Origin of the sequence: Leclercia sp. G3L (assembly GCF_021117075.1) — a bacterium.
Lineage (GTDB): Bacteria > Pseudomonadota > Gammaproteobacteria > Enterobacterales > Enterobacteriaceae > Enterobacter > Enterobacter adecarboxylatus_C.
On sequence record NZ_CP088265.1, the window covers coordinates 4,125,871 to 4,183,256 of the forward strand.

The 57,386-nt window shown below is 56.7% G+C and carries 57 protein-coding genes (2 of these 57 only partly in view); 16 read left to right on the forward strand and 41 right to left on the reverse strand.

Annotation, left to right across the window (positions count from 1 at the left end; all coding sequences use genetic code 11):
* Positions 1–1,184, reverse strand: the 5' portion of a protein-coding gene (gene lolC / locus LRS40_RS21340) for a lipoprotein-releasing ABC transporter permease subunit LolC (RefSeq protein WP_142489101.1). It extends 16 nt beyond the left edge of the window; 1,184 of the gene's 1,200 nt are visible here — the first part of the coding sequence; it begins with the start codon at positions 1,182–1,184; the stop codon falls past the left edge of the window.
* 271 nt (positions 1,185–1,455) lie between these two features.
* Here lolC and LRS40_RS21345 point away from each other — a divergent pair, with 271 nt between their 5' ends.
* From LRS40_RS21345 to LRS40_RS21355, 3 genes are all read left to right on the forward strand, one after another.
* Entirely contained in the window at positions 1,456–2,529 is a 1,074-nt protein-coding gene (locus LRS40_RS21345; RefSeq protein WP_231312612.1) for an acyltransferase family protein, read from the forward strand.
* Between the two features lie 119 nt (positions 2,530–2,648).
* The gene (gene mfd, locus LRS40_RS21350) at positions 2,649–6,095 is read left to right on the forward strand and encodes a transcription-repair coupling factor (protein WP_231312613.1); all 3,447 of its coding nucleotides are present in this window, start codon (positions 2,649–2,651) and stop codon (positions 6,093–6,095) included.
* A 152-nt stretch (positions 6,096–6,247) separates the two neighbouring features.
* Positions 6,248–7,201 carry a L,D-transpeptidase family protein gene (locus tag LRS40_RS21355; protein WP_231312614.1) on the forward strand — a complete coding sequence of 318 codons (954 nt, stop codon included), beginning with the start codon at positions 6,248–6,250 and terminating at the stop codon, positions 7,199–7,201.
* A gap of 77 nt (positions 7,202–7,278) precedes the next feature.
* Here LRS40_RS21355 and bhsA read toward each other — a convergent pair whose 3' ends face one another.
* Entirely contained in the window at positions 7,279–7,536 is a 258-nt protein-coding gene (gene bhsA, locus LRS40_RS21360) for a multiple stress resistance protein BhsA (RefSeq protein ID WP_142489097.1), read from the reverse strand.
* A 240-nt stretch (positions 7,537–7,776) separates the two neighbouring features.
* On the opposite strand from bhsA, the gene LRS40_RS21365 reads away from it, so the two are divergent.
* The gene (locus LRS40_RS21365; protein ID WP_231312615.1) at positions 7,777–8,412 is read left to right on the forward strand and encodes a TetR/AcrR family transcriptional regulator; all 636 of its coding nucleotides are present in this window, start codon (positions 7,777–7,779) and stop codon (positions 8,410–8,412) included.
* A 481-nt stretch (positions 8,413–8,893) separates the two neighbouring features.
* Here LRS40_RS21365 and LRS40_RS21370 read toward each other — a convergent pair whose 3' ends face one another.
* From LRS40_RS21370 to hinT, 8 genes are all read right to left on the reverse strand, one after another.
* Positions 8,894–9,433: a glycine zipper 2TM domain-containing protein gene (locus tag LRS40_RS21370; RefSeq protein ID WP_142489094.1), complete on the reverse strand. Its 540-nt coding sequence runs from the start codon at positions 9,431–9,433 to the stop codon at positions 8,894–8,896.
* Positions 9,434–9,630: 197 nt separating this feature from the next.
* A complete protein-coding gene (locus tag LRS40_RS21375) occupies positions 9,631–10,935 on the reverse strand; it encodes an NAD(P)/FAD-dependent oxidoreductase (RefSeq protein ID WP_231312616.1) in 1,305 nt (434 codons plus the stop codon).
* Positions 10,936–11,168: 233 nt separating this feature from the next.
* Positions 11,169–11,711: an alpha/beta hydrolase YcfP gene (gene ycfP, locus LRS40_RS21380; RefSeq protein ID WP_103179108.1), complete on the reverse strand. Its 543-nt coding sequence runs from the start codon at positions 11,709–11,711 to the stop codon at positions 11,169–11,171.
* A 34-nt stretch (positions 11,712–11,745) separates the two neighbouring features.
* Complete coding sequence (nagZ, locus tag LRS40_RS21385; RefSeq protein WP_231312617.1) at positions 11,746–12,771, reverse strand: beta-N-acetylhexosaminidase; 1,026 nt, start codon at positions 12,769–12,771, stop codon at positions 11,746–11,748.
* Positions 12,772–12,782: 11 nt separating this feature from the next.
* Complete coding sequence (gene thiK / locus LRS40_RS21390; protein ID WP_231313928.1) at positions 12,783–13,607, reverse strand: thiamine kinase; 825 nt, start codon at positions 13,605–13,607, stop codon at positions 12,783–12,785.
* Entirely contained in the window at positions 13,588–14,238 is a 651-nt protein-coding gene (lpoB, locus tag LRS40_RS21395) for a penicillin-binding protein activator LpoB (protein WP_156263468.1), read from the reverse strand. The genes thiK and lpoB overlap by 20 nt, the downstream gene beginning before the upstream one ends.
* A gap of 10 nt (positions 14,239–14,248) precedes the next feature.
* Positions 14,249–14,623 carry a YcfL family protein gene (locus LRS40_RS21400; RefSeq protein WP_142489090.1) on the reverse strand — a complete coding sequence of 125 codons (375 nt, stop codon included), beginning with the start codon at positions 14,621–14,623 and terminating at the stop codon, positions 14,249–14,251.
* A gap of 1 nt (position 14,624) precedes the next feature.
* On the reverse strand, positions 14,625–14,984 hold the full coding sequence (gene hinT / locus LRS40_RS21405) for a purine nucleoside phosphoramidase (protein WP_231312618.1): 360 nt from the start codon (positions 14,982–14,984) through the stop codon (positions 14,625–14,627).
* A gap of 354 nt (positions 14,985–15,338) precedes the next feature.
* Here hinT and fhuE point away from each other — a divergent pair, with 354 nt between their 5' ends.
* Complete coding sequence (fhuE, locus tag LRS40_RS21410) at positions 15,339–17,525, forward strand: ferric-rhodotorulic acid/ferric-coprogen receptor FhuE (protein ID WP_231312619.1); 2,187 nt, start codon at positions 15,339–15,341, stop codon at positions 17,523–17,525.
* A 185-nt stretch (positions 17,526–17,710) separates the two neighbouring features.
* Here the strand turns inward: fhuE and ptsG are convergent, their stop codons facing one another.
* The 14 genes from ptsG to yceD all read right to left on the reverse strand — a co-directional run bounded on the left by ptsG (position 17,711) and on the right by yceD (position 30,057).
* Positions 17,711–19,144 carry a PTS glucose transporter subunit IIBC gene (gene ptsG / locus LRS40_RS21415; RefSeq protein WP_142489087.1) on the reverse strand — a complete coding sequence of 478 codons (1,434 nt, stop codon included), beginning with the start codon at positions 19,142–19,144 and terminating at the stop codon, positions 17,711–17,713.
* Between the two features lie 297 nt (positions 19,145–19,441).
* Positions 19,442–20,236, reverse strand: coding sequence for a metal-dependent hydrolase (locus LRS40_RS21420; RefSeq protein WP_231312620.1), 795 nt, complete (start codon positions 20,234–20,236; stop codon positions 19,442–19,444).
* 10 nt (positions 20,237–20,246) lie between these two features.
* On the reverse strand, positions 20,247–21,251 hold the full coding sequence (gene holB / locus LRS40_RS21425; RefSeq protein WP_231312621.1) for a DNA polymerase III subunit delta': 1,005 nt from the start codon (positions 21,249–21,251) through the stop codon (positions 20,247–20,249).
* Complete coding sequence (gene tmk, locus LRS40_RS21430; RefSeq protein WP_142489084.1) at positions 21,248–21,889, reverse strand: dTMP kinase; 642 nt, start codon at positions 21,887–21,889, stop codon at positions 21,248–21,250. The genes holB and tmk overlap by 4 nt, the downstream gene beginning before the upstream one ends.
* Positions 21,879–22,901: a cell division protein YceG gene (yceG, locus tag LRS40_RS21435; RefSeq protein ID WP_231312622.1), complete on the reverse strand. Its 1,023-nt coding sequence runs from the start codon at positions 22,899–22,901 to the stop codon at positions 21,879–21,881. The genes tmk and yceG overlap by 11 nt, the downstream gene beginning before the upstream one ends.
* A gap of 2 nt (positions 22,902–22,903) precedes the next feature.
* Entirely contained in the window at positions 22,904–23,713 is an 810-nt protein-coding gene (gene pabC / locus LRS40_RS21440) for an aminodeoxychorismate lyase (RefSeq protein ID WP_231312623.1), read from the reverse strand.
* A gap of 141 nt (positions 23,714–23,854) precedes the next feature.
* Positions 23,855–25,096, reverse strand: a complete 1,242-nt coding sequence (gene fabF, locus LRS40_RS21445) for a beta-ketoacyl-ACP synthase II (RefSeq protein ID WP_142489081.1) — start codon at positions 25,094–25,096, stop codon at positions 23,855–23,857.
* A 91-nt stretch (positions 25,097–25,187) separates the two neighbouring features.
* Positions 25,188–25,424, reverse strand: coding sequence for an acyl carrier protein (gene acpP / locus LRS40_RS21450; protein WP_003857954.1), 237 nt, complete (start codon positions 25,422–25,424; stop codon positions 25,188–25,190).
* Between the two features lie 154 nt (positions 25,425–25,578).
* Positions 25,579–26,313: a 3-oxoacyl-ACP reductase FabG gene (gene fabG / locus LRS40_RS21455; protein WP_032617552.1), complete on the reverse strand. Its 735-nt coding sequence runs from the start codon at positions 26,311–26,313 to the stop codon at positions 25,579–25,581.
* A 13-nt stretch (positions 26,314–26,326) separates the two neighbouring features.
* Positions 26,327–27,256, reverse strand: coding sequence for an ACP S-malonyltransferase (gene fabD / locus LRS40_RS21460; RefSeq protein ID WP_231312624.1), 930 nt, complete (start codon positions 27,254–27,256; stop codon positions 26,327–26,329).
* A 15-nt stretch (positions 27,257–27,271) separates the two neighbouring features.
* The gene (locus tag LRS40_RS21465; RefSeq protein ID WP_142489079.1) at positions 27,272–28,225 is read right to left on the reverse strand and encodes a beta-ketoacyl-ACP synthase III; all 954 of its coding nucleotides are present in this window, start codon (positions 28,223–28,225) and stop codon (positions 27,272–27,274) included.
* Positions 28,226–28,231: 6 nt separating this feature from the next.
* Positions 28,232–29,266 (reverse strand): phosphate acyltransferase PlsX, encoded by a 1,035-nt coding sequence (gene plsX / locus LRS40_RS21470; RefSeq protein WP_221888527.1) that lies wholly within the window; start codon positions 29,264–29,266, stop codon positions 28,232–28,234.
* Between the two features lie 79 nt (positions 29,267–29,345).
* Entirely contained in the window at positions 29,346–29,519 is a 174-nt protein-coding gene (rpmF, locus tag LRS40_RS21475; protein ID WP_003857964.1) for a 50S ribosomal protein L32, read from the reverse strand.
* A 16-nt stretch (positions 29,520–29,535) separates the two neighbouring features.
* The gene (gene yceD, locus LRS40_RS21480) at positions 29,536–30,057 is read right to left on the reverse strand and encodes a 23S rRNA accumulation protein YceD (protein ID WP_142489077.1); all 522 of its coding nucleotides are present in this window, start codon (positions 30,055–30,057) and stop codon (positions 29,536–29,538) included.
* A gap of 141 nt (positions 30,058–30,198) precedes the next feature.
* Between yceD and LRS40_RS21485 the strand changes: the two genes are divergently transcribed.
* Complete coding sequence (locus LRS40_RS21485) at positions 30,199–30,783, forward strand: nucleoside triphosphate pyrophosphatase (RefSeq protein ID WP_142489076.1); 585 nt, start codon at positions 30,199–30,201, stop codon at positions 30,781–30,783.
* A 74-nt stretch (positions 30,784–30,857) separates the two neighbouring features.
* On the opposite strand, the gene rluC is transcribed toward LRS40_RS21485, so the two are convergent.
* A complete protein-coding gene (gene rluC, locus LRS40_RS21490) occupies positions 30,858–31,805 on the reverse strand; it encodes a 23S rRNA pseudouridine(955/2504/2580) synthase RluC (protein ID WP_142489075.1) in 948 nt (315 codons plus the stop codon).
* Between the two features lie 571 nt (positions 31,806–32,376).
* Here rluC and rne point away from each other — a divergent pair.
* On the forward strand, positions 32,377–35,574 hold the full coding sequence (rne, locus tag LRS40_RS21495; protein ID WP_231312625.1) for a ribonuclease E: 3,198 nt from the start codon (positions 32,377–32,379) through the stop codon (positions 35,572–35,574).
* A gap of 40 nt (positions 35,575–35,614) precedes the next feature.
* On the opposite strand, the gene LRS40_RS21500 is transcribed toward rne, so the two are convergent.
* Entirely contained in the window at positions 35,615–36,553 is a 939-nt protein-coding gene (locus LRS40_RS21500) for a LysR family transcriptional regulator (protein ID WP_231312626.1), read from the reverse strand.
* Positions 36,554–36,662: 109 nt separating this feature from the next.
* On the opposite strand from LRS40_RS21500, the gene LRS40_RS21505 reads away from it, so the two are divergent.
* On the forward strand, positions 36,663–37,877 hold the full coding sequence (locus LRS40_RS21505) for an MFS transporter (RefSeq protein WP_231312627.1): 1,215 nt from the start codon (positions 36,663–36,665) through the stop codon (positions 37,875–37,877).
* A gap of 80 nt (positions 37,878–37,957) precedes the next feature.
* Here the strand turns inward: LRS40_RS21505 and flgL are convergent, their stop codons facing one another.
* The 11 genes from flgL to flgB form a co-directional block, all read right to left on the reverse strand.
* Entirely contained in the window at positions 37,958–38,911 is a 954-nt protein-coding gene (flgL, locus tag LRS40_RS21510) for a flagellar hook-associated protein FlgL (RefSeq protein ID WP_231312628.1), read from the reverse strand.
* A gap of 14 nt (positions 38,912–38,925) precedes the next feature.
* Positions 38,926–40,572: a flagellar hook-associated protein FlgK gene (flgK, locus tag LRS40_RS21515; RefSeq protein ID WP_231312629.1), complete on the reverse strand. Its 1,647-nt coding sequence runs from the start codon at positions 40,570–40,572 to the stop codon at positions 38,926–38,928.
* Between the two features lie 76 nt (positions 40,573–40,648).
* The gene (gene flgJ / locus LRS40_RS21520) at positions 40,649–41,602 is read right to left on the reverse strand and encodes a flagellar assembly peptidoglycan hydrolase FlgJ (protein ID WP_142489069.1); all 954 of its coding nucleotides are present in this window, start codon (positions 41,600–41,602) and stop codon (positions 40,649–40,651) included.
* A complete protein-coding gene (locus tag LRS40_RS21525) occupies positions 41,602–42,699 on the reverse strand; it encodes a flagellar basal body P-ring protein FlgI (protein ID WP_156263457.1) in 1,098 nt (365 codons plus the stop codon). Before LRS40_RS21525 ends, flgJ begins: the two co-directional genes overlap by 1 nt.
* Positions 42,700–42,711: 12 nt before the next feature.
* Complete coding sequence (flgH, locus tag LRS40_RS21530) at positions 42,712–43,410, reverse strand: flagellar basal body L-ring protein FlgH (RefSeq protein ID WP_106992723.1); 699 nt, start codon at positions 43,408–43,410, stop codon at positions 42,712–42,714.
* A 57-nt stretch (positions 43,411–43,467) separates the two neighbouring features.
* Positions 43,468–44,250, reverse strand: coding sequence for a flagellar basal-body rod protein FlgG (gene flgG / locus LRS40_RS21535; protein ID WP_231312630.1), 783 nt, complete (start codon positions 44,248–44,250; stop codon positions 43,468–43,470).
* 11 nt (positions 44,251–44,261) lie between these two features.
* A complete protein-coding gene (locus tag LRS40_RS21540) occupies positions 44,262–45,017 on the reverse strand; it encodes a flagellar basal body rod protein FlgF (RefSeq protein ID WP_142489067.1) in 756 nt (251 codons plus the stop codon).
* 20 nt (positions 45,018–45,037) lie between these two features.
* Entirely contained in the window at positions 45,038–46,318 is a 1,281-nt protein-coding gene (flgE, locus tag LRS40_RS21545) for a flagellar hook protein FlgE (protein ID WP_156263455.1), read from the reverse strand.
* Positions 46,319–46,339: 21 nt separating this feature from the next.
* Positions 46,340–47,044 carry a flagellar hook assembly protein FlgD gene (flgD, locus tag LRS40_RS21550; protein ID WP_142489065.1) on the reverse strand — a complete coding sequence of 235 codons (705 nt, stop codon included), beginning with the start codon at positions 47,042–47,044 and terminating at the stop codon, positions 46,340–46,342.
* Positions 47,045–47,055: 11 nt separating this feature from the next.
* Positions 47,056–47,460, reverse strand: a complete 405-nt coding sequence (gene flgC, locus LRS40_RS21555; protein ID WP_142489064.1) for a flagellar basal body rod protein FlgC — start codon at positions 47,458–47,460, stop codon at positions 47,056–47,058.
* 2 nt (positions 47,461–47,462) lie between these two features.
* On the reverse strand, positions 47,463–47,879 hold the full coding sequence (gene flgB / locus LRS40_RS21560) for a flagellar basal body rod protein FlgB (protein WP_142489063.1): 417 nt from the start codon (positions 47,877–47,879) through the stop codon (positions 47,463–47,465).
* Positions 47,880–48,040: 161 nt separating this feature from the next.
* On the opposite strand from flgB, the gene flgA reads away from it, so the two are divergent.
* The 3 genes from flgA to flgN all read left to right on the forward strand — a co-directional run bounded on the left by flgA (position 48,041) and on the right by flgN (position 49,508).
* Complete coding sequence (flgA, locus tag LRS40_RS21565; RefSeq protein WP_231312631.1) at positions 48,041–48,697, forward strand: flagellar basal body P-ring formation chaperone FlgA; 657 nt, start codon at positions 48,041–48,043, stop codon at positions 48,695–48,697.
* 93 nt (positions 48,698–48,790) lie between these two features.
* Entirely contained in the window at positions 48,791–49,078 is a 288-nt protein-coding gene (flgM, locus tag LRS40_RS21570) for a flagellar biosynthesis anti-sigma factor FlgM (RefSeq protein WP_231312632.1), read from the forward strand.
* A 7-nt stretch (positions 49,079–49,085) separates the two neighbouring features.
* A complete protein-coding gene (gene flgN, locus LRS40_RS21575; RefSeq protein ID WP_142489060.1) occupies positions 49,086–49,508 on the forward strand; it encodes a flagella biosynthesis chaperone FlgN in 423 nt (140 codons plus the stop codon).
* Between the two features lie 57 nt (positions 49,509–49,565).
* On the opposite strand, the gene murJ is transcribed toward flgN, so the two are convergent.
* The 4 genes from murJ to rimJ form a co-directional block, all read right to left on the reverse strand.
* Positions 49,566–51,101 (reverse strand): murein biosynthesis integral membrane protein MurJ, encoded by a 1,536-nt coding sequence (gene murJ, locus LRS40_RS21580; protein WP_142489059.1) that lies wholly within the window; start codon positions 51,099–51,101, stop codon positions 49,566–49,568.
* Between the two features lie 152 nt (positions 51,102–51,253).
* Positions 51,254–52,177, reverse strand: a complete 924-nt coding sequence (locus tag LRS40_RS21585; RefSeq protein ID WP_231312633.1) for a Gfo/Idh/MocA family protein — start codon at positions 52,175–52,177, stop codon at positions 51,254–51,256.
* Positions 52,178–52,179: 2 nt separating this feature from the next.
* Positions 52,180–52,830: a YceH family protein gene (locus LRS40_RS21590; protein WP_231312634.1), complete on the reverse strand. Its 651-nt coding sequence runs from the start codon at positions 52,828–52,830 to the stop codon at positions 52,180–52,182.
* A 9-nt stretch (positions 52,831–52,839) separates the two neighbouring features.
* Positions 52,840–53,424, reverse strand: a complete 585-nt coding sequence (gene rimJ / locus LRS40_RS21595) for a ribosomal protein S5-alanine N-acetyltransferase (protein ID WP_142489056.1) — start codon at positions 53,422–53,424, stop codon at positions 52,840–52,842.
* Between the two features lie 234 nt (positions 53,425–53,658).
* Between rimJ and mdtH the strand changes: the two genes are divergently transcribed.
* The 5 genes from mdtH to bssS all read left to right on the forward strand — a co-directional run.
* A complete protein-coding gene (gene mdtH / locus LRS40_RS21600) occupies positions 53,659–54,867 on the forward strand; it encodes a multidrug efflux MFS transporter MdtH (RefSeq protein WP_231312635.1) in 1,209 nt (402 codons plus the stop codon).
* Between the two features lie 105 nt (positions 54,868–54,972).
* Positions 54,973–55,533 carry a lipoprotein gene (locus LRS40_RS21605; RefSeq protein WP_156263448.1) on the forward strand — a complete coding sequence of 187 codons (561 nt, stop codon included), beginning with the start codon at positions 54,973–54,975 and terminating at the stop codon, positions 55,531–55,533.
* A gap of 111 nt (positions 55,534–55,644) precedes the next feature.
* Positions 55,645–56,691 carry a dihydroorotase gene (gene pyrC, locus LRS40_RS21610; protein WP_231312636.1) on the forward strand — a complete coding sequence of 349 codons (1,047 nt, stop codon included), beginning with the start codon at positions 55,645–55,647 and terminating at the stop codon, positions 56,689–56,691.
* A gap of 74 nt (positions 56,692–56,765) precedes the next feature.
* The gene (gene dinI, locus LRS40_RS21615) at positions 56,766–57,011 is read left to right on the forward strand and encodes a DNA damage-inducible protein I (protein ID WP_156263446.1); all 246 of its coding nucleotides are present in this window, start codon (positions 56,766–56,768) and stop codon (positions 57,009–57,011) included.
* 269 nt (positions 57,012–57,280) lie between these two features.
* Positions 57,281–57,386 carry the beginning of a biofilm formation regulator BssS gene (gene bssS / locus LRS40_RS21620; RefSeq protein ID WP_142489051.1) on the forward strand. It continues 149 nt past the right edge of the window, so 106 of the gene's 255 nt are visible here — the first part of the coding sequence; its start codon is at positions 57,281–57,283; its stop codon lies beyond the right edge, outside the window.

A 57,386-nucleotide genomic window follows, 5' to 3' on the forward strand; every position in this document is an offset into this window, starting at 1 on the left:
GCCTCAGCGGGTTGGGTGGCGGCAGCGCGCCATGAAGGATAAAGCGTGGAGAGTAAGGCAATAACCATCGCCACCAGGGCGATGCCCACAACCTGCAGCGGCTCAATGGCGACCGGCAGTGCCGCGCCGTCGAGCAGCGCGCCGATGATCGGCATCAGATTGTTGAGCTGACTGGCGAGCAGGGTGCCGAGTACCGCGCCAAGCAGCGCGCCGACAATCCCGGCGCTGGCGCCCTGGACCATAAATACCGCCATGATCTGCCGCGGCGTGAGGCCCTGGGTTTGCAGGATGGCCACTTCGCCCTGCTTCTCCATCACCATCAGGCCAAGCGAAGTAATAATGTTAAACGCGGCGACCGCCACAATCAGGCTCAGCAGCAGGCCCATCATGTTTTTTTCCATGCGCACGGCCTGGAACAGCTCGCCCTTACGTTCGCGCCAGTCCTGCCATTTGGTACCGTCCGGCAGGGTTTGCTGGCTCAGGACATCCACCTTCAGCGGTTCGTTGAGCCACAGACGCCAGCCGGTGATATTCCCGAGCGGGTAGCGCATCAGGCGCGACGCGTCCTGGATGTTGACCAGCATCTGGTAGCCGTCCACTTCGCTGTTGGCAGCGAAGGTGCCGATGACATTAAACAGGCGCTGGCTTGGCAGACGCCCCATCGGGGTGAACTGGCTGGCGGAAGGGACCATCACCCGCAGCCGATCGCCGCGGTTAACGCCGAGCTGACCGGCAAGCTGTTCGCCAAGGATCACGTTGTACTGGCCGGGAGCCAGATCGCTCTGTTTGACGTTGACCAGCCAGGGCGTGAGGGGATCTTTTTGCGCCGGGTCGATACCGAGCATCACCCCCACCGCCACGCTGCGCGCGCTCTGCAGCACCACGTCACCGGAGGTGATCGGCGCCACGCGGCTTACGCCCTGCAGCTTAACGGCGCTTTCTGGCAACTGCTGCGGGTTCACCGACCCGCTGCTGGATGAGAGGATAGCCTGCGGCATCAGCCCCAGAATGTTATTTTGCAGCTCGCGCTCAAAGCCGTTCATGACGGAGAGAACCGTCACCAGCGCCATCACGCCAAGCGTAATGCCAATGGTTGAAAGCCAGGAGACAAAGCGACCGAAACGGTCCGCGGCGCGCCCACGCATGTAACGTAAGCCTATGAAAAGTGCGACAGGTTGGTACATGAAATCCGTCTGTTTGCTGGTAGCAGACCCACGAGTATATAAGCGAATCCGCTAAGGGTAAATGACTGATACCCGAAGCTTTGATAATCAATTATCCGAAAAATCAGGTTAAATCAATGCGGTAACCGCTGCCCGGCCCTCCCCTTCATTCCCATACCCTTTGCAGTTTTTCCGAAAATCGTCCGCTTACAGACTCTTACCCGTTACATCCCATCAGCCGCTCAACACACTTATCCCTTTCGATGACGATAAGAACAGGACCCGGTAAGCGATGAAACAAAAAGCACTATGGATTAACCAGATAAAGGGGCTGTGCATTTGCCTGGTGGTGATTTACCACTCGGTGATCACCTTTTATCCCCACCTCGAGGCGCTGCACGCCCCGCTTTCGGTGCTGCTCGCCAAATGCTGGGTGACGTTCAATCTTTATCTCGCCCCCTTCCGCATGCCGGTGTTCTTCTTTATCTCGGGGTATCTGGTCCGGCGCTATATTGACGAGGTTGAGTGGAAAACCTGCCTCGACAAACGGCTCTGGAGCATTATCTGGGTCCTGGCGCTGTGGGGTGTGTTGCAGTGGCAGGCTTTGCCCCATCTCAACGCGTGGCTGGCGCCGGAGCGGGATCTTAATACCGCGTCGAACGCCGCCTATGCCGACTCGCTGAGCGGCTTTATCACCGGGATGCTCACCGCCAGCACCAGCCTGTGGTACCTCTACGCCCTGGTAGTCTATTTCACCCTCTGCAAGCTGCTGAGCCGCTGGAAGCTGCCGCTTATCGGGCTGCTGGCGCTGGCCAGCATCGCGATCAACTTCCTGCCGCTGCCGTGGTGGGGGATGAACAGCGTGGTGCGCAATATGATTTATTACAGCCTCGGCGCCTGGTATGGCGTGCAGCTGATGGCGTGGATGCAGGCCCGGGTGTGGCGGCGTGATGCGCTGGCGGTGGCGGCGTTCGGCGTGGTCTCCGTCGTGCTGTGGTTCGTCGGCGTTCCCCTGCCGCTGTCGCTGCTGTCGATCCTGCTGATCATGGCCCTTTTCTACCGCCTTGAGCAGCGGTTTGCCGTCGGGCCTGACAACCTGCTGAACGTGGTGGGCTCGAACACCATTGCCATCTATACCACTCACCGCATCCTGATCGAAGGGGTCAGCCTGGTAATGATCCACCAGCTGAACAGCGGGGCATGGCCGGTATGGGCGGAGCTGACGCTGGTGCTGTTCTATCCCTTTGCCAGCCTGCTGGTCTGCACCCTCGTGGGGCTGGGGGCGCGTAAACTCTCCAGTGCGCTGACCGGGGATTTCTTCTTTACCCCGCCTGCCCGCCTGACGCCGGTTCAGGCCACGCGCTAGCGCCCCTGCGGGGGCCTCTTCACGCTGTGTGCGGTTACGATTTGCTAATGTAAAACGATCAAGGATAATAAAGACATTGTGTATCAGTGATATGCCCAATAAGAGATCCTGACAAAGCCATGCCTGAACAATATCGTTTTTCCCTGCCCGGCAAAGCGGGCGACCAACGCCAGTTGGGTGAACTGACCGGGGCAGCCTGCGCCACGCTGGTTGCAGAAATTGCAGAGCGCCATCAGGGGCCGGTGGTGCTGGTCGCGCCGGACATGCAAAACGCCCTGCGCCTGCATGATGAGATCCGCCAGTTTACCGATCAGCTGGTCACCAGTCTCGCCGACTGGGAGACCCTGCCCTACGACAGCTTCTCCCCGCACCAGGAGATTATCTCCTCGCGCCTCTCCACGCTCTATCAGCTGCCCACCATGCAGCGCGGTGTGCTGATTGTGCCGGTCAATACCCTGATGCAGCGCGTCTGTCCGCACAGCTATCTGCACGGGCATGCGCTGGTGATGAAAAAGAGTCAGCGTCTGTCGCGGGATGCCCTGCGCGTCCAGCTCGACAGCGCCGGCTATCGCCATGTGGATCAGGTGATGGAGCACGGGGAGTATGCCACCCGCGGCGCCCTGCTCGATCTCTTCCCGATGGGCAGCGCGCTGCCCTACCGTCTGGATTTCTTCGATGACGAAATCGACAGCCTGCGCCTGTTTGACGCCGACACCCAGCGCACGCTGGAGGAAGTGGAGGCCATCAACCTGCTGCCGGCCCACGAGTTTCCGACTGACAAAACCGCTATCGAGCTGTTCCGCAGCCAGTGGCGCGATAAGTTTGAGGTCAAGCGCGACGCCGAGCATATCTATCAGCAGGTGAGCAAAGGCACCCTGCCGACGGGGATCGAGTACTGGCAGCCGCTGTTCTTCAGCGAGCCGCTCCCCGCCCTGTTCAGCTACTTCCCGGCTAATACCCTGGTGCTGAATACCGGCGATCTGGAGGCCAGCGCCCACCGTTTTGAGAGCGAAACCCGCGCCCGGTTTGAGAACCGCGGGGTGGATCCGATGCGCCCCCTGCTGGAGCCTGAGCTGCTGTGGCTGCGCACCGACGAGCTGTTCAGCGAGCTGAAACGCTGGCCGCGCATGCAGCTCAAAACCGAAAACCTGCCGGATAAAGCCGCTAATATCAATCTGGCGTATCAGCCGCTGCCGGACCTCGCGGTGCAGGCGCAGAATAAATCCCCGCTGGACAACCTGCGTAAATTCCTCGAAGCCTTTACCGGCCCGGTGATCTTCTCCGTCGAAAGCGAAGGCCGTCGCGAAGCGCTGGGCGAGCTGCTCAGCCGCATCAAAGTGGCACCGAAGCGCATCCTGCGTCTGGACGAGGCCAGCGGCACCGGTCGCTATCTGATGATTGGCGCCGCCGAGCACGGCTTTATTGATACGCTTAATAACCTGGCGCTGATCTGCGAAAGCGACCTGCTGGGCGAGCGCGTGGCGCGCCGCCGCCAGGACAGCCGCCGCACCATCAACCCGGATACGCTGATCCGTAACCTGGCGGAGCTGCACCCCGGCCAGCCGATTGTCCATCTCGAGCATGGCGTGGGACGTTATGCGGGAATGACCACCCTGGAAGCCGGGGGCATTAAGGGCGAATACCTGATGCTGATGTACGCCAACGACGCCAAACTCTATGTGCCGGTGTCGTCCCTGCATCTGATCAGCCGCTATGCGGGCGGCGCGGAAGAGAATGCGCCTCTGCATAAACTTGGCGGTGACGCCTGGTCGCGGGCGCGGCAGAAAGCGGCGGAAAAAGTACGCGACGTGGCGGCAGAGCTGCTGGATATTTACGCCCAGCGCGCGGCCAAGTCCGGCTACGCCTTTAAACACGATAAAGAGCAGTACCAGCTGTTCTGCGACAGCTTCCCGTTTGAAACTACGCCGGACCAGGCCCAGGCGATCAATGCCGTGCTCAGCGACATGTGCCAGCCGCTGGCGATGGACCGGCTGGTGTGCGGCGACGTGGGCTTCGGGAAAACCGAAGTGGCGATGCGCGCCACCTTCCTCGCGGTTGAGAACAACAAGCAGGTGGCCGTGCTGGTGCCGACCACCCTGCTGGCGCAGCAGCACTACGATAACTTCCGCGACCGCTTTGCCAACTGGCCGGTGCGCATTGAGATGATGTCGCGTTTCCGCAGCGCCAAAGAGCAGGCTCAGATCCTGGAGCAGGCCAGCGAGGGCAAAATCGATATTCTCATCGGCACCCATAAGCTGCTGCAGAGCGACGTGAAGTGGAAAGATCTGGGGCTGTTAATTGTCGATGAAGAGCACCGCTTTGGCGTGCGCCACAAAGAGCGGATCAAAGCGATGCGTGCCGATGTCGATATCCTGACCCTCACCGCCACGCCGATCCCGCGCACCCTGAACATGGCAATGAGCGGCATGCGCGATCTGTCGATTATCGCCACCCCGCCGGCCCGTCGCCTGGCGGTGAAAACCTTTGTCCGTGAATACGATAACCTGGTGGTGCGCGAGGCGATCCTGCGTGAAGTCCTGCGCGGTGGCCAGGTCTATTATCTCTACAACGATGTGGACAATATTCAGAAAGCGGCCGACCGGCTGGCAGAGCTGGTGCCGGAGGCGCGGATCGCCATCGGCCACGGGCAGATGCGCGAGCGCGAGCTGGAGCGGGTGATGAACGACTTCCACCACCAGCGGTTTAACGTGCTGGTGTGTACCACGATCATCGAAACCGGGATCGATATTCCTACCGCCAATACCATCATTATTGAGCGGGCGGATCACTTCGGCCTGGCGCAGCTCCACCAGCTGCGTGGTCGCGTCGGCCGTTCACACCATCAGGCCTATGCCTGGCTGATGACTCCACATCCGAAAGCGATGACTACCGATGCGCAAAAACGTCTCGAAGCCATCGCCTCGCTGGAAGATCTGGGGGCCGGCTTTGCGCTGGCGACGCACGATCTCGAGATCCGCGGCGCGGGTGAGTTGCTGGGTGAAGATCAGAGCGGATCGATGGAAACCATCGGCTTCCAGCTGTATATGGAGCTGCTGGAAAATGCCGTCGATGCCCTGAAGGCGGGGCGCGAGCCGTCGCTGGAAGATCTCACCAGCCAGCAGACGGAGGTGGAGTTGCGGATGCCGGCCCTGCTGCCGGATGACTTTATCCCGGATGTTAATACGCGTCTGTCGTTCTATAAACGCATTGCCAGCGCCAGGGACGAAGCCAGCCTCGACGAGATTAAGGTGGAGCTGATTGACCGCTTTGGCCTGCTGCCGGATGCGGCGCGTAACCTGCTGGATATCGCCCGTTTACGCCAGCAGGCGCAGAAGCTGGGGATCCGCAAGCTGGAGGGGAATGACAAAGGCGGCATGATTGAGTTTGCCGAGAAGAATCATGTCGATCCGATGTGGCTGATTGGTCTGCTGCAGAAACAGCCTCAGCACTACCGTCTGGACGGTCCAACGCGTCTGAAATTCACCCAGGATCTGGCGGAACGGAAAACCCGCATGGACTGGGTTCGTAACTTTATGCGACAGCTCGAAGAGAACGCCGTCGCCTGACCCACCGCCGGGCGGTCCTGCAATCGCCCGGCCTCGTTCCCCGTTAATTTACAACTCTTTGCAATACACCTGGATTTCCCGACACGTCCATTCGCCATAATTATCAATTAACTTTCAGATAATAATAATCTTTATTGCTATGGATTCTGGTGATGATGACGACTTCGCGTTTTACCCGTTGGATATCGTTGGTTGCGCTGCTCGCTACCCTGGCGCTTGCCCTACCTGCCCGGGCCAATACCTGGCCCCTTCCCCCGCCGGGCAGCCGTCTCGTGGGCGAGAACCGCTTTCACGTCGTGGAAAATGACGGCGGCTCGCTGGAAGCAATTGCCAAAAAATATAACGTCGGCTTTCTGGCGCTACTGCAGGCCAATCCCGGCGTGGATCCCTACGTTCCCCGCGCGGGCAGCGTGCTGACCATCCCGCTACAGACCCTGCTCCCCGATGCGCCGCGGGAAGGGATTGTCATTAACCTGGCCGAGCTGCGTCTTTACTATTACCCGCCGGGAAAAAATGAGGTCACGGTCTATCCGATCGGCATTGGTCAGTTGGGCGGTGATACCCTGACGCCAACCATGGTGACCACGGTGTCAGATAAGCGCGCCAACCCCACATGGACGCCAACCGCCAATATTCGCGCCCGTTATAAAGCTCAGGGCATCGATCTGCCTGCGGTGGTGCCCGCCGGACCGGAAAACCCGATGGGGCATCATGCGATCCGCCTTGCGGCCTACGGTGGGGTCTACCTGCTACACGGCACCAACGCCGATTTTGGCATCGGCATGCGCGTCAGCTCCGGCTGTATTCGCCTGCGTGACAATGACATCGAGACGCTGTTCCGCGTCATCCAGCCCGGCACCAAAGTGAATATCCTGAATACGCCGATCAAGGTGTCAGAGGAGCCCGGTGGCGTGCGGCTGGTGGAGGTGCATCAACCGCTGTCGAAGCAGCTGAATGACGATCCTCAGACCCTGCCGATTGTGTTGAATGCCGCCCAGCAGGGCTTTAAAGCCAGCTCAGACGAAGCAGTGATGGAGCGCGCGATGGAAGCCCGCTCCGGCATGCCGGTGGACGTTACCCGTCATCCTGAAGCCCAGACGTTGTAAGCCGAAACGATAAAAAAACGCTCTGCAATAGCAGAGCGTTTTTTTTCGCAGTGGCATTAATGAGGGTTAAGCCATGCTTATTTGTAGATCACCGCAGTACCGTGCAGGGTGTTCGGGCCGCTAACGGAAGTGATACGGAAAGATTTTGCACCCATTTCGTCCGCTTTTTGCGCTAGCTGGCTTTCCAGAGAACCCAGGTTAGTCCCACCATTTGCGGCGATAGTGCCCACTTTTTGTTGATCGGCAGGGGTAGACTGAACCTGTACAGCGGCGAAGCTGGCAAACGAGAGTGAGCTGAGTACAGCAGCGGCGATGAGCGTTTTTACGTTTTTCATTTTATGAACCTTATGCAAGTGACAGGTGGTCGTAAGCATTAACTTAACGATCGATAACTAAATGATAAATGTGATCTGCATCACGGTCAAATTCTTTTTATAACGATCGTTAAAATAAATTTAAAATCTTTAAAATTCATATTGATATGATGAAAATAATTTTATGAATTCAGCGCTGGCTGCAAACCGGGATTATTTTTATAATGGTCGTTCAACAAACCAACAGAGGTACAACGGCTCATGACAACCGATGACACGCGTTGCGCTAAAAAAAGCCGTGGCCGACCAAAAGTGTTCGACAGGGACGCGGCGCTGGATAAGGCCATGACGCTGTTCTGGCAGCATGGGTATGAAGCCACATCGCTGGCCGATCTGGTCGCAGCAACCGGGGCCAAAGCCCCTACGCTGTATGCAGAATTTACCAATAAAGAGGGGCTGTTCCGTGCGGTGCTGGATCGCTATATCAGCCGCTTCGCCGCCCGCCATGAAGCACAGCTGTTCTGCGAAGAGAAGCGTGTTGAAGAGGCGCTGGAAGATTACTTCACTGCGGTGGCGACCTGCTTTACCAGCAAAGACACGCCTGCGGGCTGTTTTATGATTAACACTTCAGCGACGCTGGCGGCATCGTCAGAAGAGATCGCCCATACGGTCAAATCTCGCCATGCGATGCAGGAAGAGACGCTATGCCGGTTCTTAGAGCAGCGTCAGCAGCGCGGTGAGATCCCCGCCCAATGCGATCCGCAAAAACTTGCCCAGTATCTGAGCTGCATTTTGCAGGGGATGTCTATCAGCGCCCGGGAAGGCGCCAGCCTGGAAAAACTGCAGACCATCACGCAAATCACCCTGCGCCTGTGGCCTGAGCTCCTTAAAGCCTGACCAGCAGGGCGGTAAACCGCCCTGCTCTCCCCGCCACTTTCAGACAAATCTGTTTAAAGATAGGTAAAAACTATCACCACCTCTCTGCCGCTTGCTATCCTTAACGAGTAATTATTGATGTGCTAATGATTAGGCGTATGAGTCATAACGGAGCTGTTCTGGCTATTCACATTCAGAAGGAGAATAAAATGATTTTGCTATTACCATTTTTTAAGGTGTTAATAGTCATTACATTGTTATTCGGTCTCTGGGTTTTATGTGGTGGGTCAGTTTTATTTGCTTTCCTTTCCGTACTGATAACAGGATTTATGTTACTCCGCCAGTATCACGAATTTGACCTGTAACCACTGTTACCCCGCTGTATCCCTGAGAAGACCTTAATCCCGACGCGAACGATGCGGGCTTTAAGGTCTTTTTTTATGGTCAAAAAAAGCTCCCCAGCCTGAGCGAATGGGGAACTAAATGCAGAGAACAGATTTTTTTATGCTTTGTTATTCAGTACCAGCTGACCATCGCTGTTGAGGGGGATTTGCGTGCCGGGATCTTTATCCATCCGGATCTTGCCCTGCTGATCGCCAATTTTGTATGTCACATCGTAGCCGAGCATTTTTTCTGATTTGTCATACACCGTTTTACAACGCTGCTGCGTGGAGGTGTAGGTGTCGCGCTCCTGCAGGGCTCCCTGCGCCTGATTGCCGGCATAACCACCGCCCAGCGCGCCCACGACCGTGGCAACATCTTTACCGCGCCCGCCACCAAATTGATGACCAATCACGCCGCCTGCCACCGCACCAAGCACGGAACCGGCAATGCGGTTTTCATCCTGCACCGGACGACGATGCGTCACGGTCACGTTATGGCACTCCTGACGCGGTGTTTTCACCGTCTCTTTAATCGGTGTCGCCGAAACCACCTGCGCGTATTGTGGGCCACGTTCAAAGACATTCAGACTGGCAACTGCCGCCACGCCTAACGCGGCAACCACGCCAATCCCTATACCTGCCACCATGGATTTATTCATGGGACAACCTCCTTTTTATTGCTATTGGTAACAATTCTGCAACTAAAGCGGCGTGTTCGCAAATCAGAGAAAGGATTAAAAATGTGGCGATAAACGCAAAACAGACGTGTTTAGGAGGACTCTTAGTCCGTCAGAGCGCGATTCACAGAAGGATATGCTGAAAAAGCCCCTCCGGCGAGTGCGGAGGGGCGCGGGTCTTAGTGCAGTTTCAGTCGCGGTCGGATCACGCGGTTGATGCTGCCTACCACCATCATTAGCCCGGTTTTGAAGTAACCGTGCAGCGCAACCTGGTGCATACGGTACAGCGAGATGTAGACGAAGCGCGCAATACGCCCTTCCACCATCATCGAGCCACGCATCAGGTTGCCCATCAGGCTGCCGACGGTAGAGAAGTTAGAGAGCGACACCAGAGAACCATGGTCTTTATAGACATAGTTCTTCAGGGTCTTTCCTTTCGCCTGCGCCAGAATATTATGCAGCGCCAGGCTGGCCATCTGGTGAGCGGCCTGAGCGCGCGGTGGTACGAATTCACCTTCCGGGCGGGCGCAAGAGGCGCAGTCGCCAATCGCATAAATGTCCGGATCGCGGGTAGTTTGCAGCGTCGGCTCTACCACCAGCTGGTTGATGCGGTTGGTTTCAAGGCCGCCAATTTCTTTCATGAAATCAGGCGCTTTAATACCCGCCGCCCAGACCATCAGATCGGCTTTAATATGTTCGCCATCTTTGGTGTGCAGGCCATGCTCATCGGCGCTGGTGACCATAGTCTGGGTCAGAACGCGTACGCCCAGTTTGGTCAGCTCACTGTGGGCTGCGCCAGAGATGCGCGGCGGCAGCGCAGGCAGAATACGCTCTCCCGCCTCCACCAGGGTCACGTTCAGCGCGTCGTTGGTTAACCCTTTGTAGCCGTAGCTGTGCAGCTGCTTCACCGCGTTATGCAGTTCGGCAGAGAGCTCAACGCCGGTTGCGCCGCCGCCGACGATGGCGATATTTACCTTGCCGCTTGCGCCGAGATTATTGGAGTACTTAAGGAACAGGTTAAGCATCTCCTGATGGAAACGACGCGCCTGATGCGGGTTGTCGAGGAAGATGCAGTTCTCTTTCACGCCCGGGGTATTGAAGTCGTTAGAGGTGCTGCCCAGCGCCATCACCAGCGTGTCATAAGCCAGCTTACGCTCCGGCACCAGCAGTTCGCCCTTCTCATCGCGCAGCTCGGCCAGGGTAATGGTTTTGCTTTCACGATTGATATCCATCACCGAGCCCAGCTGGAACTGGAACCCGTGGTTGCGCGCATGCGCCAGATAGCTCAGCGCGTCAACGCCTTCATCCAGAGAACCGGTAGCCACTTCGTGCAGCAGCGGTTTCCACAGGTGGCTGTGGTTGCGATCGACGAGCGTAACTTTAGCTTTTTTACCGCGTCCGAGCTTCTTACCCAGCTGTGTAGCCAGTTCCAGACCGCCAGCACCACCACCCACAATCACTATCTTTTTCAATGGTGTAGTCAACGTGACCCCCTAAATTATTAACCAATTGTTAACTAAAAGTTATGAAAATAACCTTTAGTTAACAACAAGTTACAGCACTGAAACCATTCAACGGACATGAGAATAACATGTTCGGTGCATTGGTCATACCAAAATTGATGTGCATCAAGTTTTGCCGCTTAAAATTCACACAAGCTTAGCAAAAAGAAAGCCCGGCTCACGTTACGTGGCCGGGCTCAGGATGAAATCAGGAATTAACCTAAAGTCTTGAACGCCTTAATGCGTTGCAGATGAGGGGCAATATTCTTGAACTTATGCGTCTGCTCTTCATCCCAGACAATTTCGTAGTAGTGGTGCAGCAGTTCCGCAGCGCGGGGGCTGTTCAGCGCCTCATCGTTGCGGGAAAGGATCACCAGACAGCGATCGCGGTTCTTTTCACGGAAGTTGCTTACGCACTTGGTGGCGATATCAACATACTCTTCCGGTCTGTCGATCTTGCCTTCCATATTCTCGTTCGGGAACAGGTTGGGGTTGAACACCACCTGGCGAATATCACACAAGAACCCAATGCGCTCCGCCCAGTACCCACCCAGGCCGACGCCGCAGATCAACGGACGCTCGTCAACATTCAGCTGCAACATTTTGTCCACTTCCTTCAGCAGATGCTGCATATCATGCTTCGGATGACGTGTGCTGTAGCTAATCAGCCGCACATCCGGATCGATAAACTGCAGCTGCAGTACTTTCTCGTGATTACCGGGACTGTTCGAATCAAAACCGTGCAAATAGATGATCATCGTATCCTCGCCACACTACGCTTGCCAGGAGGGGTTATTGCCCCGCTTTATGCGCTTGCCAGCGCTCATGAAGCGCCTCAAGCTGCGCATTCACGGTTTTCCAGCGTGCCGTATCCCGCAGCTCCTGACGGCTAAAAGAACCTTTATGATACAATTGTGTAACACGTTCAGCCTTGATCGGCGACAGGTTATCTAACACGCTGACTGCGCCTTTACGATTATTGCAGACCAGGATCATATCGCAACCCGCATCCAGCGATGCCTGACCGCGTTCCGCGTAGCTGCCCATGATCGCCGCCCCTTCCATCGATAGATCGTCAGAGAAAATCACGCCGTTGAAGCCCAGCTCCTGACGCAGCACGGTTTTTAGCCAGTGCGGCGAGCCGCTGGCCGGACGCGGATCAACATCGGTGTAGATCACATGCGCAGGCATAATGGCGTCGAGCTTGTTGTCACTGATAAGCGATTTGAAAATCGACATGTCCCGGGCGCGGATCTCTGCCTGTGGGCGTGGGTCGCGCGGGGTCTCTTTGTGGGAATCCGCCGTGACGGCACCATGCCCCGGGAAATGTTTGCCGGTGGTTTTCATTCCCGCCTCGTGCATCCCGTCGATAAAACGGGTGGCCACCTGCAGCGCTTTCTGCGGCTCCTCGTGGTAAGCACGCTCCCCGATGGCGGCACTGATATGGCCCACGTCCAGAACCGGGGCAAAGCTGATATCAATATCCATGGCGATCATCTCGCTGGCCATCAGCCAGCCGGCCTCCTGCGCCAGTTTACCACCCTCTTCCAGCCCGAGTAACGCTGCAAAAGACTGGGCAGCGGGTAGACGGGTAAAGCCTTCGCGAAAACGCTGCACGCGGCCGCCTTCCTGATCAACGGCTACCACCAGGCGGTGATGGGAAGCCTCGCGGATCTGGCGTACCAGCTCCCGCAGCTGCGCAGGATCGTGATAATTGCGCGTAAACAGGATCAGGCCACCCACCAGCGGATGCGCCAGAATCTCGCGCTCCTCCGCATCCAGCTCATAACCTTCCACATCCAACATGACCGGACCCACACGAACCTCTCTTATTCTGTCGTTTCTAACTGGCGCCAGATCTCATCGGCCAGCGCAATAAAATGTTTGTCTTGTGATTGTTGCCAGCGCAGCTCAAACCAGCCAGCCATCAGCATCAGCACCCAGGGGCGCCAGCGTTTCACCTGACGTTGCAGCCGGGACAGATCGAGTTGCGCGATCTCGCCGTAGGCGGCAAGCAGTTGCTGACGCTGGACTTCACTCTCAGTCCAGACGCTGGCCAGCTCCAGGGCAACGTCGCCGTCTCCGGCATATTCCCAGTCCAGCAGCCGACTGCCGGCAGGCGTGTGCACGATATTACCCGCATGAACGTCCATATGCAGCGGCACGAGGCGCAGCGGGCGCGGCTCGCCCCCTTTTTGCAGACGCTTATGCCAGCGCAGCCACAACGGTGTACGCCGGGACGGCGAGGCCTGCAACCAGTACTGCTCCAGCAGCGGGGCCAGGGTGATGCGCCAGCCGAATCTGGGCTGATGATGCAGATGATACAGCATCGCGGCCAGCACGGGTGCGGCGGGTAACGTGGTTTTGACCTCACCCGCCAGATAATCGACCGCTATCCATCCAGGACTGTAAAAATGCGGCTGGGGAGCAATGTCGGCGGGAAGATGGCGTAGCGCATGGTACTGGCGGCGAAAATGGGCCGGCGTGGCCAGCGCGGCATGATACTGGCGCAGCACCAGCCGCTGCCCGGCGTGCTCAATAATGCAAATCGCGCCGCTCAACCCGGCGTGGGTCTGCGGCGCGATAAGGCGATACTGCGGGAAAAAGCGCGACAGCAATGTGTCGCGCGTCAGATTACTGTTGCTGAACTGCACCTTTACCCGACCAGATAATTTCACCTGTCTGAACCAGCATCAACTGCATTTGCAGCGCTGGTGAGTTGACGTTGCCGGTCGCGCTGGAGTAGAGCACATACTGCGCCCCTACGTTGCGGGCAATGCCGATGGCTTTACTGCGCGAGCCCAGGCTGTCCTGCGGAGAAAGGCCCAACTGCTGCTTGGCCACGGAGAGCTGCTGCGCCGATACCAGGGTGAATTTGCCATTGTTCGCCAGCGCATTGCGCAGCGTTTCGGTGGCTTCCCCGGCATTCAGGCTGCCGTTGGTGCGGTTGTTGACGCTGTCCACCAGCAGCACGCTGCCTGCGGTAACGCCCTGAGCCTGCAACATTTTATTGACCATCGGCTGCATCGCGCCGTTCCAGTCGTAATGACGTTCACGCGGCGCAGGCTGAGCGCTTTCTTCCTGATGCTCGATAGGACCTGGTTGCGCAGGCACGGACGGCACGGTAGGCACGGTTGGTACAGGCTGTGTTGGCTGGACCGGCTGCTCTGCGCCCGGCTTCACCTCTTCGACCGGTGCAGGCGGCTGCTCAGTACGACTGATACAACCCGAGAGGAACAGTGCAAAAGCCGTGACCAGCGCGTAACGACTGAAATTTTTAATCAAGGATCACCCCTTAAAGATAGAGATAAAGTCTGACCTTATGCGCACCCAGATAATTGGCGCTGCCATAGAGCGTGACCGACGAATTCGCCGGGATGGTCACGCTGCGCGGCGCCTCAAGCGGGTGCATTTCCAGGCCTCTGGCGTCATACCAGAAAAAACGGTAATGGACGGTTATGGACTCTTGTCTTTCATTAAACAGCGTGGAGGAGGCAGACGGCTGAATCTCGCTGATGGTCAGCGACGGTTTATCGGCGGTAATGCCCGCCGCCAGTACAGAAGACTCCATCACTAATGTTTGCTCATCATTGACGGGGATGGCGGGCTGAGATTTGCATCCCGCCAGCAGCACCATCATGAACAGCATCGCAATCCGTCCACCGGGCATCTTAAAGACCTTTATGCGCAAGCATCGGCCCCAGCGGACGACCGCCGAGCAGATGTATATGAATATGATAAACTTCCTGACCACCGTGGCGGTTACAGTTCATGATCAAACGATAACCGTCTTCGGCCACGCCTTCCTGCTCAGCAATTTTCGCTGCTACTGTCAGCATACGGCCTAATGCCAATTCATGCTCAGTTTTCACGTCATTTACCGTCGGAATCAGAATATTAGGAATAATGAGGATGTGGGTCGGCGCCTGCGGAGAGATGTCGCGAAAAGCGGTAACCAGCTCATCCTGATAGACGATATCCGCAGGTATCTCGCCGCGGATAATTTTACTGAAAATGGTTTCTTCAGCCATGGGGTTTTCCTTATTCATTAATCTGGCGACGTGCCCGGAGACAACCCACTCGGTGCAGGCGCATTCTTATGTGATACGACTCAAGAGTATGAGCGACTTTCTCTAATCCTTTCAACCTTATCCCTCGAATTCTTTCCTTATAGCGCAATTTATACGCAGCCGTTCCTCGCGCCCTGCCCTGAAATCTTAAAACATAATTTCATATACGGCTGAAACCCTTGTTTACAGGTTTAATCACAATGCGTATATTTCGCATTTGCATTTACATGCGCATTTTATACCTAGAAAACGACCTCAGACTGTGCTTACGGAACTGGGGCATAACATTCACACTTCACTCAGAAAGGTTTGTTGATGTCTTTCATGAATTATACCAGGGACGGGCAACGCCAGCCTGTCGCTAAACCCTCGCTGCTCGCAGCCTGTATTGCTTTCGCATTGACGCCCGTCGCCAGCTTCGCCGCCCCGGCCGAAGAGACGGTCATTGTTGAGGGTTCATCGCAGCCGGATGCCGCTGATGAAAGCCAGGACTACAGCGTAAAAACCACGACCGTGGGCACCAAAATGCAGATGGTCCAGCGTGACATTCCGCAATCGGTCACGATCGTCAGCGAACAACGCATGGAAGACCAACAGCTGCAAACCCTGGGCGACGTGATGGATAACACGATGGGGATCAGCAAAAGCACCACTGACTCCGATCGCAGCAACTTTTACTCCCGCGGGTTCGAAATCGACAACTACATGGTCGATGGCATTCCAACCTATTTCGAATCACGCTGGAACCTGGGTGATTCTCAGTCTGACACGGCCCTGTTTGAGCGGGTGGAAGTGGTGCGTGGCGCCAACGGTCTGATGACCGGCACAGGCAACCCGTCTGCGGCGATCAATATGGTGCGTAAGCATGCCACCAGCCGCGAATTCAAGGCCAATCTGTCGGCAGAATACGGCAGCTGGAACAAACAACGTTACGTCATGGACATGCAAAGCCCGCTGACGGAAGACGGCAATCTGCGCAGCCGCATCGTGGCGGGTTATCAGGACAGCGACTCCTGGCTCGACAACTACAATCAGAAGCGCACCTTCTTCTCCGGTATTCTGGACGCCGACCTGGGCACCAGCACCTCCCTGTCCGCCGGCTACGAATACCAGCGTATCGACATCAATAACCAGACCTGGGGTGGTTTGCCGCGCTGGAACACCGACGGTAGCACCAAACATTACGATCGCGCCCACAGCACGTCTCCAGACTGGGCTTACAACGACAAAGAGTTCAATAAGGTCTTCTTCACCCTGAAGCAGCGTTTTGCCGACGACTGGCAGGCCACCCTGAATGCGACCCATACCGAAGCGAAATTCGACAGCAAAGCGATGTACATCGATGCCTTTGTGAATAAGAGCACCGGCATGCTGGAAGGCCCTTATTCGAACTATGGTCCGGGCTTTGATTACATTGGCGGCACCGGCTGGAACAGCGGTAAACGTAAAGTGGATGCGGTGGATCTGTTTGCAGACGGGGGCTACGAGCTGCTGGGCCGTCAGCACACTATGATGGTGGGCGGCAGCTTCAGTCGTCAGACCAACCGTTACACCAACTCATGGGCTAACGTCTACCCGGATGAGTTCGGTAGCTTCTACGACTATAACGGTAACTTCCCGGAAACCAACTGGGGATCGCAGTCGCTGGCTCAGGATGACACCACCAATATGAAATCGCTGTACGCCGCGACGCGCATTTCACTGGCCGATCCTTTGCATTTAATTCTTGGCGCCCGTTATACCAACTGGAGTGTTAACACCCTGACCAGTGACATGGAGAAAAACCACACCACGCCTTACGCGGGTCTGGTTTACGACATCAATGACAACTGGTCTGCCTACACCAGCTATACCTCCATCTTCCAGCCGCAAAACTACCGCGACAGCTCGGGCAAGTATCTTGACCCGATCACCGGGAATAACTACGAAGCGGGCCTGAAATCCGACTGGATGAACAGCCGTCTGACTACCACGCTCTCCGTGTTCCGCATTGAGCAGGATAATCTGGGGCAAAGCACCGGCCGGACCATTCAGGGTTCCACTGATGTGGCTTACGAGAGCGTTGACGGTACCGTGAGTAAAGGCGTTGAGTTTGAAATCAACGGCGCGCTGACGGATAACTGGCAGATGACCTTCGGTGCAACGCGCTACGTTGCGGAAGATAACGAAGGCAAGGCGGTAAACCCGCAACTGCCGCGTACTACCGTAAAACTGTTTACCAGCTACTGTCTGCCGGCTATGCCTGAGCTGACCGTTGGCGGCGGCGTTAACTGGCAAAACAGCGTCTACACTTATCAGGACACGCCTTACGGCACCTGGCGCGCATCACAGGGCAGCTACGCGCTGGTGGATCTCTTCACCCGTTACCAGGTCACGAAGAACTTCTCCCTGCAGGGTAATCTGAATAACCTCTTCGATAAGACTTACGACACCAACGTCGAAGGTGAAATTGTGTATGGCGAACCGCGTAACGTGAGCCTGACCGCAAGCTATCAGTTCTGATAAATTATCAGACGTCTAAGGGAGCCAAATGGCTCCCTTTTTTGTGCCGGGTGGCGCTACGCTTACCCGGCCTACGGTCTGAGCTTTTGTAGGCCGGGTAAGGCGCAGCCGCCACCCGGCATTTCACAAACCATAGATATAAAAAAGGCAGCCATTCGGCTGCCTTAGTCTCCCCAGGTCACAACTTAGTTGCTGCGGATGTACTCATCCATTTCGGTTTTCAGGTTATCGGATTTAGTACCGAAGATAGCCTGTACACCGGAACCTGCAACAACTACGCCAGCTGCGCCCAGTTTTTTCAGACCCGGCTGGTCAACTTTCGCGATATCAGCAACGCTCACACGCAGACGAGTGATACACGCGTCCAGGTTGGTGATGTTCTCTTTACCGCCGAACGCTGCAACCAGTGCAGGAGCCATTTCGCTGGTCGCGCCAGCTTTAACGTCGTCTGTTGCATCTTCACGACCCGGAGTTTTCAGGTCCAGTGCTTTGATCAGCACGCGGAAGATGGTGTAGTACGCAACCGCGTAGCACGCACCAACGATTGGGAACAGCCACAGCTTGCTGCTGTTACCGGACAGAACGATAAAGTCGATCAGACCGTGCGAGAAGGAGGTACCGTCACGCATACCCAGCAGGATACAGATTGGGAACGCCAGGCCAGCCAGAACCGCGTGGATAATGTACAGAATCGGCGCAACGAACATGAAGGAGAACTCGATCGGCTCGGTGATACCGGTCAGGAACGAGGTCAGCGCTGCGGAGATCATGATACCGCCCACTTTGGCACGGTTCTCTGGTTTAGCAGAGTGCCAGATTGCAATCGCAGCAGCCGGCAGGCCGTACATTTTGAACAGGAAGCCGCCAGACAGTTTGCCTGCAGTTGGGTCGCCTGCCATGTAACGTGGGATATCGCCGTGGAAAACCTGACCTGCTGCGTTGGTGTATTCGCCGATCTGCATCTGGAAAGGAACGTTCCAGATGTGGTGCAGACCAAACGGCACCAGGCAACGCTCAATGAAGCCGTAGATACCGAACGCCACAACCGGGTTCTGGTATGCAGCCCACTGGGAGAAGGTCTGGATCGCAGAACCAATCGGAGGCCAGATGAAGGAGAGGATCACACCGGTGAAGATCGCCGCCAGACCAGAGATAATTGGAACGAAACGCTTACCTGCAAAGAAGCCCAGGTACTCAGGCAGCTTGATGCGATAGAAGCGGTTAAACATATATGCCGCAATTGCACCCGAGATGATACCGCCCAGAACCCCGGTATCAGCCAGGTGTTTAGCAGCGATCTCTTCCGGTGGTAAGTGCAGCACCAGAGGTGCAACCACAGCCATGGTTTTAACCATGATGCCGTAGGCAACTACAGCGGCCAGTGCAGATACGCCGTCGTTATTGGTGAAGCCAAGCGCAACGCCGATAGCGAAGATCAGTGGCATATTAGCAAAAACAGAACCGCCTGCTTCGGCCATCACATGAGAAACTACGGCTGGCAGCCAGCTGAAGTTTGCAGAACCGACGCCCAGCAGGATACCTGCGATAGGCAGTACGGATACTGGCAGCATCAGCGATTTACCGACCTTCTGCAGGTTAGCAAATGCATTCTTAAACATAATTGAGAGTGCTCCTGAGTATTTGTGCTTTTTTTACGTTTTCACGCATTGGCCCGGGGGGAGAACCGTGCCGTGGACAGGACATCTAAGCGCCCTTTATTTATTACACAGAGTAAAATAAATCCGCGTATCTTTGTTTGACGGCTATCACGTTTCAGCGCAAGGCAGCTGAAAAACTTTCAGACTTTTACAAAACAGATTGCCAAATGTTTCCATAACGGTCATCACCGCCCCAACCTGGGCGGTGAACTTTACTCTTTTCGGCTATTAATTACGAGCCATAAAAAAATAGATTAATCAGGCAGATTGCAGGCGGGAGGGATCGATGTGAAACAGGCTGGCAAAGTTGGTGGTGGTAATGCGTGCCAGTTCTTCAACGTCGACGCCTTTTAATACGGCCATGTACTCGGCCACATCCCGTACCATCGCGGGTTGATTTTCTTTACCGCGATGCGGTACCGGAGCCAGATAAGGGGAGTCTGTTTCCACCAGCAGACGATCGAGCGGCACGTAGCGCGCAGCATCACGAAGCTGCTCGGCGTTACGGAACGTCACGATCCCGGAAAACGAGATATAAAAACCCAAATCCAGCAGCTTGCCCGCTGTTTCTCTGTCTTCTGTGAAACAGTGTAGTACGCCCCCGCAATCCGTCACGTTTTCTTCTGTCAGGATTGCCAGCGTATCGGCGCGCGCGTCGCGGGTGTGGACGATCACCGGTTTATTCAGTTCCCGGCCAATGCGGATATGGTCGCGGAAAGATTCCTGCTGGCGAGATTTGGTTTCCGGAGTGTAGAAATAATCCAGCCCGGTTTCACCCATCGCCACCACGCCCTCTTCCGCCGCCAGACGGCGTAAATCTTCGACGTCGTAAGGTTCATCCTGGTTCAGCGGATGCACGCCGCAGGAGAACACCACATTGTCGCGGACGCCCACCAGCTCGCGCATGGTGCGATAACCCGGTAACGTCGTGGCGACCGCCAGACAAAATTTCACATCGCGGGCGGCGGCTTTCGCCAGCACGTCATCGACGTTTTTATGCAGGGATTGATAATCCAGGCCATCGAGATGGCAGTGTGAGTCGACTAAAAACATAATGTCTCTCTCAGAGATGGGATACAGGCAACGTCGTGCCCGGTTGCAGGTAATGCTCGATAGTGAGTAACAGGTCGGTCAGGACAAGCTCCCGATTCAGCCCCGTTACGCTGAGTAGTTGTTCGCGGCACTGGCAGACATCATGAAGGATAGCCCGCAATGCCACGCCCGGGAGGCGTTGCGCCAGGGTATTCACGAGCGGCCAGGCATCAGCATTGCTAAGCAGGGTCGCTCCCTGCTGAACTTTAAGGGCATCCAGCAGCAGGGCTGCCAGCCAGTGCAGACGGTCTGGCACTTGCTCGTGGTTCAGAACCGGAAGCAGGCTCAGCCAGTCGCCGCTGTCCGACACCGCGCCGAGCGCCTGACAAAGTTGTTCCCGTTGTGTCTGGACGTTGGGCTGCAGCAAGGCCAACGCCGCGGCAGGTGCTCCGCCGCACAGACGCAGCGCGCTCAGCGCAGCTTCTTGTGACGTTGTCACTTCTCGCGCCAGCCAGCTGAGGGCCCAGGCCTCCTGCGGCACGCTGAGATGATGCAGACGACAGCGGCTACGCAGGGTTGCCAGCAGCCGTCCGGGTTCACGACAGGCCATCAGGAACCAGGTATTTTCCGGTGGCTCTTCGAGGGTTTTTAACAAAGCGTTCGCCGCGGCCTCAGTAAGCTGAGCGGCATCCTTCAGCCAGACGACCTTCGCCCCGCCGAGCCGCGCACGCTCGTAGAGCTTTTCACTGACCGTACGCACCGCATCGATGCCCAGCGTGGTCTTGCCTTTCTCCGGCTCCAGCGCGTAATAATCCGGGTGCGTCTCCGCCTGCATCAGCTGACAGCTGCGGCATTGACCGCAGCTTTTATGCCCCTGCGGCTGCTGACACATCAAAAAACGGCTGATGGCGTAGATCAGGGCCTCATCGCCCATGCCCGGCAGCGACTGGATCAGTAACGCATGATGCCCCCGACCGGACTGATAGCTGTTCACCAGCTGTTCAAAGTGCGGGCGCAACCATGGGTACCATTTCATGCCTGTTGTTCCTTCAGCCAGTCAGTGACCGTCTGGCGAATGTCGTTCATCACATCCTCCAGCGGCTGGGTTGCATCGATGGTGCGGATCGAACTGTCCTGGGCGGCCAGCTCACGGTAACGCGCGCGGGTGCGGTTAAAGAAGTCCAGCGACTCCTGCTCGATACGATCCAGTTCGCCGCGGGCGCGGGCGCGTTTCAGACCCACTTCAGGCGTCACGTCGAGATAGAGCGTCAGGTTCGGGCGGAAATCGCCAAGGACCGCATCGCGCAGCGTGCCGAGCATCTGCTGGTCAATGCCGCGTCCGCCGCCCTGATACGCCTGGGTCGAGAGATCGTGGCGGTCGCCAATCACCCAGCATCCCCGCGCCAGGGCAGGCTTGATGACGGTTTCGACCAGCTGGACGCGCGCGGCGTAAAACATCATCACTTCGGCTTTATCGGTGATGACTTCATCCCCGACCGATTTGATGTCCAGTACCAGGCTGCGCAGTTTTTCAGCCAGCTGGGTACCACCCGGTTCACGGGTAAAGATCATCTCTTCGATACCACACTGTTTGAGCGTCTCGACCACTACATCACGTGCGGTCGTTTTCCCGGCGCCTTCCAGCCCCTCAATGACAATGTAATTACTGCGCATTTTTTTCCTTAAGTGCCTTCAGATAGTCCTGGACCGAACGATTATGACTGGCAAGATTGGTGTTAAAAGTATGTCCACCCTTTCCGTCCGCGACGAAATAGAGATACGGCGTCTTAGCCGGATGCGCGGCGGCATTCAACGATGCCTGACCCGGTGTGGCAATCGGCCCCGGGGGTAAACCGCTAATGACATAGGTATTATAATCGGTTGGGGTTTCCAGGTCTTTACGTGAAATTTTGCCCTTGTAATTCTCACCCATACCGTAAATTACCGTCGGGTCGGTCTGCAGACGCATACCGATGCGCAGGCGATTGATAAATACCGAGGCAACCTGATCTCGCTCACTCGCAACCGCCGTCTCTTTCTCGACGATCGAGGCCATGGTCACGAACTGGTTCTGATCTTTATACGGCAGGTTTTCCATCCGCCCTTCCCAGGCTTTATCCACTGCGTCGCCCATCTTTTTATGCGCGCGTTGCAGCAAAGCCACATCCGTGGTGCCTGCGGTATACATCCAGGTATCTGGCCAGAACCACCCTTCTACCCACTCCGGATGCTCAAACTTCAGGGCCTCGGCGACGGTGGCATAGCTGTCGTCTTTAAGAGTGTGTTTGATGTAAGGGGCGTCGCGGAGCTGCTTCAGGTAGTCGCTCAGGCGCATCCCTTCCACAAAACGCAGCGGGAACTGCGCCTCTTTGCCGCTCTCAAGCAGCTCCAGCATCTCTTTGACGGTCATCCCCGGCGTAAAACGGTAGGTACCGGCTTTAAAATGCGACAGTTCCGGCTGCACGCGTAATAACCACTGGAACACCCGCGGGCGGTTAATGATCTTCTCGCCATACAGCTGCTCACCCAGCGCCAGACGCCCGGTGCCCGGTTTCAGGGTGAAGACCGTCTCTTCGGCGATCAGAATTTGACTGCCCGCCAGCTGGCGAACTTTCCACATCCCTACGCCAGCGGCAATGCCCAGCACAACAAGGATGAGGAGAATAAAGCGCAACATTTTCTTCATGACTATCTGGTTTGCTCACACAGAGGGGCTAAAAATGCGTACAACTCACGCGATAAAAAACGTTGAGAACCATACTGACGAACCGGCACAACGGGCATTAGCGCATTGCAGACCATCATCTCGTCGGCCTCAGCCAGCACAGCCTCGTGGGCATACACTTCGACAACGCGATACCCGGAGTGTGCCAGCTGTTGCAGACAAAACTGGCGCATCAGGCCATTAACGCCTGCCTGATCCAGCCGGGGAGTAAAAATCTCCTTCCCCTGACGCCAGAATAAATTCGCCGCACAGCATTCCGTAATGAACCCTTCGCTGTCAAGAACCAGCGCCTCGTCGGCATCGGTCTGTTCGAGATGCGTGCGGATCAGCACCTGTTCAAGACGGTTAAGGTGTTTTAACCCGGCCAGCTGCGGGTTACGTCCCAGCCGCACCGGGCTTAAGGTCAGGACAATGCCTTCGCTACGCCAGCTATCATAGTGGGGGGGATACGCCGACACCGAGAGGAGTCGAACCGGGCGCAGGCAGTTCGCCGGGCTGTATCCCCTGCCGCCGCTTCCCCGGCTGATAATGACCTTCAGCACGCCACGGTCATTCCTCTGGGCGAGCTCAACCATTTCACGTTCCAACTCTGCCCATGCCACATAGGGGATAAGCAGTTTTTCACAGGCTTTCTGCAAGCGTTGCAGATGGGCATCCAGCAGACAGACCTGGCCCGCAGCAATGCGTGCCGTCGTGAAGCAGCCGTCACCAAACTGAATAGACCTGTCGCTCGCTGGCAGCGTTTCCTGGGGTATGCCATTGATCAAGAACATGATGGCTCCTTTTAAATGGTCGAATAGTCTGGCAGGAAGGCGGGCCGCGGACAAGGGAATAAAACCGAATAAAAAAGGCCCGACAAGCGGACCTTTTTTATCAATGTGCCGGGAAGGCGATAGACCGCCCGGCTGTCGGCCTCAGACCTTTTTAAAGATCAGAGAGCCGTTGGTGCCGCCAAAGCCGAAGGAGTTACACAGGGTGTACTCCAGACCGCTGACCTGACGTGCTTCGTGCGGAACGAAGTCCAGATCGCAACCATCATCCGGGTTATCCAGGTTGATGGTCGGCGGAACAGCCTGATCGCGCAGCGCAAGGATAGAGTAGATTGATTCTACTGCACCCGCCGCACCCAACAGGTGTCCGGTCATGGATTTAGTTGAGCTGACCATCACGCGGCGGGACGCATCGCCAAACACAGACTTAACGGCCTGCGCTTCAGCTTTGTCGCCTGCTGGCGTGGAGGTACCGTGCGCATTCACATAGCCAATCTGACCCGGTTCGATACCCGCATCGCGGATTGCGTTAACCATTGCCAGCGCAGCACCTGCCCCGTCTTCCGGCGGAGAGGTCATGTGATAAGCGTCGCTGCTCATGCCGAAGCCAATGATTTCAGCATAAATTTTCGCGCCGCGCTTCTTCGCATGCTCGTACTCTTCCAGCACGACCATACCCGCACCGTCACCCAGCACGAAACCATCACGGTCTTTATCCCACGGACGGCTTGCCGCCTGAGGATTATCGTTGCGGGTAGACAGGGCACGCGCTGCGCCGAAGCCACCTACACCCAGTGGGGTACTGGCCTTTTCTGCACCGCCTGCAACCATCGCATCGGCATCGCCATAGGCGATAATACGCGCCGCCTGGCCAATGTTATGCACGCCGGACGTACAGGCAGTAGCAATCGAGATGCTTGGACCGCGCAGGCCAAACATGATGGTCAGGTGACCTGCCACCATGTTAACAATCGTTGACGGAACGAAGAACGGGCTAATTTTACGTGGGCCACCATTCACCAGAGAGGTGTGGTTTTCCTCAATCAGGCCAAGACCGCCAATCCCGGAGCCAATAGCGGCGCCAATACGGGTTGCGTTCTCTTCCGTAATTTCAAGGCCAGAATCCTGCATGGCCTGAACGCCAGCGACAATTCCATATTGAATGAAGGCATCCATCTTGCGCTGTTCTTTGCGCGAGATGATCTCTTCACAGTTAAAATCCTTTACTAAGCCAGCAAATTTCGTTGCATAGGCGCTAGTATCGAAATGGTCGATTAGGCTGATGCCACTCTGACCGGCAAGGAGAGCGTTCCAGGTAGACTCTACGGTATTGCCGACAGGAGATAACATGCCAAGTCCGGTCACAACTACACGACGCTTAGACACGCTTGTCCTCCAGGGAGGGATAAAAAAAGAAAATCGAGGGACTACAAAAGAAAAAACACAGGCGGTCGAATGACCGCCTGGAGATGCTCACTTACGCCTGGTGACCGTTGATGTAATCAATGGCAGCCTGAACGGTGGTGATTTTCTCAGCTTCTTCGTCCGGAATCTCAGTATCAAACTCTTCTTCCAGAGCCATTACCAGCTCAACGGTGTCAAGAGAATCTGCGCCCAGGTCTTCAACGAAGGAAGCGGAGTTCACAACTTCTTCCTGCTTAACGCCCAGCTGTTCGCCAATAATTTTCTTAACGCGTTCTTCGATAGTGCTCATACTCTTAAATTTCCTATCAAAACTCGCTTTCGCGATGGTTTTCGTAGTGTATAAAATGTTGAAAAATTTGCAACTAAATCCCGGCAGGTCTTACCACGATTTTACGTTATTTTGAGGCCATTCGCCCTAATAACGCAAATATTTTCTAACGTGATTAAACCATGTACATTCCGCCGTTGACGTGGAGAGTTTCACCAGTGATGTAACTCGCTTCGTCAGAGGCTAAAAATGCAACCGCGCTGGCGATTTCTTTAGGGTCGCCTAAACGACCCGCCGGAACTGCCGCCAGCGTACCCGCACGCTGCTCATCGGTCAGCGCACGCGTCATGTCCGTTTCAATAAAGCCCGGAGCAACAACGTTTACAGTAATTCCGCGGGACGCAACTTCGCGTGCCAGCGACTTACTGAAACCGATCAGACCTGCTTTCGCCGCAGCGTAGTTAGCCTGACCAGCATTTCCCATGGTACCAACCACAGAACCGATAGTGATAATACGCCCATGACGCTTCTTCATCATAGCTCGCATTACCGCTTTTGACAGACGGAACACAGATGACAGGTTGGTTTCGAGAATATCGCTCCACTCATCATCTTTCATTCGCATCAGTAAGTTGTCGCGAGTGATTCCGGCATTATTGACCAGAATATCCACTTCGCCAAATTCTGCGCGAATATTTCCCAGAACAGATTCGATAGATGCAGGATCGGTCACATTCAACATCAGACCTTTACCGTTCGCACCCAGGTACTCGCTGATCGCCTGCGCGCCGCTTTCGCTGGTCGCGGTGCCGATCACTTTCGCGCCGCGCGCGACGAGGGTCTCAGCGATAGCACGGCCAATACCGCGGCTTGCACCAGTGACCAGTGCGATTTTTCCTTCAAAACTCATGGTATTCCTCTTCTTACTGCGCGAGTGCCGCTGACAGTGCTTCCGGCTCATTAATGGCCGATGCGGTCAGGGTATCAACAATACGTTTGGTCAGACCGGTAAGAACTTTACCCGGGCCGACTTCATACAGGTGCTCAACGCCCTGGGATGCCATAAACTCAACCGTTTTGGTCCACTGAACCGGGCTGTACAGCTGGCGAACCAGCGCATGGCGGATGGCTTCTGGCGCGGTTTCGCACTGCACATCAACGTTATTCACCACCGCAATGGTCGGCGCGTTGAAGGTGATTTTTTCCAGCTCGACCGCCAGCTTCTCGGCAGCAGGCTTCATCAGCGCGCAGTGCGACGGTACGCTCACCGGCAGCGGCAGCGCACGTTTGGCGCCCGCAGCTTTACAGGCTGCGCCTGCACGTTCAACCGCTTCTTTATGACCGGCGATAACCACCTGGCCCGGCGAGTTGAAGTTTACCGGAGAAACCACCTGGCCTTCTGCCGATTCTTCACAGGCTTTGGCAATGGAAGCATCATCCAGACCAATAATGGCCGACATGCCGCCCGTGCCTTCCGGCACCGCTTCCTGCATAAATTTGCCGCGCATTTCAACCAGACGCACGGCATCAGCAAACGCAATCACCCCTGCGCAAACCAGCGCAGAGTATTCACCCAGGCTGTGACCAGCCAGCAGCGCTGGCGCTTTGCCGCCCTGCTGTTGCCATACGCGCCACAATGCGACCGATGCGGTCAGCAGTCCAGGCTGGGTCTGCCAGGTTTTATTCAGCTCTTCGGCTGGCCCTTGCTGGATCAGCGCCCAAAGATCGTAGCTCAGGGCATCCGACGCTTCACGGAAGGTCTCTTCGATGACCGGATACTGCTCCGCTAAGCCGGACAACATTCCAACGGCCTGAGAACCCTGACCGGGGAACACAAAAGCAAATTGCGTCATTTTTTTATCCTTATACTAGAAACGAACCAGCGCAGAACCCCAGGTGAAACCGCCCCCGAAGGCTTCGAGCAAGACCAGTTGGCCTCGTTGAATTCGTCCATCGCGTACCGCTTCGTCAAACGCGCAGGGCACTGATGCTGCAGACGTATTGCCATGACGATCCAGGGTCACCACAACGTTATCCATAGACATGCCAAGTTTCTTCGCCGTGGCGCTGATAATACGCAGGTTCGCCTGATGTGGCACCAGCCAGTCGAGGGCGGAACGCTCCAGATTGTTTGCTTCCAGCGTCTCGTCAACGATATGCGCCAGCTCTGTTACCGCCACCTTGAAAACTTCGTTGCCGGCCATGGTCAGGTAGATGGCATTGTCCGGATTAACACGATCGGCGTTTGGCAGCGTCAACAGTTCGCCGTAGCTACCGTCCGCATGCAAATGCGTTGAGATGATGCCTGGCTCTTCAGATTGTCCTAACAGGACAGCTCCTGCACCATCACCAAAAATAATGATCGTTCCGCGATCGGCTGGATCGCAGGTACGCGCCAGCACGTCAGCACCGATCACCAGCGCATGCTTCACGGCACCGGATTTCACGTATTGATCGGCGATGCTCAACGCATAGGTAAAGCCTGCGCAGGCAGCAGCAACGTCGAACGCCGGGCAACCTTTAATGCCCAGCATGTTCTGAACCTGGCACGCTGCGCTTGGGAAAGCATGCGTGGCAGACGTAGTGGCAACGATAATCAGGCCGACGTCGTCTTTATCGACACCCGCCATCTCCAGCGCGCGCTGAGCGGCTTCATAGCCCATGGTGGAAACTGTTTCATCTGGCGCGGCAATACGACGTTCGCGGATACCTGTACGGGTGACGATCCACTCGTCAGACGTATCTACCATTTTTTCCAGATCGGCGTTGGTTCGCACTTGCTTTGGCAGATAGCTGCCGGTACCTAAAATCTTCGTATACATGTACGCTCAGTCACTTTTTGCTAATACAGATCCCAGGCGAGCGGCAATCCGCTGTGGGACTTGTCGCTGCACCGCCTGCACTGCCTGTTCAATCGCGACGGCAAACGCTCGCTGATTGGCCGCACCGTGACTCTTAATCACAATGCCGCGCAATCCTAACAGACAGGCGCCATTATACTGGTCGGGGTTGAGGTGACTGAATCGCCGCGCCAGGCTCTTTTGTAGCCAACGCTTTAATAAAATCAGCCACCATGACCGTTTTTTCCCCTCTCCCTGCGATTTAAGCAGAGAAAGAAACATTCTCACCACCCCTTCCATGGTTTTTAATGTAACGTTTCCTGTAAACCCGTCACATACCAGTACATCCGTTTTTCCGGTCAATAATTCGTTGGCTTCGAGATATCCAATATAGTTGATGGATGGCTCATTTTTTAGCCGCTCGGCCGCCTCACGGATGCTGTCGAGACCTTTGGTCTCTTCTTCACCTATATTCAGCAAAGCCACGCGGGGATGAGAGATCCCCACGACTTCCTCTGCCAGCACCGAGCCCATTACGGCAAACTGCGCCAGCATAACACTGTCGCAATCGACGTTGGCACCTAAATCCAGCACCACCGTTTTGCCCTTTTGCTGGTGGGGCAATACGGTCACCAGCGCCGGGCGCTCAATACCCTCAAGGGGTTTGAGCAGTAATTTTGCCAGCCCCATCAGCGCGCCGGTATTGCCGGCGCTGACGCACGCCTGCGCGCGCCCTTCTTTCACCAGCTCCAGCGCGATGCGCATTGAGCTTCCACGACTGCTGCGGATCGCCTGTGAGGCCCGGACATCACTGGCAATAACTGACTGGGCAGGAATAATCTGCAGACGTGAACGTTGTTCGAAGTCAGCTTTTGCAAGTAATGGCGTGATAGCGTCGGGATTGCCGACTAAAAGGAGAGTGAGTTGCGAATTAGAGTTCAGTGCCTGCAATGCTGCAGGCACTGTCACGGAAGGGCCAAAATCTCCCCCCATGACATCTAACGCCAGGGTTAGACGTGTCAAGGTATCGTCGCAGCCTGGTTCGGTATATCCCCGTTTGCACGGGGAAACCCTCACTAAGCCTAATCACGCAAACGCGTGATTACTTAGTGATAACCTTGCGGCCGCGGTAGAAACCGTCAGCAGTGATGTGGTGACGCAGGTGTTTCTCACCAGAAGTCTTGTCTACAGACAGGCTGGTAACTGCAGTCAGCGCGTCATGGGAACGACGCATGCCACGTTTGGAACGGGTTGGTTTATTCTGTTGTACGGCCATGGACCTTACTCCTTAATTACTTACGCTTTAAACTGGCTAATACGGCAAATGGGTTTGGTTTTTGCGCTTCATCAGGCAGTTCCCCAAAGACCATGTCCGCCTCGGACACTTCACAGTGTTCAGAATCATGCACCGGAACTACAGGCAAGGTGAGGATGATTTCATCTTCAACCAGCGCCAGCAGATCGATTTCACCGAATTCGTTAACCTCAATCGGCTCATACGCTTCCGGGAGTGCTTCAGCCTGTTCGTCTGAACGAACCGGACTAAAACAATATGTTGTGTGAACATGAAGTGGGAACGGTTTCCCGCAACGCTGACATTCGAGCGTGACCGACACCTTTGCATCACCGGTAATAACGGCAAGGCGCTGGGGATCGATCTCAAACGACATGGAGCATTCCACATCACTGTCCACACTGACTACGGATTCGGCGACACGCTCAGCCTGATCACGAGTATAGATACCTTCGTAATCAAGGCGTTTTTGAGCCGTACGAACCGGATCAAGAGTCAGGGGTAATTTTACCTTTTGCATAGGGCGCGCATATTAACTTTGTAACGTCATAGAGTCAAAGAAAAAGGCAACCTCAGGCTGCCTTTTGCCATTTATTCGCACACATTGCGGCCCGTAGTTTAAAATGGCTGGCATCGATACGCTATATCTGGTGAAAAAAATATGCCAAATCTCATTCTCGCCTCCACATCACCCTACCGCCGCGTGTTGCTGGAAAAGCTGGGCGTCCCCTTCGAATGCGCCGCGCCGAACGTGGATGAGACCCCACAGCCCGGTGAATCGCCACGCCATCTGGTGGTCCGTCTGGCTCAGGAAAAGGCGAAAAGTCTGGCAGCGCGATTTCCTGACCATTTAATTATAGGTTCCGATCAGGTTTGCGTCCTGGATGGAATGATTACCGGTAAACCGCACACCGAAGAGAACGCCCGCCAGCAGCTGCTGAAAGCGCGCGGCAGTATTGTCACCTTCTACACCGGCCTGGCCCTTTATAATTCGTCTACGGGCCATTTACAGACGGAATGCGAGCCCTTTGACGTGCACTTCCGCCATCTCAGCGAACAGGAAATTGACGACTACGTGCGAAAAGAGCGGCCGCTAAACTGCGCGGGCAGCTTTAAAAGCGAGGGGCTGGGAATTGCATTGTTTGACAGGCTGGACGGGCGCGACCCGAACACGCTGGTGGGATTACCGCTGATTGCGCTGTGCCAGATGCTGCGCCGGGAGCATTACAACCCGTTGATGGCGTAATTTATGCCGGGTGGCGCTACGCTTACCCGGCCTACAAGACCGTAGGCCCGTGCAAGCGCAGCGCCGCCGGGCAACTACCCGCGCAGAACTTTCAGACAGCGCTTCAGCTGCTCATCCAGCGGGGCTTCGATACGCATCACCTCGCCGGTACCCGGGTGGGTAAACTTCAGCGCGGCGGCATGGAGGAACAGACGGGACAAGCCTGTACCGGCCAGCTGCTTATCGAACTCACGGTCGCCATAGCGATCGTCGAAGGCTATTGGATGACCAGCATGCTGTGTATGAACGCGGATCTGGTGGGTACGTCCGGTCACCGGGCTGCAGCGCACGAGGGTGGCAAATTCATAACGCTCTTCCACCTTGAACCGGGTTTCAGACGGTTTGCCTTCCTGACTCACGCGAACGATACGCTCACCGCTTTGCAGAATGTTTTTCAGCAGCGGCGCCTGCACCACTTTGACATGGGATTGCCACTGTCCGCGCACCAGCGCCAGATAATCCTTTTGCATTCCTTTCTCACGCAGCTGCTCATGCAGCGAACGCAGCGCGGAACGCTTTTTGGCGACCAGCAGTACGCCGGAGGTGTCGCGGTCAAGGCGATGAACCAGCTCAAGGAAGCGGGCTTCCGGGCGCAGCGCGCGCAAACCTTCAATCACGCCGAAGCTCAACCCGCTGCCGCCGTGTACGGCTGTACCTGAGGGTTTGTTGAGCACCAGAATATGATCGTCTTCATATAAAATCACATTCGTCAGCGCGGCGACTTTATTCAGATGCGGCGACACCGCTTCCTCTTCCCGTTCGGCGACGCGCACGGGCGGGATGCGCACTTCATCACCCGCTTCAAGTTTGTATTCAGGTTTAATGCGCTTCTTATTTACCCGCACCTCACCCTTACGCAGGATGCGATAAATCATGCTCTTTGGCACGCCCTTCAGTTGGGTGCGCAAAAAGTTGTCGATGCGTTGCCCCGCTTCATCTTCGGTGATGGCAACCATTTTTACGGCTGGAGTCTCTGTTTTCATGGGGGGCGATTCTAATTATCGTCAGCCATTAGCGCCACTCATTTTTCTATGCTTATATTTACCTTTACCCGGTCAGGGTTTCGTTCACGCAATCGATTTGGTGGTTATTAAACCAATCATTCGAAAGAAGTGAAGAAACTGTGAGTAACCGGGTGATAATTGGTAAAAGTCATCTTGCTATAACCCGGTTAGCAATGGAATAATGCTGCTGTTTTCCGCGTTAAATCCGGGTTTTGTAAGGATATCGACGGAATGACCAATTTTGTCTGACCGATCATCCACGCAGCAATGGCGTAAGACGTATTGATCTTTCAGACAGTTAGCGGGCTGCGGGTTGCAGTACTTACCGGTAAATGGAATCTTCTCTGGAGAGTTTTACCCAGGCTATTCCCCTGATAATCGCGCTGTATTTCCGTATGAAATACAGGCAACCGACACTTTGCGCCTCTTAAGCGAGCGACAACCGTGAGGTTGGCGACGTGAATAGACACGAGGCCATCGGTTCATACCCCGGAAAGCGTCACCTTGCCCGCAGCTTAGTCGTCAATGTAAGAATAATGAGTAAGTTACGATGAAAAGAATGTTAATCAACGCAACTCAACAAGAAGAGTTGCGTGTCGCCCTTGTGGATGGGCAGCGTCTGTACGATCTGGATATCGAAAGTCCTGGACACGAACAGAAAAAAGCGAACATTTACAAAGGCAAAATCACCCGCATTGAACCCAGCCTTGAGGCCGCATTCGTTGACTACGGTGCCGAGCGTCATGGTTTCCTCCCCCTGAAAGAGATCGCTCGCGAGTACTTCCCTTCCAGCTATAACGCCCATGGCCGCCCAAACATCAAAGATGTGCTGCGTGAAGGTCAGGAAGTTATTGTTCAGATCGATAAAGAAGAGCGTGGCAATAAAGGCGCCGCGCTGACCACCTTTATCAGTCTGGCAGGCAGCTATCTGGTACTGATGCCAAACAACCCGCGCGCGGGTGGTATCTCACGCCGGATTGAAGGCGACGACCGTACCGAGCTGAAAGAAGCGCTGGCCAGTCTCGAACTGCCAGATGGCATGGGCCTGATTGTTCGTACCGCAGGCGTAGGCAAATCTGCCGAAGCGCTGCAGTGGGACCTCGGCTTCCGCCTGAAGCACTGGGAAGCCATTCAGAAAGCCGCTGAAAGCCGCCCTGCTCCATTCCTGATCCACCAGGAAAGCAACGTCATCGTGCGTGCCTTCCGCGACTATCTGCGTCAGGACATCGGTGAAATTCTGATTGATAACCCGAAAGTGCTTGAGCTGGCTCGCCAGCACATTGCCGCGCTGGGTCGTCCGGATTTCACCAGCAAAATCAAACTGTACACCGGTGAGATCCCGCTGTTCAGCCACTACCAGATCGAATCGCAGATTGAATCCGCCTTCCAGCGTGAAGTGCGTCTGCCTTCCGGTGGCTCAATCGTTATCGACAGCACCGAGGCGCTGACCGCTATCGATATCAACTCCGCGCGTGCAACCCGCGGCGGCGATATCGAAGAAACGGCGTTCAACACCAACCTCGAAGCGGCCGATGAGATTGCGCGTCAGCTGCGTCTGCGTGACCTGGGCGGCCTGATCGTTATCGACTTCATCGACATGACGCCGGTACGTCACCAGCGTGCGGTAGAAAACCGCCTGCGTGAAGCAGTGCGTCAGGATCGTGCGCGTATCCAGATCAGCCATATCTCCCGTTTTGGTCTGCTGGAGATGTCCCGTCAGCGTCTGAGCCCGTCCCTCGGTGAATCCAGCCACCACGTCTGCCCACGCTGTAGCGGCACCGGCACCGTGCGTGACAACGAATCTCTGGCGCTTTCTATCCTGCGTCTTATCGAAGAAGAAGCGCTGAAAGAGAACACCAAAGAAGTACACGCCATTGTGCCTGTGCCGGTGGCCTCCTACCTGCTGAACGAAAAACGTGCCGCGGTAAGCGCTATCGAAGCCCGTCTGAGCGGCGTACGCTGCGTGATCGTGCCTAACGACCAGATGCAAACCCCGCACTACTCCGTGCTGCGCGTGCGCAAAGGCGAAGAGACATCCACCATCAGCTACATGCTGCCTAAGCTGCATGAAGAGGCGATGGCTCTGCCGTCCGAAGAAGAATACACCGAGCGTAAACTTCCGGAGCAGCCAGCGCTGGCGGCATTTGTCATGCCAGAAGCCCCACCTGCGCCTGCGCAGGAGAGCGTGGTAGCCCAACCAACAGCAGCTAAACCGGCAGCAGAAGTGAGCCAACCGGCTGCGCAGCCAGGTCTGCTGAGCCGCTTCTTCAGCGCGCTGAAGAAGATGTTTGCCGGCGAAGAGCCGCAGCCAGCCCCTGCGCCAGTTGAGAAGAAAGAAGAGAAACAAGAGCGTTCACCGGATCGTCGTAAGCGTCAGAACAACCGTCGTGACCGCAACGAGCGCCGCGATAACCGTTCCGAGAATAACGAAGGTCGTGAAGGCAGCGAAAGCCGTGACAATCGCGAAAGCCGTGATAATCGTGACAACCGCGAAGGTCGTGAACGCCGCGAAGGTCGTGACGATAACCGCCGCAACCGTCGCGAGAAGCCGCAGCAGAACGCGGAAGATCGTGAAATTCGCCAGCCGGTCAGTGAAGAGGCTGATAAAGGCAGACAGCGTGATGAGCAGCAGCCACGCCGCGAGCGCAACCGTCGTCGTAATGATGACAAGCGCCAGGCCCAGGCGCAGCAGGAAGTTAAAGCGCTGAATCGCGAAGAAGAGACCGTGCAGGATGGCGAGCAGGAAGAACGCGTTCAGGTCATGCCGCGCCGTAAGCAGCGTCAGCTGAACCAGAAAGTGCGTTTCGAGTCTCAGACCGAAGAAGCGGCTGTTGAAGCAGTAGCGCCGCAGGTTGAACCGGCCCAGAGCACCGAGCTGGCGAAGGTCGATCTGCCAGCGGTTATTGAAAATGCACCTGAGCAGGAAGAGACCAGCGAAGGCCGTGACAACGCCGGTATGCCGCGTCGTTCACGTCGCTCCCCGCGTCACCTGCGCGTAAGCGGTCAGCGTCGTCGCCGTTATCGTGACGAGCGTTACCCGCTGCAGTCACCGATGCCGCTGGCTATCGCCTGTGCGTCACCAGAAATGGCCTCCGGTAAAGCCTGGATCCGTTATCCGGTTGCCCGCCCTCAGGAGCAGCAGTTTGACGAGCAGAACGCTGCTGTCGAAGCGGTTGTCCCGGTAGCGCCGGTCGTTGATGAGGTTATCACCGAGGCTGCGGCAGTCGTTATCCCTGAGCCGCAGGTTGTTGAAGTTGAAACTTCACATCCGGAAGTGATTGCCGCGCCTGTAACCGAACAGCCGCAAATCATCGCCCCTGAAGACGTGGTTGTCGCAGAACAGGTTGTGGAAGACGTTAAGGCTGCCGAGCCGGTTGAAATCACCGTGGAAACCGTTGAGCCACAGCCGGTAGTGGAAGTTGAAGTGGAAACTGACGTTCAACCTGAAGTTGAAATTGAGGTTGAACCTGTTGCTGAAGCTGAACCTGAAGTCGCTGAAGTGAAAGCGCCAGAAGTGAAGCCAGAGCCAGAAGTGAAGCCAGCGCCAGCCGCTCAGGTTAACGCGGATCTTCACCACGCCACTGCGCCAATGACCCGCGCGCCGGCTCCGGAATATGTTCCGGAAGCACCGCGTCACAGCGACTGGGTACGCCCGGCGTTTGATTTCGACGGTAAGGGCTCTGCTGGCGGTCACAGCGCCACCCACCAGGCCACAGCCCCAGCCACGCGTCCACAGCCGGCTGAATAAGCCCGCTTAAGCGCAAAAGCCGACCTCCGGGTCGGCTTTTTTATTGCTTCTGCTCAGGCCTGCGCATCCCCGCGATTTCAGGCATCACTTCTCTCATCATCTCCAGAAAGCGGCGAAGACGTGCCGGATAGTACCGTGACCACGGATAGACCAGATGAACCGGCAATGCGGCCGGTTGCCAGTCGGGCAGCAGATGCACCAGCCTGCCCTCACGGATGTCGGCTTCAACCGTCCAGCTTGATACCACGGCAACGCCCAGTCCAGTTAATGCGCTTTTACGCGCCACGTACAGGCTGTCGGTACTGAGCCGGGGAGAAATAGCCACCCGCAACGGTTGCGACGCCCCCGTGCTGAACAACTCCACGTGCTGACGATAAAAGGTATTAAGTGCCACCCAGGGCAGCGCAGAGAGATCTTCCGGCTTCCCGACCGGCGCATGACGTTCGAGCAGTCCGGGCGAGGCAACGATACTGCGCGGAACCTCGGCCAGTAGCACCGACACTGTACCTGGGTCGATCTCCGCCCCGACCCGGATGGCGCAGTCGATATTATCGCTCATGAAATCGGCCGAGCGATCGTTAAGCATCCACTCCACATTCAGCCGGGGATAGCGCAGCAGAAACGCCGTTAACGGCTCCAGCAGCTGCTCCTGCCCGAAGGCGTGGGGGGCGCGAACGCGAAGCACGCCTACCGGTTCATCTTCCGTCTGCCCGACTTCATCTTCCAGCGCATGCCAGCTATCGATCACCTTTCGGGCATGCTGATAGCAACGTTCCCCGTCATCGGTCAGCTTCATGGCATGGGTGGTGCGCAGGATCAGACGCACGCCGAGCAGCGTCTCAAGCGATTGCAGGCGGCGACTCACGGTGGCTTGGGTGGTTGCCATCTGCACGGCAGCGGCGGAGAGGGAGCCTGTCTCGATAATGCGCACGAAGGTTCGCATCAGCTCGACCCTGTCTATACGCTCTGAACGTTTCATAATTTATCCGGTTATACGTTACACGTATAAGTGTTTTAACACTGCGCCCGCTACCACCGCAAGCAGGGCTGGTAAAGAATAGCGACACACCCGAAATGAGGAACTGCATATGAACACCAGCACCCTAACCCCAGCCGTCAGCCGTTGGGTCATTTTTATCCTCGCCATTGGCGCAGGATTTAGCGTCGACTCCATCTATTATGCCCAGCCGCTGCTGCCGCTGATGGGTACCGATCTGCATCTCAGCATTGAAGGGATGGGGATGGTGCCTACGCTCACCCAGGCAGGCTATGCGCTGGGGATCCTGTTCCTCCTGCCGCTGGGCGATCGCTATGACCGTCGCACCCTGATAGTGGTAAAAAGTATCGCCCTGGCGGGGCTGCTGCTGGCCTGTAGCCTGACGGGGCAGATTCACTCCCTGCTGTTGGTCAGTCTGCTGATTGGGATGGCGGCCACCATGGCGCAGGATATCGTTCCGGCGGCGGCTATTCTTGCCCCGGCAGGCAAACAGGGGAAAACCGTCGGGACGGTCATGACCGGCCTGTTGCTGGGGATCCTCCTCTCCCGTACGGTAAGCGGCGTGGTGGGTGAAGCCTTCGGCTGGCGTGTGATGTATCAGCTGGCGGCAGGTAGCATTGCGGTCCTTGCCGCAGTCATGTGGCTGATTCTGCCCCGCTTCGCGGTTCCTTCGAACCTGCGTTATCCGGAGCTGATGCGTTCCATGGCGCACCTGTGGCGTCGCTACCCGGCTCTGCGCCGTGCCGCCCTGGCTCAGGGCTTCCTCTCCATCGCCTTCAGCGCCTTCTGGTCTACGCTGGCGGTAATGCTGATGGAACACTATGGGCTGGGCAGCGCGGTTGCCGGAGGATACGGCATTGCCGGTGCCGCAGGAGCCCTGGCCGCCCCGCTTGCAGGTGGTCTGGCGGACAAACTCGGTGCCGGTAAAGTCACCCAGCTCGGTGCCGCGCTGGTGACCGTTTCTTTCGCCCTGATGTTCCTGATGCCCGCTCTCGGCGTACAGGGCCAGTTAGTCCTGATTGCGGTCTCCGCGGTGGGCTTTGATCTCGGCCTGCAGTCAAGCCTGGTTGCTCACCAGAATCTGGTTTATGGTCTGGAGCCGCAGGCACGTGGCCGCCTCAATGCCCTACTCTTCACCGGCGTGTTTATCGGGATGGCGCTGGGTTCAGCGCTGGGTAGTCAGCTGTATACGATGGCAGGCTGGCCGGGCGTGATTGCCCTCGCGACGGTGACGGCAGGCGTGGCGCTCGTTATTCGTCTCACCGAAAGCGCACGTACCCAAACCTCAGTAATGCAGAATTCCTGAAAAAAAATGCCCAATCCGCGAAAACGGGTTGGGCATACAGAACATAACCAGTTTCAAGTCATGTCCAAAGGTCAAGTCAGTTATTTATTAAGCTGGAACAGAGACATACCCTGCATATCGCTGAACGCTTTATAGGACGCCTGAAGCGCAGCCTGCTGCATCACATAGGATGAAATCGCTGAGTTCCAGTCAACGTCCACCAGGTCGCTCATCTGCTGGGTAAGACCTAAAGCACGGTCGCTGCCCAGGGAATCGAGCGAACTAAGCTCGGTCAGTTTAGTTCCGAGATCGGCGCGCACGGTCAGCACATTGTCCAGTGAATTACGCAATCCGCGGTTTGCCTTATCAATATCCAACGTCATCTGATCGGCTTTATCCTGATCGCCTTCAACCGGGGTTTTCAGCGCAGCAATCACGTTATCCAGAATTTTAAACATATTTTTTTCTGGCGTAGCATCACCCGGTTCTGGTGCGGCATTACTGGTAAAGGATTCAAACACGTCGCTACCGGTATGGCTAATCTGCATGGTACGGGCAGAATCGACCTGCTGACTGATTGGCGTGTCGCCGCCAGCATACTCGCCGGTAGCTTGATCGAACGCCGCAGTATCGGTTTTATAGCCCGCAAAAATATAGCGGCCATTGCCGTCGGTACTGTTCGCCAGGTTTACCAGCTGATCGCGAATACCCTGCAGATCGGTGGCAAGCGAGTTGCGGTCGTTGTCACTCAGGGTGCCGTTGCCCGCATAGACAATCTTTTCCTGCGCCGATTGCAGCGCCGTGGTCACCTGGCCCAGCACGTTCTCTTCCAGCGATACCTTCTGCGTGGCAAAAGAGCGGGCCAGGGTGTACTGGCTGTTTTGCGCCTGAGACTGGGAAACAACTACCGCCTGCGACGCGGCAATCGGATCGTCTGAAGGACGGTTAATACGTTTGCCGGTGGACATCTGCTCACCATAACTCAGCCACTTGCTCTGGGATTCGGTAACCCCACGCATGTTCTGCTCATACATCATCTGGGTACTGATACGCATCGTTGACCTCAGCCTTAGCGGATATTAATTAACGCGTCGAAAAGCGTGCTGGCAGTTTGCAGCACCTGGGCATTAGCCAGGTAGTACTGCTGGAAACGCTGCAGGTTGCCATACTCTTCATCGAGGTTAACCCCGGAGATCGACTGCTGTTGATTGCTCAGCTGCGTCGCCACGTTTGCCTGGGTGGTGCTGCTGGTTTTCAGCGTCGCGGTTTTGCTGCCAACGGTACTGACCAGAGAGGCATAGGAGTCGTTAAAGGTTTTGTTGCCGCCGACCACTTTGCTGCTTTGCAGATCCAGCAGCGCCTGCCCGTTGCGGTTATCACTTTCGCCACCGTCAGCGTCAGAAGCGAGAGCCAGTTTTGACTCATCGCTGATCGCCACGTCCATATTCACAATGGCGTTAACGACGGGCTTGATAACAAAGCTGTCTTTATTTTTTGCCGCACCCGATACGTTGACCGTCAGGCCATCGAAGGAGAGGTTCCCCTTACCGTCATTGGTGGCGGTGACCGTGGTTTTATCCGAGAGGCGGGTGATCTTCCAGCTGCTGCCGTCAAACTCCATCTTGTAGTCGGTGGCCTGTACTTTGGCGCTGTCTGCAACGTTGACCGTCGCGGTGACGGAGGCCGAACCGGTATTTTTGGTGTTGCCCAGCACCGCCGGGGCACCGATATCAAATAATTCGCCGCCGGCTTTGCCTTCTGGATCAAAGCCCTTCTGGTGCTGGGTGTTCATCGCGTTAGCAAAAGAGAGCGCCAGCTGGTTAAGGGTGTTGCGCGCAGCGTCGAGTTCTTCGGTACGGAAGGTCAACATTCCGCCCAGCGAGCCGCTGGTCATCAGTTTTTCCGGGATCTCGACCGGGCCTGAGGTGCCGTCAACAAACGCCACCGTGGTACGGGACGGATCGGCGCTGGACTTCACGGCCGCCAGCTGATTGGCGGTGCTGCCCTGGACCAGGTTGTAGCCATTACCGAAGGAGACGTTATAGGTGCCACTGTCCTGGACTGCGACTTCAACCCCCACGATCTGGTTCAGCTCGCTGACCAGCTGGTCACGCTGATCGAGCAGGTTGTTCGGGGAGGCCCCGGCACCCACGCCGGTCAGGCGGGAAATCTGGTCATTCAGGTTGGCAATCTGCTTAGCGTAGTTGTTGATCTGATCAACGCTGGTGCCAATCGCGGTATTGATCTGCTTATCCTGATCGCGCAGGTACTGATCGTTCACCTTGAACTGGTTCACCAGGCCATCGGCCTTGCCCAGCACCGTCTGGCGCGCAGCCGGATCTTCGGCATTGCTGACCAGGGTCTGCAGGCTGCTGAAGAAGTCCTGCAGGGTGGTGGCGAGGCTGTTGGTGCTGCCGGACAGAATGTCGTCAATTTTGGACATCTGCTGGTAACGGGTAGTCAGGGCGCTGCTCTGGTTCTGTGCGGCGCGCAGCTGGTTGGTGATGAATGAATCATATTCGCGCTGTACCCCGGAGACATACACGCCGTTGCCAACCCAACCACCGCCGGTCAGGGTGCTGTTTGAGGCGCTCAGCACCGTGGTCTGACGGGTATAGCCCGCCACGTTGTAGCTTGAAATGTTATTACTGGCGGTATTCAGCGCAGCCTGTGCCGCGCTGAGGCCACTCATGGCGCTGTTGATCAAACTGGACATGGGGGTTCCTTTTATACTTTCAGACACGAGTCCTGCTGGAGATTATCGGCAGACCCCAGCCGGACTTGAGAACTTTTCAGAACAGATTTTCGATATCGTTGCTGTACGCTTTGCTGACTTTCTCACCCATCGCTTTAAGCTGCTGGATCATGCTGGTCAACTTGCGGGCGTACTGCGGATCGGTGGCGTAGCCCGCTTTCTGCAACGCTTGTGCGCCCTGCTCTGCCGTTGCGGCCTGGGTTACTGCCGCATAGCGTGGGTTACGACTCAGCACCCCGACATAGTCTGAAAGCGCTTCCAGATAGGAGCTGTAGACGCGGAACTTAGCCTTAACCTTCTTCGCTTCACCGTTTTCATATTCGGTGGTGGTGATCTCGGTGGTTGGCCCTTTCCAGCTTCCCGAAGCCTTCACGCCAAAGATGTTGAAGCTCGGATCGCCGTTTTCACGACGGATCTGGCGTTGCCCCCAGCCGGATTCCAGCGCCGCCTGGGCCAGAATCAGGTGATGCGGCACCCCGCTCTGCTGGCTGGCAAGACGCGCCGGCAGCGAGAGCTGAGCCAGGAAGTCTTTGCTGTCGCCGGTAAGCGGCTCATCGTTACTTTCTGGCGCTTTCGGCACGGCTTTACGCACCATCTGCGTCAGGGCCTGGTTTTGATAGCTGGTCACTTTTTCCAGATCGAACTTCATCGGCACCTGCTGCGGTGCCTCTTCCGGCGGCACGCCCTGGGCGGCCGCCATCTGCTTAACGATCACATCGGCCAGCCCCAGCCCTTTGCCGGAAGTCATCTGCTGCGCAATCTGCTGGTCATACATGCTGGTGTACAGACGCGTTGAGTCGCTGCTGAAGATACCGTCTTTCGGCAGCGCCTCACGCATGCTTTTCAGCATCATCTGGACAAACATCCCTTCCACCTGGCGGGCCACCGGGCGGATATTCCCCGCCGGATCTTTGCCCGCTTTGGACTTCAGTTCGTTGAGCGACTGGGTATCCCAGGCCGCGCTGCTCAGCAGTTTGCTATCGGTCAGCATCAGATAATTTCCACTTTGGCGCGCAGACAGCCCGCGCTCTGCATGGATTGCAGAATCGACATCAGATCGATCGGTGTTGCGCCCAGCGCATTCAGCGCGCGCACCACGTTGTTCAGGTTGGCGCTGGAGCGCACGCTCTGCAGCGACCCCCCGCTCTGACGCATATCAATCTGGGTTTGCGGCGTTACCACGGTTTCGCCCCCGCCAAACGGCGTGTCCGGCTGGCTGACGTTAGCCGTGCGGTTGACGGTCACCGAGAGGTTGCCCTGCGCGACGGCACAGTTATCCAGCGTCACTTCTCGGTTCATCACCACCGAACCGGTACGGGAGTTGATGATGACTTTGGCATCCTGCGGCGTGACGTTCACCTCCATGTTCTGGATATCCGCCAGCAGGCGAACCTGATTGCTGCCTCCGGTAGAGACACGGATCTGCACCGTGCGGGCATCCAGCGCCGTGGCGCTGCCATAGCCGCGGCCGCGGTTAATGGTGTCAGCGATCTGCTGCGCCATGGTGAAGTCGTCCTGATTCAGCTGCAGGTTGATGGTGTTGCCGGACCCGAACTGAGTCGGCAGTTCACGCTCAATGATCGCCCCGTTGGTGATACGCCCGCCGTTAAGCTGGTTAACCTGCACGCTGCTGCCGCCTGCGGACGCACCTGCCCCGCCGACCAGAATGTTACCCTGGGCAAGAGCATATACCTGGCTGTCCACCCCTTTCAGCGGGGTCATCAGCAGCGTACCGCCACGCAGGCTTTTCGCGTTACCCATGGAGGAAACCACCACGTCGATGGTCTGCCCCTGGCGGGAAAAGGCCGGGTAGGAGGCAGTGACCATCACCGCCGCCACGTTTTTCAGCTGCATGTTGGTCCCGGCCGGCACCGTGATGCCGAGCTGGGAGAGCATGTTGTTCAGGCTCTGAGTGGTGAACGGGGTCTGCGTCGTCTGGTCACCCGTGCCGTCCAGCCCCACCACCAGGCCGTAACCGATCAGTGAGTTTTCCCGCACGCCCTGTACGCTTGTGAGATCGCGGATACGGTCGGCCTGGGCAACGGTTGCCACCAGCACCAACAGGATCCCGAAGAGGGATTTAAACATAGGTCACCTCGCTTACATCGGTGATAAATTAAGGAAGAAACGCTGCAACCAGCCCATATTCTGCGCTTCATTGATATAGCCGTTGCCGACGTACTCAATGCGCGCATCGGCCACCTGGGTGGACGGTACGGTGTTGGAGCCGCTGATGGTGCGAGGGTTAACCACACCCGAGAAGCGAATGAACTCAGTGCCCTGATTGATGGCGATCTGTTTTTCACCCACGACATGTAAATTGCCGTTCGCCAGCACCTGGTCAACGGTCACCGTCAGGGTGCCGCTAAAGGTATTGCTGGCATTGGCGCCGCCTTTACCGTTAAAGGAGTTGCCGCCAGAGGTCTCGACGTCGGCGCGGGCATTACCGAAGAGACCTTCGAGGTAACGCGGCACAGTATCGAAGCCAAAATTGGTCTTCCCGTCGCGGCTGGCATTCGCGGAAGAGCTCTTGCTGGCGCTGACGTTTTCCTGAAGCTGGATGGTCAGCGTGTCGCCGATATTACGCGGGCGACGGTCTTCAAACATCGGCTGATAACCGTAATTAATCGGCTGCGCTGTCTGGAAAATAGAGCCATTCGCGACCGGCGTCGGGCCAGGAATGGGTTGGGCGGAAGTCGCACCCTGCACCAGAGGTTGAGACGGTACCCAGGCGCAACCGGTAAGGGTAACGGCCAGGAGGGTCACTATCGGATAACGAATCGCCGCGAGTTTTTGCATTGCCTTCATCTTCGAAAACAGGGAGCCGGTACGGCGTGAACCGCACCGGACTGCACCTTAGAGTTGCGTCAGTTTCTGCAGCATCTGGTCGGTCGTCGACACTGCTTTACTGTTAATTTCGTACGCGCGCTGAACCTGGATCATATTCACCAGCTCTTCCGCGACGTTGACGTTTGAGGTTTCCACATACCCCTGATACAGCAGACCTGAACCGTTCAGACCCGGCGTGCTCTCGTTCGGCGCACCGGAGGACTGGGTTTCGATGTACAGGTTCTCACCGATGCTTTCCAGACCGGTGTCGTTCATAAAGGTAGTCAGGTTAAGCTGGCCAACCTGTACCGGTGCAGCCTGGCCCTGCTGGGTCACGCTTACGATCCCGTCACGCCCGATGGTAATGCTCAGGGCGTTAGCCGGAATGGTGATCGCTGGCTGTACCTGGAAACCGCCCGCCGTCACCAGCTGGCCGTTCTGATCCACCTGGAACGAGCCATCACGGGTGTAGGCCGAAGTACCGTCAGGCAGCTGCACCTGGAAGAAACCCTGGCCTTTGATCGCCACGTCTTTGCTGTTGTTGGTCTGGGACAGGTTGCCCTGGCTGTGCAGACGCTCGGTCGCCACCGAACGAACACCGGTACCAATCTGCAGACCGGATGGCAGCGTGGTCTGTTCAGACGACTGCGCACCCGGCTGGCGGATGGTCTGGTAAAGCAAATCTTCGAAAACTGCGCGCTGACGTTTAAACCCATTGGTGCTGACGTTCGCCAGGTTGTTGGCGATGACATCCATATTGGTTTGCTGCGCGTCGAGGCCCGTTTTCGCGATCCATAAAGAACTGATCATAAGAAGTCCTGTTAACTCATTGACAGCAGTTGGTTAGCTTTGCCCGCGTTTTCATCAACGCTGGAGATCACCTTCATCTGCATTTCAAAACGGCGCGCGCTGGCAATCATGTCGGTCATCGCCGCCACCGGCTTAACGTTACTGCCTTCCAGCACGCCAGACATGACGCGAATGCTCGGGTCAGCCTGTAAGGTCGCGCCACGGGTGGCCTGCGCCGCCTGGGTCAGACGGAACATACCGTCGTCGCCACGCTGCACTTCGCTGCCTTCAGCTTTGACCAGCTTCAGGCGGCCAACCGGTGCCACGGTGTTCGGCGGATCGCCCGGGTTCAGGGCCGAGATGGTCCCGTCTGCCGCGATGGTGATCTCCGAGCCTTCCGGCACGGTGATGGGACCGCCTTCGCCGATAACCGGATGTCCCTGGATGGTCAGTTGCCCGACCGCATCCACCTGGATGTTCCCGTTACGGGTGTAGCCTTCACTGCCGTCGGCCGTTTGAACCGCCAGCCAGCCGTCCTGCTGCAGCGCCACGTCGAGCGGGCGCGAGGTGTAGTCCATCTGTCCTGGCGTCATGTCGGCGCCCGGCGTGGATGCCGTGACCAGCGTACGCGTCGGCAGGGAGAGCCCTTCCACCGGGACGGCGCGCATGGCATTGAGCTGCGCACGAAAACCCGGCGTCGAGGCGTTCGCCAGGTTGCTGGCGGTGACGGCCTGCTGATTGAGCGTCTGACTGGCGGCGCCCATCGCGGTATATATTGCGTGATCCATTAAGCTATCCCGTCAGCCACTTAGCGGAGGTTAACCAGCGTGTTGAGGATCTGGTCCTGGGTTTTGATGGTCTGCGCGTTCGACTGATAGTTACGTTGCGCGACGATCATATTGACCAGCTCTTTACTCAGGTCGACGTTGGAGGCTTCCAGCGCGCCGTTGGTCAGGGTACCGAAGTTACCGGAACCCGCGGTGCCCAGCAGCGCCACGCCCGAAGACTGGGTAGCAGACCAGACGTTGTTCCCTTCAGACTGCAGGCCTTCGTTGTTAGCGAAGTTCGCCATCACGATCTGACCCAGCACCTGGCTCTGTTCGTTGGAATAGTTACCTACCACGGTACCGTCATCGTTGATCTGATAGCTCACCAGGTCGCCCGGCTTGTAGCCGTTCTGGTTGGTCGCCACGATGTTGTTCGCCCCGGTGTTCTGCTGCATGGAGTTCAGGAAGCTCAGGGAGAAAGTAACCGGCACCGCGCCGCTCAGCGCTGCGGTGGTGATGTCGATAGACGGACTGGTATTTTGGTCGTCAGCCAGGTTCCAGGTTTCTGGCGTGGTGTTCTGAGCGATGTAGTTAGTCACCCCTTGCAGGTTACCGTTGGGGTCGAAACTCATCTGCGCGGCTTTGCTGATCTTGCCATTTGCTACACTGCCGTCCTGGGTATAGAGATCCCATTTGTTGTCTGCCGTTTTCACGTAGTAGACATACATGTTGTGGGCGTTACCCTGGTTGTCGTAAACGGTGATGGTGCCTTTCTTGTTGAAGCTGTCTGAATCCGGGTTGGCGTTGGTGACGTCAAACGGAATGGTCGGCACGCTGTCGGTGGAGTTCAGGTTAATCTGCTGCGCAGCGGTGCTGGTGGCTTTTGCCGACATCAGGGTGTTTGGAATGTTGATCGCCTGCGGGTTGGCACCGGTCTGCACCGTTGGCGGGCTACCTGCTGCCGGATAGCCGGTCAGCTGCAGACCCTGCATGTTCACCAGGTTGCGGTTTTCGTCCATGCTGAACTGGCCGTTACGGCTGTAATAGACCGAACCGTTGCTGTCGAGCATGCGGAAGAAGCCGCTCTGGCTGATAGCCACATCCAGGCCACGCCCGGTGTTGGTGGTGGTACCGTCTGAAAAGTCCTGGGTGATCCCGGCGACTTTAACGCCCAGACCCACTTTGGAACCGGCGAACATATCTGCGAACGACGCGCTACCGGACTTAAAGCCATAGGTCGCGGAGTTGGCAATGTTGTTACCAATGACGTCGAGGTTAGTGGCTGCAGCATTCAGGCCGCTGACCGCTTGTGAAAAGGCCATGAGTTACTCCTGGTAATGGTTTTAAATAATCTGCCGAACTTCGTCGAGCGTGGTAGTACCGTATGTGCCGAGATCCAGCGTGTTACCGCTGCTGCTGCGGATCACGCCCTGCACCATGGCAAACTGCAGTGGCTGTGCCACCAGCTGCGTGCTGCCGCTACTGGCGGAGATGGCCACGTTGTAAGAACCGTTTGGTGCCGTGGTGCCGTCGGTCAGTGTCCCGTCCCAGGTAAAGGTGTGAACACCCGCTTTCAGCTCGCCAATATCAATGGTACGCACCACCGCACCGTTCTTATCGGTGATGGTGGCGGTCACTTTGTCCGCGCTCTGCTGCAGCTCCACACCAAACGGGGTGGTTGAGGTGGTCGTCGAGCCTTCGGCACCGCTGGTACCTGCCAGAACGGTCGAGCCCGGGATCATCACGCCATGGCCAATCAGCGTGCTGGCCTGCATCGACTGGCTGCTGTCGATCTGCCCGGAAATGGAGCCCAGCGTGGTGTTGAGTTTCTCGATGCCGCTCACCGTACTGATCTGCGCAAGCTGCGTGGTCAGTTCGTTATTCTGCATCGGGTTGGTCGGATCCTGGTTTTTCAGCTGCGCAACCAGCAGCGTCAGAAAGCTGCCCTGGAGATCGGAAGCGTTGCTTCCGGTAAGCGAGCTGCTGCCGGTGGCGCCGCTGACGCCAGTAGCAGTCGATCTGTCATTAACATTTACGGCAATGGACATTGATCTCTCCTTTACTGGCCCAGAGTGAGCGTTTTAAGCATCATGGCCTTCACGGTGTTCAGGACTTCTACGTTGGCCTGGTAGCTGCGGGACGCCGACATGGTGTTCACCATCTCACCGACCACATCCACGTTTGGCATTTTGACGTAGCCACTGGCGTCGGCCAGCGGGTTGCCCGGCTCGTACACCAGTTTGTCCGGTGCCTGGCTTTCAATCACGCTGGCCACTTTGACCCCGCCGGTTTGCGCACCCGGTGCTGCATCCACCTGGAACACCACCTGTTTGGCGCGGTAAGGTTGACCGTCCGGGCCCGCCACGCTGTCAGCGTTCGCCATGTTACTGGCGGCGACGTTCAGACGTTGGGACTGCGCGGTCAGCGCGGAACCCGCGATATCAAAGATATTGAGTAAGGCCATTACTAGTTGCCTCCCTGCAGAACGTTCATCATGCCTTTAATCTGCCCGCCGAGAACGGTCAGTCCCATCTGGTACTTGAGGCTGTTATCGGCGAACTGCGTACGCTCCCGGTCCATATCGACGGTGTTGCCGTCGAGGGATGGCTGATCGGGGATGCGATAAAGTAAATCGGTATTCGGTGTCGTCACGGTCTCTGCCGGAATATGGCGTGCAGAGGTCAGCGCAAGGGCGACACCGCTATTTTCGGCCCGACCACGCTCCATCACTTTCTTTAATTCACTGGAAAAATCGATATCGCGCGCCTGAAACCCGGGGGTATCGGCGTTAGCGATATTGGCGGCCAGAATCTCCTGACGCTGGGCGCGTAAGTTGAGCGCTTCCTGCTGAAAACGTAGCGCGGCGTCGAGTTTATCGAGCATGTCTCCTCCGCTGATGGCAAAATTTCAGTGGATAGCTTAAATCTCAACCCGTCTCCGTCATCGACGGAATAAGCGCAAAATGCGTCGCTATTTATTGCGTTGATGCCCACCCGCTACAGGTAGAATCCTGCTCATTCTGTAATCCGACGGTAACGGGCGATATGGCACTTAAACGTGGTTTGACCGCAATCCTGCTCCTCTGGAGCGCCTCCACTCTGGCGCAGGATCTTGATGCCCAGCTGACGGCGTTTTTTGCCCAGCGCCTGGCAGGGTTTAGCGATGAGGTTTCGGTGCAGATCCGCACGCCTGCCACCATGCTGCCCTCCTGTGAAATACCCGAATTCAGCGTCCCTGGAAACACCAGGCAGTGGGGCAACGTCAGCGTCACGGCACGATGTGACAATGAAAAACGGTTTATACAGGTTGCAGTTCAGGCGACGGGCGATTATGTTGTCGCGTCCCGGAACATCCCACGTGGTGCGGCCTTGCAGCCGGGTAGCGTTGCGCTGAAGCGCGGCAGACTGGATCAGCTGCCTCCGCGCACGATGCTGGATATTAACCAGGCGCAGAATGCCATTAGCTTGCGCGATCTGGTGCCCGGGCAGCCTCTGCAACTGTCGATGCTGCGCCAGGCCTGGCTCATTAAAGCCGGACAGCGGGTAATGGTGATCGCCAGCGGCGAGGGCTTTAGCGTTAACAGCGAAGGACAGGCGCTGAACAATGCGGCCGTGGCGCAAAACGCCCGCGTCAGGATGACCTCAGGTCAGGTCGTGAGCGGCACCGTCGATTCTGATGGGAATATTCTGATTAACCTATAATCTTTTTAAAGATTATGCGGCGACTGCCGATAAATCATTAACAAGTGATAATGTCAGGCGCTAACGCCGCCAACCCTCGATGAGGACAACACAATGAGCATTGATCGTACATCGCCCCTGAAGCCGGTTAGCACTGTACAACCTCGCGAACTGAATGAGACTGCTACGGCAAAAACGCGCCCGCAAAAATCGGCCGCGGCTAACAGCACCAGCGTTACGCTGAGCGATGCCCAGGCAAAACTGATGCAGCCGGGCAGCAACGATATCAACATGGAACGTGTTGAAGCGCTGAAAACCGCGATCCGTAACGGTGAGCTGAAAATGGACACCAGTAAAATCGCTGACGCGCTGATTCAGGAAGCGCAAAGTTTCTTAGAGTAATCGCCGTATGAGTCGTCTGACGGAAATTATGGATCAAATGACGGTCGTCCTAAACGACCTGAAAACGGTGATGGACGCCGAGCAACAACAGCTCTCTGCCGGGAATGTGAACGGCAGCGCGCTGCAGCGCATTACAGAAGATAAAAGCTCCCTGCTGGCAACTCTGGATTATCTGGAGCAGCAGCGCCGTACCGAACAGTCCGCGCGCCAGAGTGCCAATGATGATGTCGCCGATCGCTGGCAAACTATTACTGAAAAAACACAGCGTCTGCGCGATCTCAATCAGCATAACGGCTGGTTACTCGAGGGGCAAATCACCCGCAACCAGCAGGCGCTGGACGTGCTGAAGCCGCATCAGGAGCCGGCACTGTACGGTGCCGATGGCCAGACTTCCAGCTCACGCAGCGGCGGGAAGAAGTTTTCGATTTAATTGTTGTGAGACAGACAGAAAAAGGGGAGCACCGACAGGCGCTCCCCTTTTTTGCCTTTACGCCGTGCGGCGGGCGAACTCTTTCACCTTAAAGCCCAGCACCGCGAGAGTCGCGAAGTAGGCCACGACGCCCACCACCACCACCGCCATCAGGCGCAGCAGACGATAAGGCATGGTGCCCAGCGACCAGTCAGGCATCACGTACAGCATGCCCACCAGCGCTGCGGCCATCACCAGCACCGCAATCACCAGACGTAACAGGAAGCTCGCCCAGCCCGGCTGCGGGGTAAAAATCTGCTGCTTTCTCAGCTGCCAGTAGAGCAGCCCGGCATTCAGACAGGCTGCCAGACCGATGGAGAGCGACAGGCCGGCGTGCTTCAGTGGGCCAATAAACGCCAGGTTCATCACCTGGGTCATGATCAGGGTCACGATGGCAATCTTCACCGGCGTCTTGATGTCCTGGCGCGAGTAGAAGCCCGGGGCCAGCACTTTCACCACAATCAACCCCATCAGCCCGACGGAATAGGCCACCAGCGCCCGCTGGGTCATCAGGGCATCGAAGGCGCTAAATTTACCGTACTGGAACAAGGACACCACCAGCGGTTTCGCGAGGATCCCCAGCGCCACCGCGCTCGGCAGCGCCAGCAGGAAGCAGAGGCGTAACCCCCAGTCCATCAGACGACAGTACTCATCCTGGTTGCCGCTGGCGAAGCTGCGTGAGAGCGACGGCAGCAAAATAGTGCCCAGCGCCACCCCGAGTACCCCGGACGGGAACTCCATCAGGCGGTCGGCGTAGTACATCCAGGAGACGGAACCGGAGACCAGGAAAGAGGCGAAGATGGTGTTGATGATCAGCGAAATCTGGCTCACCGAGACGCCAAGAATGGCCGGGCCCATCTGCTTCACCACCCGCATCGCCCCGGCATCGCGCAGGTTAATGCGCGGCAGCACCAGCATGCCGATCTTTTTCAGGTGCGGCAGTTGATACGCCAGCTGCAGCACGCCGCCCACCGTCACCGCCCAGGCCAGCGCCAGCACCGGCGGATGGAAGTGCGGTGCGGCGAACAGCGCAAAGCCGATCATGCTGACGTTGAGGAACGTCGGCGCAAACGCCGGGACCGAGAAGCGGTTCCAGGTGTTAAGGATCGCCCCCGCCAGCGACGCCAGCGAGATCAGCAGAATATAGGGGAAGGTGATGCGCAACAGCTGCGAGGTCAGGGCAAATTTGTCGGCGGTATCGGCAAAGCCGGGGGCGGTGACCATGATCACCCAGGGCGCCGCCAGCATCCCGATTACCGTGACGATCGCCAGGGCGAGGGTCAGCAATCCCGAGACGTAGGAGACAAACACTTTCGTCGCGTCTTCCCCCTGCTTGCTTTTGTATTCCGCCAGAATGGGGACAAAAGCCTGGGAGAACGCGCCTTCGGCAAAGATACGGCGCAGCAGGTTAGGCAGTTTAAAAGCAACAAAAAAGGCGTCAGTCGCCATCCCTGCGCCAAAGACCCTTGCCACAATGGCGTCGCGCGCAAAGCCCAGCACGCGCGAAAACATGGTCATTGAGCTGACGGCAGCCAGCGATTTTAATAGGTTCATTAACGTGAATTTCCACTACCAGACGGCAAAACGCCTGCAAAGCAGGCGTGATTCTCGCCGGGTGGCGCTGCGCTTACCCGGCCTACAAGACAATAAAAGCGCCTAGTCTACTCGTAAAAAAACGAATTGCTATGGGCAGATGTTACAGCGGGTTATTCGCTCATGGCATCGCGCCAGAGCTTCTCCACGATACGCTGGGCGCGGATCGCCTGTTCACCCGCGGTTTCAGGAACCGTCTGATTTTGCACGCATTCGATGAAGTGACGCGCGCAGCCCGCAAAGCCGCGCTGTTCAAGAGTACTCTGCCAGCCCGGGATGGCCGGCGTAACGACACCTGCGCCGCGCTCTTCACGCCACTCGCGCATGTCGGTGATGTCCAGCAGCGCGCCGTCTGTTACCGCCTGGATCCACTCGCGCTGGCTGCCCGCCCGGCGGTGCATGGAGGTGGTGATCTGTAGATTGCCCGCACTGAAATGGTGCTCGGCATAGACCATCGCCCCCTGCTCGTTGGTTTGCAGCGTGCCGCCGGTCAGTTGGACATTATCGCCCGCCAGCCACAGGGCAGTGTCCACCACGTGCAGATAATCATCCAGCAGGGTAAAGCGCAGATCGTTGGGCCCGATGCTGTCGGCGCGGTGTTTATCCATCCGCAGCGAGGCCGCATCGTTCAGCTGCGTTTTCAGCTGCTGGTAGAGCGGCGCGAAGCGGCGGTTAAAGCCGACCATCAGGGTGAGCTTCTTCCGCGCCGCGAGCTCAATCAGGCGCTCGGCGTCGGCCAGGTTGTCAGCCAGCGGTTTATCGACGCAAACATGAACACCGGCATGCAGCAGCTCGCTGACCACCTGATAGTGGGTGACGGTGGAGGTGTGGACAAAGACCACATCACACTCCCGGGCCAGATCCTGTAACGATGAATAATAAGGCATGCGTACGGACTCGCAGATCCTTAGCGCCTTATCCCGCGACGGCGACCAGGCGCCCTGTAACGTCCAGTCTGTCGCGGCGCTCAGCACCGGCAACCATGCTTTCTGCGCGATACCGCCCAGCCCTACAACGCCTACACGTAATTTTGCCACCGTTAATCCCCCAGATGTGCCAGCAGCGAATCGAGTCGCTGTTTCAATTCTTCGACTTCATTCTCCAGCGCCTCAACGCGGGCCAGCAAGGTTTCATCCGCAACCGGCGCTGCGGCCTCTGACGTCGCAACAGAGGTATCAACCTCGCCGCTGAAGAGGTGCATATAGCGGCTTTCGCGCTTGCCCGGCTCGCGCGCCAGACGCAGGACAAAGGGTCCATCTTCCCGGGCAGCAAGCCCCTCAAGCGCCTGCTCTACCTCCTGCATATCGGCGAACTCGTGCATGCGCGCGGCTCGGGTACGCAGCTCGCCGGGCGTCTGCGCCCCACGCAGCAGCAGAGTGGCGATCAGCGCCACTTCGGCAGAGTTCAGCTTCAGGGCACCAAACTCGGAGTTGCAAAAACGCTGCTCATATTTGGTAACGCGATTGCCAAAGCCGCTGACGGTGCGCAGATAGTGGCGTTTAACCAGCGCATCAAGCAGATCCTGCACCTCATGATCGGCGAGGTTCATCACCGGTTCACGGTTGGTTTTCTGATTACAGGCCAGGGTCACTGCATTCACCGAGAGCGGATACTGTTCCGGCGTGGTGACCTGTTTTTCCAGCAGACAGCCAATGACGCGCGCTTCTGTGGCGGTTAATTGGTATTTCATCTCTGTTCCTTAGCGCCCCGCGCTCCACTCTTTGGTTGTCAGCGCCGTCAGGACATGATCGCGCCATTCGCCATCAATCAGCAGATAGTCTTTGGCGTAGCCCTCTTTTTCGAACCCGAGGCGCGCCAGCAGATCCCCGCTGCGCTGATTGTGCGGCATGTAGTTGGCCATAATGCGGTGCATATGCTGGGTACGCTGCATATAGCGGATTGCCGAGGTTAAGGCCTCAAACATCAGCCCCTGCCCCTGCCATTTTTGTCCGATGGAGTAGCCCAGATAGCAGGCGTGAAACGATCCCCGCACCACGTTAGAAAAGTTGGCGATCCCAACGATCTCTTTCTCATCAGGATCGAGCAGGGCAAAATAGAACGCCGAACCCTGCTTGTGGAACTCGGCAATCATGCTCAGCCGGGCCTGCCAGCCGGAAGGATAACAGTGGCTTTCATCCCGCACGGGTTCCCAGGGTTTTAAAAACTGACGATTCTCGGCGTAGTAGTCCGCCAGACGCCAGGCATCACGCTCATGAACCAGACGAACCACCAGCCGGTCAGTCGTGAGGCGCACTTTCGGCACATTACTGCGATAGCCAAACATGGATACAACTCCTTCCTGTTACAACCTTGACCCGTTAGCTTTACTATACCTGCGCCGTTGCCGTCTGGGAAAACAGTGACATACCATTTTGAAGACTTTTCACATTTTTCGATGAAAAGCCTCAATCAAAGTACCCTTTTGATAAAAAAATATTGTCGCCTGCGCTGTGGGAAAAACTCCGGCGAAACCGCAGAATATTAGCGCGCTTATCATCTTTATTCCCCTGGAGGGGAAATGTCCCGTATCTCACAGGCCCGGAGTCTGGGTAAGTACTTCCTGCTCGTCGATAACATGCTGGTTGTGCTCGGCTTTTTTGTCGTTTTCCCGCTTATTTCGATTCGCTTTGTCGATCAGATAGGCTGGGCGGCGCTAATGGTCGGCATTGCCCTGGGGCTGCGCCAGTTCGTTCAGCAGGGGCTGGGGGTGTTTGGCGGCGCAATTGCCGACCGCTTCGGCGCTAAACCGATGATCGTCACCGGTATGCTGCTGCGGGCGGCGGGGTTTGCCACCATGGCGATCGCCCATGAACCCTGGCTGCTGTGGGTCTCCTGCTTTATCTCCGGTCTTGGCGGCACGCTGTTCGACCCACCGCGCACGGCCTTAGTGGTCAAACTGATCCGCCCTCAGCATCGCGGACGTTTTTTCTCCCTGCTAATGATGCAGGACAGCGCCGGGGCGGTGGTGGGCGCGCTGCTGGGCAGCTGGCTGCTACAGTATGATTTTCGTCTGGTCTGCGCCACGGGCGCGGTGCTGTTTATCCTCTGCGCGGCCTTCAACGCCTGGCTGCTGCCCGCCTGGAAACTCTCCACCGTCAAAGCGCCGGTGCGTGAGGGGCTGGATCGGGTCTGGCGCGATAAACGCTTTATCACCTATGTGCTGACCCTGGCGGGCTATTACATGCTGGGAGTGCAGGTGATGCTGATGCTGCCGATCATGGTTAACGATGTGGCGGGCTCCCCGGCGGCGGTCAAATGGATGTACGCCATTGAGGCCTGTCTCTCCCTGACCCTGCTCTACCCCATTGCCCGCTGGAGCGAGAAACGATTCCGCCTCGAGCACCGCCTGATGGCGGGCCTGCTGCTGATGTCCCTGAGCATGCTGCCCATCGGGATGGTGAGTTCTCTGCAGCAGCTGTTTATGCTGATCTGCACTTTCTATATCGGCTCGATTATTGCCGAACCGGCCCGCGAAACCCTGAGCGCCGAGCTGGCCGACCCGCGTGCGCGGGGCAGCTATATGGGTTTCAGCCGACTCGGGCTGGCGATTGGCGGTGCGCTGGGGTATGCCGGGGGCGGCTGGTTGTTCGATGCCGGAAAAGCCTTCCACCAGCCTGAGCTGCCGTGGGTGATGCTGGCCTTAATCGGCGTGATCACCTTCTTTGCGCTGGGCTGGCAGTTCAGCCATAAACGCCGCGTGCCCGGCATGCTGGAGCCTGGCGCCTGATCGATACCGCAGACGGATATCAGTTTTTTCTGCTGGTCTGACTCACTCTCCCCTGACATACTGGCGCGTCAGGATTGAAGCGCTGACATTATGTCGAGGAAAACCATGAAGAAGATCGTTATTGCCACTGCGTTGATCGTCAGCGGCCTGCTGGTTGGTTGTAATCAGCTCACCCAGTACACCGTCAGTGAACAGGAGATCAACCAGGCACTGCAAAAGCGCAATAACTTTGCGAAAGATATTGGCGTTCCGGGCGTGGCGGATGCGCATATTGTCCTGAGCAACCTTGCCAGCCAGATTGGCCGCGAGGAGCCGAATAAAGTGATGCTCTCCGGGGATGCCAGCCTGGACATGAACTCGCTGTTCGGTAGCCAGAAAGCCAATATCAAACTGAAATTAAAAGCGCTGCCGGTCTTCAATAAAGATCAGGGCGCCATCTATCTGCAGCAGATGGAGATCACCGACGCCGTGGTGTCGCCGGACAAGATGAAGCCGGTTCTGCAAACCCTGATGCCCTACCTGAACCAGTCACTGCAGAATTACTTTAATCATCAGCCGGCCTACATCCTGAGCGAAGATAACAGCAAGGGTGAAGCGCTGGCGAAAAAATACGCTAAAGGCATCGAAGTGAAGCCGGGTGAGATTGTTATCCCCTTCGTCGATTAACCTCCAGGGCGCTCCGGCGCCCTTTTTTTTGCGGAAAAGAGTGCAAACGAAAACGTTTCCCCCTATCCTTTGTGTCCGGCAAAAATCATCTCACTCAGCCGGAGCCTATCCATGACTGCACCATCCCAGGTTTTGAAAATTCGCCGCCCAGACGACTGGCATATCCATCTTCGCGATGGCGATATGCTGAATACCGTCGTGCCTTATACCAGTGAAATCTATGGCCGCGCGATTGTTATGCCAAACCTGGTGCCGCCCGTCACCACGGTCGATGCGGCGATTGCCTATCGCCAGCGCATTCTTGACGCCGTGCCTGCCGGTCACGATTTTACCCCGCTGATGACCTGTTATCTGACCGACACGCTCGATCCTAATGAGATTGAACGCGGCTTTAACGAAGGGGTCTTTACTGCCGCCAAACTCTACCCGGCCAACGCCACCACTAACTCCAGCCACGGCGTGACCAGCATTGATGCCATTATGCCGGTGCTGGAGCGTATGGAGAAACTGGGGATGCCGCTGCTGGTGCATGGCGAAGTGACCCATGCCGAGATCGATATCTTCGACCGTGAAGCGCGCTTCATCGACACCGTGATGGAGCCGCTGCGTCAGCGCCTGCCGGGTCTGAAAGTGGTGTTTGAGCACATCACCACCAAAGATGCAGCCGAGTACGTGCGCGATGGCAACGAGCTTCTGGCTGCCACCATCACCCCTCAGCACCTGATGTTCAACCGCAACCACATGCTGGTGGGCGGCGTGCGCCCTCACCTCTACTGCCTGCCCATCCTCAAACGCAATATCCACCAGCAGGCGCTGCGTGAACTGGTCGCCAGCGGCTTTGAGCGCGCCTTCCTCGGCACCGACTCCGCCCCGCACGCCCGTCATCGCAAAGAGGCCAGCTGCGGCTGTGCAGGCTGCTTTAACGCCCCTACGGCGCTGGCCAGCTATGCCCAGGTGTTTGACGAGATGAACGCCCTGCAGCACTTTGAGGCCTTCTGCTCCCTGAACGGCCCTCGCTTCTACGGCCTGCCGGTCAATGAAACCTTCGTTGAACTGGTACGCGAAGAGAGCAGCGTGGTGGATTCTATTGCGCTGACGGATGACACCCTGATCCCGTTCCTCGCGGGTGAAACCGTGCACTGGACGGTAAAACGCTAAAAATTGTTGGCCCCCTGTTGTAAGTTCAATAATATAACTGTATAAATAACCAGTATATTACACAGGGGGCAACTATGCGTATCGAAGTGACCATTGCCAGAACAACTGCTTTGCCTGCCGGCGCGCTGGATGCGCTGGCGGGTGAATTATCCCGCCGTATAAATGACTCCTTCCCCGAACGCGAAGGTGCTGTCACCGTGCGTTATGCCGGGTCAAACAATCTGTCGGTCATCGGTGGCGCTAAAGAAGATAAAGCGCGCATCAGCGAAATTTTACAGGAAACCTGGGAGAGCGCTGACGACTGGTTTATTACCGATTAATTTTATCCCTCTTTGTTTTTTTTGCCGGGTCGCCCCGGCTTTTTTTCGTCTGTTCAACGTTAGTACGAATAATCTGACTGACTTCCTCAAAAATCATCAGCAAGATGATGTTTTAATGTTCAAACAATCCTAAAACGCACAAATTTGTTGTGCTGCCTGTTTCTTTTTCCCTTCAGAAGCCTTATTTATTGATATACTGAAATTGCTTCAGAAAAACACGCATTGAACCTCACAGTCGTTGTCTTTTAACACGTATTCAGGGGGTTATGATGGAAAAGAATAATGAAGTCATCCAGACACATCCGCTTGTTGGCTGGGATATCAGCACTGTAGATAGCTACGACGCACTGATGCTGCGTTTGCATTACCAGACCC

Coding starts and splice junctions, on each gene's coding strand:
- rimJ (WP_142489056.1), bottom strand. CDS start 53,424: ATGTTTGGCTATCGCAGTAATGTGCCGAAAGTGCGCCTCACGACTGAC.
- LRS40_RS21370 (WP_142489094.1), bottom strand. CDS start 9,433: ATGAATAAATCCATGGTGGCAGGTATAGGGATTGGCGTGGTTGCCGCG.
- ptsG (WP_142489087.1), bottom strand. CDS start 19,144: ATGTTTAAGAATGCATTTGCTAACCTGCAGAAGGTCGGTAAATCGCTG.
- pabC (WP_231312623.1), bottom strand. CDS start 23,713: ATGTTCTTGATCAATGGCATACCCCAGGAAACGCTGCCAGCGAGCGAC.
- flgJ (WP_142489069.1), bottom strand. CDS start 41,602: ATGCTGACCGATAGCAAACTGCTGAGCAGCGCGGCCTGGGATACCCAG.
- LRS40_RS21505 (WP_231312627.1), top strand. CDS start 36,663: ATGAACACCAGCACCCTAACCCCAGCCGTCAGCCGTTGGGTCATTTTT.
- dinI (WP_156263446.1), top strand. CDS start 56,766: ATGCGTATCGAAGTGACCATTGCCAGAACAACTGCTTTGCCTGCCGGC.
- pyrC (WP_231312636.1), top strand. CDS start 55,645: ATGACTGCACCATCCCAGGTTTTGAAAATTCGCCGCCCAGACGACTGG.
- flgH (WP_106992723.1), bottom strand. CDS start 43,410: ATGCAAAAACTCGCGGCGATTCGTTATCCGATAGTGACCCTCCTGGCC.
- flgK (WP_231312629.1), bottom strand. CDS start 40,572: ATGTCCAGTTTGATCAACAGCGCCATGAGTGGCCTCAGCGCGGCACAG.
- LRS40_RS21500 (WP_231312626.1), bottom strand. CDS start 36,553: ATGAAACGTTCAGAGCGTATAGACAGGGTCGAGCTGATGCGAACCTTC.
- LRS40_RS21540 (WP_142489067.1), bottom strand. CDS start 45,017: ATGGATCACGCAATATATACCGCGATGGGCGCCGCCAGTCAGACGCTC.
- LRS40_RS21355 (WP_231312614.1), top strand. CDS start 6,248: ATGATGACGACTTCGCGTTTTACCCGTTGGATATCGTTGGTTGCGCTG.
- LRS40_RS21400 (WP_142489090.1), bottom strand. CDS start 14,623: ATGCCCGGTGGACGGATTGCGATGCTGTTCATGATGGTGCTGCTGGCG.
- fabD (WP_231312624.1), bottom strand. CDS start 27,256: ATGACGCAATTTGCTTTTGTGTTCCCCGGTCAGGGTTCTCAGGCCGTT.
- flgG (WP_231312630.1), bottom strand. CDS start 44,250: ATGATCAGTTCTTTATGGATCGCGAAAACGGGCCTCGACGCGCAGCAA.
- yceD (WP_142489077.1), bottom strand. CDS start 30,057: ATGCAAAAGGTAAAATTACCCCTGACTCTTGATCCGGTTCGTACGGCT.
- holB (WP_231312621.1), bottom strand. CDS start 21,251: ATGAAATGGTACCCATGGTTGCGCCCGCACTTTGAACAGCTGGTGAAC.
- LRS40_RS21420 (WP_231312620.1), bottom strand. CDS start 20,236: ATGTTTTTAGTCGACTCACACTGCCATCTCGATGGCCTGGATTATCAA.
- fhuE (WP_231312619.1), top strand. CDS start 15,339: ATGTCTTTCATGAATTATACCAGGGACGGGCAACGCCAGCCTGTCGCT.
- flgB (WP_142489063.1), bottom strand. CDS start 47,879: ATGCTCGATAAACTCGACGCCGCGCTACGTTTTCAGCAGGAAGCGCTC.
- rluC (WP_142489075.1), bottom strand. CDS start 31,805: ATGAAAACAGAGACTCCAGCCGTAAAAATGGTTGCCATCACCGAAGAT.
- LRS40_RS21525 (WP_156263457.1), bottom strand. CDS start 42,699: ATGTTTAAATCCCTCTTCGGGATCCTGTTGGTGCTGGTGGCAACCGTT.
- tmk (WP_142489084.1), bottom strand. CDS start 21,889: ATGCGCAGTAATTACATTGTCATTGAGGGGCTGGAAGGCGCCGGGAAA.
- bhsA (WP_142489097.1), bottom strand. CDS start 7,536: ATGAAAAACGTAAAAACGCTCATCGCCGCTGCTGTACTCAGCTCACTC.
- flgC (WP_142489064.1), bottom strand. CDS start 47,460: ATGGCCTTACTCAATATCTTTGATATCGCGGGTTCCGCGCTGACCGCG.
- flgN (WP_142489060.1), top strand. CDS start 49,086: ATGAGTCGTCTGACGGAAATTATGGATCAAATGACGGTCGTCCTAAAC.
- yceG (WP_231312622.1), bottom strand. CDS start 22,901: ATGAAGAAAATGTTGCGCTTTATTCTCCTCATCCTTGTTGTGCTGGGC.
- LRS40_RS21485 (WP_142489076.1), top strand. CDS start 30,199: ATGCCAAATCTCATTCTCGCCTCCACATCACCCTACCGCCGCGTGTTG.
- flgA (WP_231312631.1), top strand. CDS start 48,041: ATGGCACTTAAACGTGGTTTGACCGCAATCCTGCTCCTCTGGAGCGCC.
- flgM (WP_231312632.1), top strand. CDS start 48,791: ATGAGCATTGATCGTACATCGCCCCTGAAGCCGGTTAGCACTGTACAA.
- hinT (WP_231312618.1), bottom strand. CDS start 14,984: ATGGCTGAAGAAACCATTTTCAGTAAAATTATCCGCGGCGAGATACCT.
- rpmF (WP_003857964.1), bottom strand. CDS start 29,519: ATGGCCGTACAACAGAATAAACCAACCCGTTCCAAACGTGGCATGCGT.
- LRS40_RS21465 (WP_142489079.1), bottom strand. CDS start 28,225: ATGTATACGAAGATTTTAGGTACCGGCAGCTATCTGCCAAAGCAAGTG.
- murJ (WP_142489059.1), bottom strand. CDS start 51,101: ATGAACCTATTAAAATCGCTGGCTGCCGTCAGCTCAATGACCATGTTT.
- LRS40_RS21345 (WP_231312612.1), top strand. CDS start 1,456: ATGAAACAAAAAGCACTATGGATTAACCAGATAAAGGGGCTGTGCATT.
- flgE (WP_156263455.1), bottom strand. CDS start 46,318: ATGGCCTTTTCACAAGCGGTCAGCGGCCTGAATGCTGCAGCCACTAAC.
- fabG (WP_032617552.1), bottom strand. CDS start 26,313: ATGAGTTTTGAAGGAAAAATCGCACTGGTCACTGGTGCAAGCCGCGGT.
- rne (WP_231312625.1), top strand. CDS start 32,377: ATGAAAAGAATGTTAATCAACGCAACTCAACAAGAAGAGTTGCGTGTC.
- ycfP (WP_103179108.1), bottom strand. CDS start 11,711: ATGATCATCTATTTGCACGGTTTTGATTCGAACAGTCCCGGTAATCAC.
- flgD (WP_142489065.1), bottom strand. CDS start 47,044: ATGTCCATTGCCGTAAATGTTAATGACAGATCGACTGCTACTGGCGTC.
- mfd (WP_231312613.1), top strand. CDS start 2,649: ATGCCTGAACAATATCGTTTTTCCCTGCCCGGCAAAGCGGGCGACCAA.
- LRS40_RS21365 (WP_231312615.1), top strand. CDS start 7,777: ATGACAACCGATGACACGCGTTGCGCTAAAAAAAGCCGTGGCCGACCA.
- LRS40_RS21590 (WP_231312634.1), bottom strand. CDS start 52,830: ATGAAATACCAATTAACCGCCACAGAAGCGCGCGTCATTGGCTGTCTG.
- acpP (WP_003857954.1), bottom strand. CDS start 25,424: ATGAGCACTATCGAAGAACGCGTTAAGAAAATTATTGGCGAACAGCTG.
- LRS40_RS21605 (WP_156263448.1), top strand. CDS start 54,973: ATGAAGAAGATCGTTATTGCCACTGCGTTGATCGTCAGCGGCCTGCTG.
- mdtH (WP_231312635.1), top strand. CDS start 53,659: ATGTCCCGTATCTCACAGGCCCGGAGTCTGGGTAAGTACTTCCTGCTC.
- flgL (WP_231312628.1), bottom strand. CDS start 38,911: ATGCGTATCAGTACCCAGATGATGTATGAGCAGAACATGCGTGGGGTT.